Raw genomic sequence first — 47,228 nt, 5'->3', positions numbered from 1 at the left:
GTACGAGGCTCTGTGCCCGGCACGGCGAGAGCACGCACCTGACGCCGCCCGGCCGCCCTGCGGGCGACGACGGGAATTGTCAGACAGGCCCTAGCCCTCAAGGGCTACCGGGCGCTGCGCGAGGCGGACGGGCCCGAGCCCCTCGCCGCCTTCCACCGGGCCGCCGCGGCCCTCGTACGGCCGCGGCTCGCCGAGTGGCGCGAGTGGTGGCGGCGCGGTGCCGAGGCGGCTGCCGCGGCGACGGGCGACCAGCTCGGCCGGCTGGAGCGCGGGGACGTGTCCCACCTCGACGGCGCGGCCGTACGGGCCGAGCAGCCGTCGGCGCGGGGGAAGTTCGGCATGTGCGGGCGGCTGGACGTGTACCCGGGGGAGTAGGCGCCCCGGTTCACCGCGTGCTCAGACCACCGCGGGCCCCGTGACCGTCCAGCCCGGGGCCTGCGGGTGGGCCGTCAGGTCGTCGTGGCGGACCTCCTCGCCGCACTCCGCGCAGGTGACGACCGGGACCAGTTCGTGGCCGACGGCGTGTCCGCTCGTGCGACCGCCGGTGTCGCCGCCGAAGTGTTCCAGCACCATGGGGCGATCGCCGTCGTTGAGATGGCGGTCGCCCCACGCCATGAGCGTGAGCAGCACCGGCTCCAGCTCCAGACCGGCCCGGGTGGGCCGGTACTCGAAGCGCGGCGGCTTCTCGCTGTAGGCGACCTTCTCCAGCAGCCCCGCGTCCACGAGCCGCTTCAGCCGGGTCGTCAGTACGTCGCGCGGAGCGCCGATGTTGCGGGCCAGCTGGTCGAACCGGGTGGCGCCCAGAGACACCTCGCGCAGCACGAGCAGGGAGTACTTCTCGCCGACCAGGGCGAGCGTGCCGGCGATCGAGCAGGGGCGGGCGTCCTTCATGCGGTCCAGTCTACGGGTGGGTTGGTTCTTCCTACTCACTAGGTTACTGTGGAGTCACTTAGTGGGTTGGGAATTCAAACCCACCTTCTTCGGAGTCGTCTTCTCCCAGGAGGCCAGACCATGCGTGACGCAGTTGTCGTCGAAGCCGTACGCACCCCGATCGGCAAGGGAAAGCCGAACGGGTCGCTCGCCCACGTCCATCCCGTGGAACTCCTCGCCCACACCCTCCGTACGCTCGTCGAACGGTCCGGTGTCGACCCCGCGCTCATCGACGACGTGATCGGCGGGACCGTCGACCAGGTCGGTGAGCAGGCCATGAACACCACCCGGTACGCCCTCCTGTCCGCCGGCTTCCCCGAGTCGGTGCCCGCGACGACGGTGGACCGCCAGTGCGGGTCCTCCCAGCAGGCCGTGCACTTCGCGGCGCAGGGCGTCATCTCGGGGGCGTACGACCTGGTCGTGGCCTGTGGGGTGGAGTCCATGAGCCGGGTGCCGATGTGGTCGAACGTGCCGGAGGGCAAGGACCCCTTGGGGCCCGGGGTCGCCCAGCGGTATCCCGAGGGCCTCGTCCCGCAGGGCATCAGCGCCGAGCTGATCGCGGCCAAGTGGTCGCTCTCCCGCGAGCAGATGGACGCCTTCGCGGTGGAGTCCCACCGCAGGGCCGCGGCGGCGTGGGAGGGCGGGCTGTTCGACGCCGAGATCGCGCCCCTGGACGGGGTGACGCGCGACGAGTGCGTGCGGCCCGGCAGTTCGGTGGAGGTGCTGGCCGGGCTCAAGCCGGCCTACTACGACCCGACATTCGGGGAGCGGTTCCCGCAGATCGACTGGAACGTCACCGCGGGCAATGCCAGCCCGGTCAACGACGGGGCCTCGGCCGTGCTCATCACGTCCAGCGAGACCGCGGCCCGTCTCGGGCTCCGGCCGCTGGCCCGGCTGCACAGCTTCGCCGTCACGGGGTCCGATCCGCTGCTGATGCTCACGGGGGTCGTGCCCGCCACCGAGAAGGTGCTGCGCAGGGCCTCGCTGACCCTGGACGACATCGACCTCTTCGAGGTCAACGAGGCCTTCGCCAGTGTCGTCCTCGCCTGGCGGCAGGAGACGGGGGCCGACCTTTCCAAGGTCAACGTCCACGGCGGGGCGATCGCGCTCGGGCATCCGCTCGGGGCGAGCGGGACGCGGCTAACCACCACGCTCGTGCACGCGATGCGTGAGCGTGGGGCTCGGTTCGCGCTCCAGACCATGTGCGAGGCGGGTGGGCTCGCCAACGCGATGGTCTTGGAGGGGTTGCGGTGATGGGCCGGGTGCGGGCCGTCTGTGGCTGAGCGCGCAGTTCCCCGCGCCCCTGAAAGACGAAAAGCAGGGGCGCAGCCCCGCTTTACAGGGGCGCGGGGAACTGCGCGACCGGCCCGCACCCGAAGACGTCGCCTCAGCGGGCCCGCAAATGGTGGCGCTTGCGCCAAGCCACCATCGCGCCCGCCAGTGCCGGAAGCGCGATGAAGGCCATCGCGATCAGGAACGCGGGCGAGGTCGGAGCAGAGGCACGGGCCCCCGCGACCGCGTACGCCGCGGTGTTCGGGATCGAACCGAGCGCCGTCGCGAGCAGGAAGGGGAACCAGCCCATCCGCGACACGGACGCGCAGTAGTTCGCGGCCCAGAACGGCACCCCGGGGAACAGCCGCGCGGCCATCATCGAGCGGAAGCCGTGCCGGCTGAGCTGCCCGTCCGCCGCTTTCAGCCAGCGACCGCGCAGCAGGGGCCGCAGCGCGTCCTGCCCGAGCATCCGGCCGAGCCCGAAGGCGATCCCGGCCCCCAGGACCGTACCGGCGAGCGCGGCCCCCAGCCCCAGCTGCGAGCCGAAGAGGGCACCCGCTCCGAGGTTGAGGATCGGCCGGGGCACGAACGCCACCGTGCACAGGCCGTACGCGACCGCGAAGACCAGGGCCGCCGCGGCGCCGGTCAGCTGGGGCGGCCAGCCGTCGGCGAGCAGTCTCTGTGGCTCGAACAGCAGCACCGTCCCGGCGGCCGAAAGCAGCAGCGCGACCAGCAGGGAGAGCCGGGCCCACGGCGAGAACAGGGCTCTCGTGACGCGGGCGGCCAGGCCTGTCGGCGCGGCGGTGAACTCGACGGGGACGAGTTCTGTTGCGGGAAGCGGGGGACTGACCGTGGCGGTGCCCCCAGAGCGGGTGGTGGCATCGAGCATCCGGTGACACTAACCGACCCATGTGTGTGTTCGCCGTATGGTTCGTCTCATGGGCGTCACAGCTTCCGGAACGTCGGACGGCCGTTCGGCGCCGTCGCACAGCGTTCTCGCGGACACCTTGCTGGCGCGGCTGACCGTCTCCTACCCCGCCGCGGCCGATCCGGAACGGGCCGTGACGGCACGCGCGTACATGAAGGACATCGCCCCTTTCCTCGGTCTGACCACGCCTGATCGCCGCGCGCTCTCCCGGACGGTGCTGCGGGGGACGCCTGTGCCGGACGAGGCCGACTGCGCGGCGGTGGCGTTGCGCTGCTGGCGGCTGCCGGAGCGCGAGTACCAGTATTTCGCCGTCGACTATCTGCGCCGGTATGTGAGGCGTCTCTCGTCCGGATTCCTGCCCGTGGCCCGTCATCTCGTCTCCACGGTCCCTTGGTGGGACACCGTCGACCTGCTCGCCGCCCATGTGGTGGGCGGCCTCGTCGCGGCCGACCCGAAACTGCGGGCGGACATGGACGAGTGGATCGAGGACGACGACCTGTGGGTCGCCCGCACCGCTCTCCTCCACCAGCTCCGCCACAAGGACGCCACCGACAGTGAACGCCTCTTCGCGTACTGCGTCCGCCGCTCCGGGCATCCCGACTTCTTCGTCCGCAAGGCGATCGGCTGGAGCCTGCGCGAGTACGCCAGGACGGATCCGGACGCCGTACGGGACTTCGTGGCCCGTGAGCGGGACCGGCTCTCGCCGCTGTCCGTGCGCGAGGCGCTCAGGAACATCGGCCCCTGAGACCGGCCGCGGGTGGCGGACGGCGGGCCCGAGGGCACGAAAAACCATTCGACGCGATCCGCCCCGTCGGCGATGATCGCCTCATGTTCCGGTACGCCTTCCCTCACGCAGCATCCGCGGTCGCGGATGCTCCGAAGGCTGCCGTCCCGAACACCGTGGCCACAGCAGCAGGCACCCGAAGCTGACCCTTCCCGGATCGTCCGGCGGACCCCGCAGGGGGAGGGTCGGCAGGACCTGGGGGTCCCCGTCCCGGCCGTTCTACGCCGGGGCCATCGCTCAGCTCTGCTGACATCGAAGAGGCTTCGAGGTTCCGCCATGCGCAAGACGGCTTACGTGCGCACCAAACCGCATCTGAACATCGGCACCATGGGTCATGTCGACCACGGCAAGACCACCCTGACCGCCGCCATCACCAAGGTCCTCGCCGAGCGCGGCTCCGGCACCTACGTACCGTTCGACCGGATCGACCGGGCGCCGGAGGAGGCCGCGCGCGGCATCACCATCAACATCGCGCACGTCGAGTACGAGACCGACACCCGCCACTACGCGCACGTGGACATGCCGGGTCACGCCGACTACGTCAAGAACATGGTCACGGGCGCCGCCCAGCTCGACGGGGCGATCCTCGTGGTCTCCGCGCTCGACGGGATCATGCCCCAGACCGCCGAACACGTGCTGCTCGCCCGGCAGGTGGGCGTCGACCACATCGTCGTCGCCCTCAACAAGGCCGACGCCGTCGACGACGGCGAGGACACCGTGCTGACCGACCTCGTGGAGCTGGAGGTCCGCGAGCTGCTGACCTCGCACGGCTACGGGGGCGACTCCGTACCGGTCGTACGGGTCTCCGGACTCCGGGCGCTGGAGGGCGACCCCCGGTGGACCGAGGCGATCGGCGCGCTGCTGGACGCCGTGGACACGTACGTCCCCCTGCCCGAGCGGTATGTGGACGCGCCGTTCCTGTTGCCGGTGGAGAACGTGCTCACCATCACCGGCCGCGGCACGGTCGTCACGGGGGCCGTCGAGCGCGGCACGATCCGGGTGGGCGACCGCGTCGAAGTCCTCGGTGCCGCCGTGGACACGGTGGTCACCGGTCTGGAGACGTTCGGCAAGCCCATGGAGGAGGCGCAGGCCGGCGACAGCGTGGCGCTGCTGCTGCGCGGCGTCCCCCGCGACGCCGTGCGCCGCGGACACATCGTCGCGGCGCCCGGCAGCGTCGTCCCCAGCCGGCGCTTCTCCGCGCAGGTCTACGTCCTGTCGGCGGGCGAGGGCGGGCGGACGACGCCGGTGGCCACCGGCTACCGGCCGCAGTTCTACATCCGCACCGCGGACGTCGTCGGCGACGTCGACCTCGGGGGGAGCGCGGTCGCGCGGCCCGGCGACACCGTCACCATGACGGTCGAGCTGGGGCGTGACGTGCCGCTGGAGCCGGGCCTGGGCTTCGCGATCCGTGAGGGAGGCCGCACGGTCGGCGCCGGCACGGTGACCGCCGTCGGCTGAGCCGTCGGCGCCCGCCGGGCAGGCGCCCGCCTTCCGTACGGACCCTTCCGTGCGGAAGGCGGGCGGGCACCCGCGCGGCACCGGCACAATGGGTGCGTGGACGAGCCGATACCCGTGACCAGGACCGTGGATCACGGGACCGCCAAGCTGATGCCGGACATCGACCGCGAGCGGGCCTGGCTGCTGACGGTCGACGGGGCACCCCAGTCGTACGTCGACCTCGACGAGCCGACCTACCTGGAGTTCGAGTACGCGCGACGCCTCGGGCACGTCCTCGACACCGTCGCGGAGCCGGGGCTCCCGCTGGACGCGCTGCACCTCGGCGGCGGCGCGCTCACCCTGCCCCGCTATCTCGCCGCGACCCGGCCGGGGTCCCGGCAGGACGTGGTGGAGGCCGACAGGAAGCTCCTTGACCTCGTCGTCGAGCAGCTGCCCGTCCCCGGGGACGCGGGCATCGCGCTGCACGGCGCCGACGCCCGCGCCTGGCTCGAAAGCGCCCCCGCCGCCTCGGCCGACGTCCTGGTCGCCGACGTCTTCGGCGGTTCCCGGGTACCGGCGCACCTGACCTCGGTGGCGTACGCGCGGGAGACGGCACGTGTGCTGCGGGGCGACGGCGTGTACCTGGCCAACCTCGCCGACGCCTCGCCCTTCGCCTTCCTGCGCTCCCAGCTCGCCACGTTCTCCACCGTGTTCGAGGAGCTGGCGCTGATCGCCGAGCCGGGGGTGCTGCGCGGGCGCCGCTTCGGGAACGCGGTGCTCGTCGCCTCGCACCGGCCGCTCGACACCGCCACCCTCATGCGCCGCACGGCCTCCGACGCCTTTCCGGCGCGCGTCGAACACGGGGACACGCTGCGGGTCTTCATCGGGGACGCGAAGCCCGTACGGGACGAGGACGCGGTGCCGTCGCCTGAGCCGCCGTCCGGGGCGTTCAGCATCGGCTGACCGACGCGACCGGTCGAGCGGCGGACGGGGCTCAGTTCTCGGAGTGCGCCGGGCTCGTCCGCTCGCTCTTCGCCGGGGTCCCCTGCGTCACTTCCTTCGTACGCCGCGTCAGATTGCGTACGTCGGGCACGAACAGGACCGCCGCCGTCACCACGACGACCAGGACCGCGCAGCCCCACAGGGCCGTCGGACGTCCGAGGACGGACTCGGCCGGGCCCGCGAGGGCGGTGGCGAGCGGGACCATGGCGATCGAGCCGAACCAGTCGTACGCCGAGACGCGGGAGAGCTTGTCCTCCGGGATCTCCTGGTGCAGCGCGGTCATCCAGGAGACGCCGAACACCTCGATGGCGACGCCTGTCACGAACATCACCGCGCACAGGGCGCCGACCGGGAACGGCACGGCGAGCGCGGCGGACGGCAGGGCGAGCGGGAACACGCAGAGCGTGCCCGCGAGGAGGAGCCTGCGGGGTTTCCAGCGCATCATCAGCAGCGCGCCCCCGACCGTGCCCGCGCCGAACGCGGCGAGGGCCAGGCCCCACGGACCGGCGCCGCCGAGACTGTCCCGGGCGACCAGCGGGCCGTACACCGCCTCGGCGGCGCCCACGACGGCGACCACGACCGAGAACTGCGCGACGATCGCCCACAGCCATGGCCGTCCCACGACCTCCCGCCAGCCGTCGCGCAGATCGGTGAGCAGACCGGTGCCCGGCACCCGGGGCGGTATGTGGCCGACGTCGAGGAAGGCGCGCAGGGCGCCCGCGACCGCGAAGGCCAGCGCGTCCACGGCGAGCACCCAGCCCGGCCCGACCAGCGCGACCATGACACCGCCGAGCGCGGCGCCGCCGAGACCGGCCCCGTGCATCGCGAGGCGGAACACGGCGAAGGCGCGGTTGGCCTGCGCGCCGCTGACGGAGGAGAGCAGCATGCCCTCGGCGGCCGGGGCGAAGAACGCCTGGCCGGTGCCGCCGAGCGCGGTGAGCAGCATCATCTGCCACAGCTGCGGCTCACCGGCGAGCACGAGGGCCGCGAAGGCCGCCTGGGAGAGGCAGTTGAGGGTGTTCGCCGCGACCATCACGCGGTGCCGGGGCAGACGGTCCGCGACCGCGCCACCGATCAGCAGGAAGAGGACGAGGGGCAGCGTGCGGGCCGCCGCCACCAGGCCCACGTCGCCGCCGTCGCCGCCCTCGTCCAGGACGGCGAACGCCGCCGCGATCAACGCACCCTGGCTGCCCAGGTTCGTCACGACCGCGGCGGCGGTCAGCAGGGTGTAGTTGCGGCCCGCCCAGGAGGGGCGGCGCAGTCCGGTGGAGGAGTCGGCGGCGGGCTTCACCTGGCGACTATCTCCGCCGGCGGGCCGACTTGCCAAACTGATTGTCGGCCTGTTCCGTGCCGCCTCCCGCTCGGTTCCGCTTCGCCCCGTCGTGCACCTGGGCAGACGGGGCGAATGGTTCCTGCTGCGGTTCCGGCCGACCCGCCGCGGCTCAGCCGTCGGTCGGGGCGTCCTTGGTGAGACGCACGGTGCTCAGGATCTTCTGGACGGTCGCGTCGGGGATCTCGTCGTCGACACCCTGGGCGCCGAACAGGTTCCAGGTGACGTAGTCGCCCGCGCTGTTCTTGAACGCGAAGGTGATGGCCTTGCCCTCGCTGTCACACTTCCCGTTCTGGGGTGTGTTGCTGGAGTGCGCGTTGGCGACGCTGCCCTTGAGACCCGACTTCGTCGTGTAGTCCTTCGCCTTGTCCCACTTCACGCTCTTCTTGTCGGGCTGCGTGTAGCCACCGAAGATCCACCACGGGACGCGGGTCTCGGCCGCCTCGGCCGCGTCCTTCGCGCCGTTCTCGCCACGCGTTCCGGCGGTGACCAGCGCCGTGTTCTCCTCGCGGCCGTCCTTGTCGCTGTCACTGGTGCACCACTTGGACTTGAGGTAGGCGGGGGCGGTGACCGTGGTGCGGTCGGTCTTGCCCTTCTCCTCCCACTCGAAGCCGACGCTCGTGTCGGTGCTCTCGATCTCCCACTCGGCGGGCACGTCGAACATCGTGCCGAAGCGCGGGTTGATGACGACCTTCCAGCCCGCCACCGTCGGCTTCTCGGCATCCGTGCCGCGCGGGTTGTCCTCCTCGGCGGACGCGGACCCGCTCGGGTCCTTCGGCGCGCTCGGCGACGGCTGCTTCGCCTTGCCGTCCGTGTCGCCCGCCTCGTCGTCCTTGTCGCCGCCCAGGACCAGCACGCCCGTGACACCGGCCGCGACGACGACGGCCGCGGCGGCCACGATCGCGACGATCTTCGTCCTGTTCCTGCCGCCGCCCTCGGGGGGCTGCGGCGCACCGGGCGCGGTCCAGCCGGGCTGCCCCGGCTGCGTGTACGGGTTCTGCGGCTGGGGTCCGGTCTGGTACCCGGGCTGCTGATATCCGGGCTGCTGATACGGATTCGGCTGCTGGTACCCCGGCTGCTGGTACGGGTTCTGGTTCTGGTCCTGCGGGTTCTGCTCGCCCCCGGGCGGCTGATTTCCTGGCCACATGGCCAGTAACCCTAATGCCGCACGGGACACAGTTGGGTCACTGGCCCTCATCAGGCACGTACCGGATCACCCCCGAGGGTGGGCGCCGTGTGTTCGAGATCCCGTCCAGGAGACTGTTCAAGATTCGCTACTCGTGGGTAACGTGCGGCCATGAGCGCAGATCAGATGTCTATCGGCGAGATGCTCGCCGCCACCGTGCCGATGGTCCGGACCCTGAAACTGGAGTACCTCGAAACCACTCCGGACAGGGCCGTGCTCGCGCTGCCCGACCAGAGCGAGTACCACAACCACGTGGGCGGGCCCCATGCCGGAGCGATGTTCACCCTGGGGGAGTCGGCGAGCGGCGCGGTCGTACTGGCCGCGTTCGGGGACCAGCTCGCGCGGGCCGTGCCGCTGCCCGTGACCGCCGAGATCGCGTTCAAGAAGCTGGCCAGGGGCCCGGTCACCGCGACCGCCACCCTGGGGCGGCCCGCCGCCGACGTCGTCGCCGAACTCGACGCCGGCCTGCGCCCGGAGTTCCCGGTCGCCGTCGCCATCCGGCGCGAGGACGGCGCCGTCACCGGCGAGATGACCGTCGTCTGGACGCTGCGCCCCAACGGCTGAGGGCGTTTCCCTGAGGGGTTTTTGATGGTTCGGTGACAATTGCTTGAGGGGTGCGGCGTCGTGAGAATGACTGCAAAGCGTCGCCGCGACACCCAACGGTTCGCCGCGACCTCCGCAAGGACCACCCCGAAAGGACGACGATGTCCAGCACCCTTTCAGGACCCCGCGCCTGGCTGTCCGTGGACGACTGCGACCTCGACGGATTCCGTGAACTGGTCGAGCGGGACACCGACCCGGCCGACTATCCGTACGCCGCCGCCGTCGAGCGGAACGTCCTGCTGTACGACAGCGAGAGCCTGCGCGCCGAGGTACGGACGCCCGAAGGCCGCCGGAACGTCCAGGCGGAGCTGGTCCGGGCGCTCGCCGAGGGGCCCGGCATCGCCGTGTTCAAGGGCGCCTTTCCCGACCGCGGGATCCTCGACCGGGCGACCGGGGTCTTCGACGCCCTGATCGCCGAGCAGCGCGCCTCCGGGGCCGTCGCGGGCGACCACTTCGCGAAGCCGGGCGCGAACGACCGGGTCTGGAACGCGCTGGAGAAGGCGGCCCTGCTGGATCCGGAGGCGTTCGTCGACTACTACGCCAACGACATCCTCGGCCTGGTCTCCCTGGCCTGGCTCGGCCCCGCCTACCAGGTCACCTCACAGGTCAACGTCGTGAACCCGGGCGGGGCCGCGCAGACCGTGCACCGCGACTACCACCTGGGCTTCCTGAGCAACGAGGTCGCCGCCCGGTACCCGGCGCACGTGCACCGCCTCTCGCCGGTGCTGACACTCCAGGGGGCGGTCGCCCACTGCGACATGCCCGTCGAGTCCGGCCCGACCATGTACCTGCCGCACTCGCAGAAGTACGAGGCCGGCTATCTGGCCTGGCGGCTGCCGGAGTTCCACGCGTACTTCGAGGCGCACCACGTGCAACTGCCGCTCGCCGCGGGGGATGCGGTGTTCTTCAACCCCGCGCTGTTCCATGCCGCCGGACACAACACGTCCGCGGACATCCGGCGGATGGCCAATCTGCTGCAGGTGTCCTCCGCGTTCGGGCGGGCGATGGAGAGCGTCGACCGGGAGGCCGTGTCGAACGCGGTGTATCCGGTGCTGCTCGCTCGGGCCGCGGCGGGGGCCGGGCGGGAGTGGCTGGACGCGGTGGTGGCGTCCAGTGCGGAGGGCTATGCCTTTCCGACCAACCTGGACTCCGACCCCCCGGTCGGCGGGCTGGCACCGGCGTCCCAGGCGGACCTTGTCCGTCTCGCGTTGAGTGAAGGGTGGGAGGCGGGTCGGTTGCGGGAGGCTCTGCGTGAGGCGGTGGCGCGCCGCGCCAGCTGAGGGGGTGGGGCGTCTGGGCGAGGCCCTTCGGGTGCGGACCCAAAAGATCGCGCAGTTCCCCGCGCCCCTGAAGGAGCGGGGCCGGGCGCCGCGTCCCGGCTGCGGCTCAAAGCCAAAAGACTGCGCAGTTCCCCGCGCCCCTAGAAGCCAAAGCCAAAGACTGCGCCGTTCCCCGCGCCCCTAAAGGCGAAAGACAAAAGACTGCGCCGTTCCCCGCGCCCCTGGGTGGGACGGGGCGCAGCCCCTCCCCGAGGGGCGCGGGGAACTGCGCGGCCAGCCCCCACCGGCCCGCAGACGAACGTCGACTTCAGGGGCGCGGGGAACGGCGCGAGCAACGTCGTCTTCAGGGGCGCGGGGAACTGCGCAATCTTTTGGGTTCGCACCCACCGGCCCGCGCGGGGATCTCTGCCCGAGGGGCGTCAGGCGTAGAACGCGGGGCGTTCCGCGAGTTCCACCTCTACCCGGCCGCCCTCCCTCTGGGCGCGAACCCCCGCCTCACAGACCGCCGCCGTGGCGTAGCCGTCCCAGGCCGTGGGCCCGGTGACCTCGCCGCGGCGGGTGGCGTCCACCCAGGCCTGCATCTGGCGGTCGTACGCGTCCTCGAAGCGCTCCGTGAAGTCCTGGGCGATGGTGCCGCCCCAGCGGCCCGCCATGTTGGTGACCAGGGAGTGCCCGTCACCGATCCGGGCCGTACCGCGCTCGCAGACCACCTCGGCCTGCACCTGGTAGCCGAAGCCGGCGTTGACGTTGATCTCGACGTCCACGATCGCGCCGCCGGCCGTCTCGAAGAGGACCAGCTGCGGGTCCTGCAGCCCCTCGGGCGCGTTGCCCGACGGTGTCGGCTTCAGCACGGTGACCGCGGTGATCTCGTGGCCGAGCAGCCAGCGGGTGATGTCCATCTCGTGGACGACGGAGTCGTTGATGAGCATCTCGGTGCTGAAGCCGGGCGGGGTCGCCACATTGCGGTGCCGGTTGTGCAGCATCAGCGGACGGCCCAACTGGCCGGTGTCCAGCAGCGACTTGAGCTTCACGTACTCGGCGTCGTACCGGCGCATGAAGCCCACCTGCACCCTGCGGTGCCCGAGCCGCTGTTCGGCCTCCAGGACGCGCAGCGCCGAGGCGGAGCCCGGGGTGAGGGGCTTCTCGCACAGGACCGGCAGGTCGTGCTCGAACGCGGCGAGCAGGGCCGCCTCGTGGGCGGGACCGGGGGAGGCGATCAGCACGGCGTCGACGCCGTCGGCGGCCATCGCGGCGGCCGGGTCGGTGTGCGCGGAGCAGCCCTCGATGCCGTCGGCGATCCGCTTGACCCGTTCCGCGTCGACGTCGACGACGGCGGCCACGCGGGCCCCGCTGGTCACCTCGTGGAGCCGGCGCACATGGTCGGCCCCCATCCGGCCGGTGCCGATGACGGCCACTCCGAGCGTGCCCGCCATCAGGACTTCCCCTTCGATGCCGCGAGGGAGGCCTGAAGGTCCTGCTCCTCGGGGAGCCCTGCCACGTCCACGCCGCGTACCTGGGCCAGCTCGTGTTTCAGCGCGGCCAGTTCGGCGCCGCCCGCCATGTGGTTGGTGAGCTCTTCGAGGGTGACGTCCGCGCGGGCCGCGGAGAGTTCCATCGTGCCCAGCCGCAGGACGCTGAAGTGGTCGCCGACCATGTAGGCGTGGTGCGGGTTGTGGGTGATGAAGATGACGCCCAGACCGCGGTCGCGGGCGGCGGCGATGTACTTGAGCACCACGCCGGACTGCTTGACGCCCAGGGCGGCGGTGGGCTCGTCCAGGATGAGCACGCGGGCGCCGAAGTAGACGGCGCGGGCGATGGCCACGGACTGGCGCTGGCCGCCGGACAGGGTGCCGATCGGCTGGTCGAGGTCGTCCAGGACGATTCCCATGGCCCGCAGTTCGGTGTCCGCGGTCTGCTTCATCGCCGCGATGTCCAGGCGGCGGATCGGCCAGGGGCCCTTGGTCAGCTCGGAGCCGAGGAAGAAGTTCCGCCACACCGGCATCAGCGGCACGGTGGCCAGGTCCTGGTAGACGGTGGCGATGCCCTTGTCGAGGGCCTCGCGCGGGGTGCTCAGCTGCACCGCCCCGCCGTCGATGAGGAACTCGCCCTCGGTGTGCTGGTGCAGGCCGGAGATGATTTTGATGAGCGTCGACTTGCCGGCGCCGTTGTCACCGAGGACACAGGTGACCTGGCCGGGGTGGACGGACAGGTCCACGCCGTGCAGGGCGCGGACGTTGCCGTACGCCTTGCCGGCCCCGCGCAGTTGCACGATCGGCCGGGTGTCCGCGGGCGCGTCCCCGGGGGTGTCCTTGGGCGTGTCCTGGACGGGGGTGGCGTCGTCGCTGGAGGTGGTGTTGTGGGTCATGGGTTACCTCCGGGTTGCCTGGCGGCGGACCCACAGATTGACGAGGGCGGCGAGCAGGAGCATGACGCCGAGGAAGGCCTTGAACCAGTCGGGGTTCCAGTTGGCGTACACGATGCCCTGGGAGACCATGCCGAAGATGAACGCGCCGATGACGGCGCCGATCGCGGAGCCGTAGCCGCCGGTGAGCAGGCAGCCGCCGATGACCGCGGCGATGATGTACAGGAACTCGTTGCCCACGCCCTCGCCGGACTGGACGGTGTTGAACGAGAACAGGATGTGCATGCCCACGAACCAGGCGCCGGCGCCGACGCCCATGAACAGGGCGATCTTCGTGAAGGTGACCGGTACGCCGACCGCGCGGGCGCTCTCCTGGCTGCCGCCGGTGGCGAAGATCCAGTTGCCGAACTTGGTGCGCAGCAGCAGCCAGGTCGCGAGGGCGGCGAGGATCAGCCAGTAGAAGACGGTGATCTTGACGTCGACCCCGCCGATGCCTATCTCGGAGGCGAAGACGCTCTTGGCCTGGTCGAAGCCGTCCATGTCGCTGATGGAGTCGGTGGCGACGTTGCCGGTGAAGAGCTTCGTGATGGCGAGGTTGGCGCCCTGGAGGATCAGGAACGAGCCCAGCGTGATGAGGAACGACGGCAGTCCGGTGCGTACCAGCAGATAGCCGTTGAACGCGCCGATCGCCAGCGCCACCACCAGGGCGACGATGACGCCGGTCCACACGTTCATGGACAGCTGGAAGCTCCACATGCTCGCGGTGAGCGCGGAGGTGGTCACGGCCACACCGGCGGAGAGGTCGAACTCGCCGCCGATCATCAGCAGGGCCACCGGCAGGGCCATGATGCCCATCACGGAGGCCTCGTAGAGCACGTTGGCCAGCGAGCTCGCCTCACGGAAGGGCGAGGCGACCGTGAAGAAGAAGACGTAGACGACGATCGCCGCGATGAGGGCGCCGATCTCCGGGCGGGCCGCCAGCCGGCGGGCCAGGGACCGTTCCGAGGTCCGGCCGTCCTTGGGGGCGGCCGGCGAAGCCGGCGGCGAGGAACTCGCCGCCGGTGCCGTTGCCTGGGTCATGGGTGTCACCGAGTACCCTTCGAGGCGAACTTGGCTATGTCGTCCACGTTGTCCTTGTCGACGAACGCCGGGCCGGTGAGCACGGGCTCCTGGCCGCCTCCGCTGAAGTTGCCGTTGGTCTTGTAGAGCCACAGGGAGTCCACCGACAGGTAGCCCTGGAGGTACGGCTGCTGGTCGACCGCGAACTCGATGTCGCCGCCCTTGACGGCGTCGACCATCTCCTTGTTGAGGTCGAAGGTCGCCACCTTCGCCTTGCTGCCCGCGTCGTCCACGGACTGCACGGCGGTCAGGGCGAACGGGGCGCCGAGCGTGACCACGTAGTCGATCGACGTGTCCTGCTTGAGCTTGGCGTTGATCGTCGACTTCACGGACGGCATGTTCGTGCCGTTCACGTTGAGGGTCGTGGTCTTGCCCTTGAACGTCTTCTTCACACCGGCGCAGCGGGCCTCCAGGGAGACGCTGCCCTGCTCGTGGATGACGCAGATGTTGTTCTTGGAGCCGAGCGCGTTGAGCTTCTCGCCGAAGGCCTCACCGGCGACGAACTCGTCCTGGCCGAAGTAGGACAGGAGTCCCTGCTCCTTCCAGTCGTCGATGCCTCCGTTGAGGCCGACGACGGGGATGCCGGCCTTCTCGGCCTTGGCCACGACGTCCTTCATGGCGTCGGGCTTGGAGAGGGTGACCGCGATGCCGTCGACCTTCTGGTCGATCGCGTTCTGGACCAGGTTGGCCTGCTTGGCCGAGTCCGGGTTGTTCGAGTAGACCAGTTCGACGTTGTCCTTGGCGGCGGCGGTCTCCGCTCCCTTGCGGACGAGGTCCCAGAAGGTGTCACCCGCGGCTGCGTGCGTGATCATCGCGATCTTCATACGGGGGGTGTCGGCCTTGCCGGCCGACGCGTTGCCCGAGTCCTCCTCGGCCTTCTTGCCACCGGAGTCGCTGGAGCAACCGGTGACCATCAGGGCCGCCGCGGCGGCCGCGGCGACGAGGGCGATTCTGCGGGAACGGGGGCGAGACGTGCGGTCCATCTTTCCGGCACCTCACTGTGCGACAGGGGAGAGGGAGCTAAAACTCGGCAGTTCTGTTGGGAGGGGATGTAAGTCCCTCATATGCCCCGCTGTCAATACTTTGTTAAGACATCATTTCACGGTGACGTGAGAATGTAAGTACAAAGTCTTGACATGGCTCGGCCCTCGGTCTTACACCTAGGACACACCGGTCCCCCGCATCCCGCACCCCCACAAGACCGCATCCACACGAGGAGCGACGCGTATGAGCGAGTCCTTCGACCTGATCACCATGGGTCGCATCGGGGTCGACCTCTACCCTCTGCAGACCGGCGTACCGCTCGCCCGCGTCGAGACCTTCGGCAAGTTCCTCGGCGGTTCGGCGGCCAACGTGGCGGTCGCCGCAGCACGTTTGGGGCGCGCCACAGCGATCGTCAGCCGTACCGGCGATGATCCCTTCGGAGCCTATCTCCACCAGGCTCTCAAGGAATTCGGGGTCGACGACCGCTGGGTCACCCCCGTCGAGGAGTACCCGACACCGGTCACGTTCTGTGAGATCTTCCCGCCCGACGACTTCCCGCTGTACTTCTACCGGCAGCCCAAGGCACCGGACCTGGTGATCCACACCGACGAACTCGATTTCTTCGCGCTGCGGGCGGCGAAGATCTTCTGGATCACCGGCACCGGACTGAGCGAGGAGCCCAGCCGCTCGGCCACCCTCGCCGCCCTGAAGGCCCGCGACAAGGCCGGCACCACCGTCTTCGACCTCGACTGGCGCCCGATGTTCTGGAACGACCCGGACGAGGCCCGCCCGTACTACACCGAGGCCCTGCGGCACGCCACGGTCGCCGTCGGCAACCTCGACGAGTGCGAGATCGCCACCGGTGTCCGCGAACCGCGGGCCTGCGCCGAAGCCCTCCTCGAAGCCGGTGTGGAGCTGGCCGTCGTCAAGCAGGGCCCCAAGGGCGTCCTCGCCGTCCACCGCGACGGCACCACCGCCGAAGTGCCGCCCGTACCCGTCGAGGTGGTCAACGGCCTCGGCGCGGGCGACGCGTTCGGCGGCTCGCTCTGCCACGGCCTGCTGGCCGGCTGGGAACTGGAGAGGACGATGCGGTACGCCAACGCCGCCGGCGCCCTGGTCGCCTCCCGCCTCGCCTGCTCCTCCGCGATGCCGACCGCCGCCGAGGTCGAGGAACTCGTCACAGCCCGCGGCTGAGAAGACCGCGGCCGACCCCGCACCACCCCGAACGGAGCCAGACCTTGAGCATCACCATCCCCGACCTCGTCAGGGTGCGTGTCCAGCACCCCGAGGCCGTGGCCGAAGCGGCCGCCCGCCGCAGCCGGCGACCCCTCGTCGGCGACAGCGGCCGCCTCATGATCGTGGCCGCCGACCACCCGGCCCGCGGTGCGCTCGGCGTCGGCGACCGCAGGCTGGCCATGGCCAACCGCGCCGACCTGCTGGAGCGCCTGTGCGCCGCGCTGTCCCGGCCGGGCGTGGACGGGGTGCTCGCCACCGCCGACATCCTGGACGACCTCCTGCTGCTTGGTGCGCTGGAGGACAAGGTCGTCATGGGCTCCATGAACCGCGGCGGCCTGGCCGGATCCGCCTTCGAGATGGACGACCGCTTCACCGGCCACCGCGCCGAGGACATCGAGCGGCTGAACTTCGACGCGGGCAAACTGCTGCTGCGCGTCGACTACGACGACCCCGGCTCGCTGACCACGCTGGAGTCCACCGCCCGCGCGATCGACGACATGGCCGCGCGCCGACTGCCCGTGTTCGTCGAGCCGTTCATCTCCCGCCGCGTCGACGGAAAGGTCCGCAACGACCTCTCCGCGGAGGCCGTCACCCGCTCCATCGCCATCGCCTCCGGACTCGGCGGCACCTCCGCCTACACCTGGCTGAAACTGCCCGTCACCAGCGACCCGGACGACATGGCCGGGGCCCTGGAGACCTCCACCCTGCCCGCGGTCCTGCTCGGCGGCGAGGTCGGCGGGGACCAGGAGGGCGCGTACGAGAAGTGGCGCAAGTGCCTGCGGCTGCCCACCGTCCAGGGTCTGGTCGTCGGCCGCTCCCTGCTCTATCCCGCCGAGGGCGACGTGGAGACCGCGGTGGACACCGCGGTCGGCCTGCTCTGACCGGGGATCAGCCCGTCGTGACCGGACACCGGAAGGACCACACCTCATGACCAGCGCACACCACCTGCCCGCGGGCAGGGCCGCGAGCGGGCCGTACGCCGTGGACGTCACCCCGGAGAGCGCGGGCTGGGACCACTCCAGTCTCCGGGTCCTCGAACTGCCGCCCGGCGGAACGCACTTGTTCACCGCGGGGGACAGTGAGTGGATCGTCACCTCGCTGGCCGGCGGCTGCACGGTCGCCGTCACCGACGACTTCGGGCAGGACGAGTTCGACGTGCGGGGCCGCGCGGACGTGTTCAGCGGCGTCAGCGACTTCGTCTACGTGCCCAGGGACGCGACCGCCGCCCTCACCTCCGACGAGGGCGGCCGGTTCGCGCTCACCGGGGCCCGCTGCGAGCGCCGCCTGCCGGCCCGCTACGGGCCCGCCGAGTCCGTGCCCGTCGAGCTGCGCGGCAGCGGCAACTGCTCCCGCAGGGTGCACAACTTCGGCGCGGCCGGCGTCTTCGAGTGCGACAAGCTCATCGCGGTCGAGGTGATCACGCCGGGCGGCAACTGGTCCTCGTACCCGCCGCACAAGCACGACGAGAACCGGCCGGGCGAGGAGTCCGAGCTGGAGGAGATCTACTACTTCGAGATCGCCGACCACGAGGGCACCCCCGGCCTCGGCTACCAGCGCGTGACGCCCTCCGGCAACGGCGGCGGCACGGACGTGCTCGCCGAGGTGCGCGGGGGAGACGTCGTCCTCATCCCGGACGGCTGGCACGGTCCCTCGATCGCCTCGCCCGGCCACGACATGTACTACCTCAACGTCATGGCGGGCCCCGGCGCCGACCGGGCCTGGCTGATCTGCGACCACCCCGACCACGCCTGGATCCGCGACACCTGGCCGGATCAGCCGGTCGACCCCCGGCTGACCCCCTGACCCTCTCCACCCCCTCCGCGAACCAGTGAGGACCCGATGAGCCGCTCCACCCTCCGTCTGACCGTCGCCCAGGCACTGGTGCGTTTCCTGGCCGCGCAGTACACCGAACGCGACGGCGAACGGCACCGGCTGATCGCCGGCACCTGGGGGATCTTCGGCCACGGCAACGTGGCAGGCCTCGGCCAGGCGCTCCTGGAGGCCGGCGAGGAGACCATGCCCTTCCACCAGGGCCGCAACGAACAGGCCATGGTGCACGCCGCCGTCGGCTACGCCCGCCAGCTCGACCGGCTCTCCGCCCAGGCCGTCACCACCTCCATCGGCCCCGGCGCCACCAACCTCGTCACCGGCGCGGCCCTCGCCACGATCAACCGTCTGCCCGTGCTGCTCCTGCCCGGCGACTACTTCGCGACCCGCGCCGCCGATCCGCTGCTCCAGCAGCTGGAACACCCGGTCGAGGCCGACCTGTCCGTCAACGACACCCTGCGCCCGGTCTCCCGCTACTTCGACCGCATCCACCGCCCCGAGGCGCTGATCCCCTCCGCCCTCCACGCGATGCGGGTGCTCGCCGACCCCGTCGACACCGGCGCCGTCACCCTCGCCCTGCCGCAGGACGTGCAGGCCGAGGCGTTCGACTGGCCCGAGGAGTTCTTCGCCGACCGGGTCTGGCACGTCCGCCGCCCGGCGCCCGAACCGGCCGAACTGGCCGCCGCCGTGGAGGCCGTACGCGGCTCCCGGCGCCCTCTGGTCGTCGCGGGCGGCGGCGTCCACCACAGCGAGGCCGAGCAGGCCCTCAAGGCGTTCGTCGAGGCCACCGGCATCCCGGTCGCGTCCACCCAGGCCGGCAAGGGCTCGCTGCGGTACGACCACCCGGCGGACGTCGGCGGCATCGGCCACACCGGCACCGCCGTCGCCGACGACCTGGCCCGCACCGCCGACCTCGTGATCGGCGTCGGCACCCGCTACTCGGACTTCACCACCGCCTCCGCCACCCTCTTCCAGGAGCCGGACGTCCGGTTCGTCAACCTCAACGTGGCCGCCTTCGACGCGCACAAACTGAGCGCGCGGACCCTGGTCGCCGACGCCCGCGCCGGTCTGGAAGCCCTCACCGAGGCGCTCGCCGGGCACCGCGTGGACGAGGCGTACGAGGCCGAGTACCGCGCGGGCAAGGAGCGCTGGGAGCAGGTCGTCGACTCCGTCTACCGGGCCGACGACGAGCACGCCGTCCCCACCCAGACGCAGGTCCTCGGCGCCCTGGACGCCGTGGTCGGCGACGACGACGTGGTGATCAACGCGGCCGGCTCGCTCCCCGGCGACCTGCACAAGCTCTGGCGCGCCCGCAGCCCGCGCCAGTACCACCTGGAGTACGGCTACTCCTGCATGGGCTACGAGATCCCGGCCGGCATCGGAGTCCAGCAGGCCGCCCCCGGCACCCCCGTCTGGTCACTGGTCGGCGACGGCACGTACCTCATGATGCCGACCGAGATCGTCACGGCCGTCCAGGAGGGGCTGCCCGTCAACCTGGTGCTCATCCAGAACCACGGGTACGCGTCCATCGGCGGCCTCTCCGAGGCGGTGGGCGCCGAGCGCTTCGGCACCGCCTACCGCTACCGCTCCCCGGACGGCACCTTCACCGGTGACCCGCTGCCGGTCGACCTGGCCGCCAACGCCGCCAGCCTCGGCATGGACGTCCTGCGCGCCAAGACCGTCGGCGAACTGCGGGAGGCGCTGGCCACCGCCCGCGCGTCCGACCGGCCCACCTGCGTGTACGTCGAGACCGACCCGACGCCCACCTCGCCCGGCGCCGAGGCCTGGTGGGACGTACCCGTCGCCGAGGTCGCCTCCCGCGAGGCCGCGACCAGCGCCCGTACGACGTACGAGCGGCAGGTCGCCGACCGCCGCCGCCACCTCTGACCCCGACCGTTCCCCCGGCTCGCCCCGCTCAGCTCACGATTAAGGACCGGCACCGCATGAAGAACATCGACCACTGGATCGGCGGGAAGCCCGTCGCGGGTGCCTCCGACCGCTTCGGACCCGTCTACAACCCGGCCACGGGCGCCCAGGAGAAGCAGGTGCCCTTCGCCTCCGTGGACGAGGTGGACACCGCCGTCGCCTCCGCGAAGGCCGCCTTCGAGAGCTGGGGCACCGCCTCGCTCGCCAGGCGCACCTCGGTCCTCTTCAAGTACCGCGAACTGCTCGACGCGCACCGCGACGAGATCGCCGAGCTGATCACCGCCGAGCACGGCAAGGTGCACTCCGACGCGCTCGGCGAGGTCGCCCGGGGCATGGAGATCGTCGAACTCGCCTGTTCCGTACCGCAGTTGCTCAAGGGTGAGCTGTCCACCCAGGTCTCCACCCGGGTCGACGTGGCCGCGATCCGCCAGCCCCTCGGCGTCGTCGCTGGCATCACACCGTTCAACTTCCCCGCCATGGTGCCGATGTGGATGTTCCCGCTCGCCATCGCGTGCGGCAACACCTTCGTGCTCAAGCCGAGCGAGAAGGACCCGTCCGCCTCCTACCGGCTGGCCGAACTGGCCAGCGAGGCGGGACTGCCGGACGGCGTGCTCAACGTCGTGCACGGTGACAAGGCGGCCGTCGACCGGCTCCTGGAGCACCCGGACATCACCGCCGTCTCCTTCGTCGGCTCCACGCCCATCGCCAAGTACATCCAGATCAAGGGCATCGAGCACGGCAAGCGCGTGCAGGCCCTCGGCGGCGCCAAGAACCACATGCTGGTCCTGCCCGACGCCGACCTGGACTTCGCCGCCGACCAGGCCATCAGCGCCGCGTACGGCTCGGCCGGCGAGCGCTGCATGGCCGTCTCGGTCGTCGTCGCCGTCGGCGGCACCGGGGACGAACTGGTCGAGAAGATCGCCGAGCGGGCCAAGGGCCTGAAGATCGGCCCCGGCAGCGACCCGGCCTCCGAGATGGGCCCGCTCATCACCCGCGAGCACCGCGACAAGGTCGCCTCGTACGTCGCGGGCGCCGCCGCCCAGGGCGCCGAGGTCGTCGTGGACGGCACCGGTTTCACCGTGCCCGGCCACGAGGACGGCTTCTTCCTCGGCGTCTCGCTCCTCGACCGGGTCCCGGTCACCGCGGACGCCTACCGGGACGAGATCTTCGGCCCGGTGTTGTGCGTGGTCCGCGCCGAGACCTACGACGAGGGCATCGCGCTGATCAACGCCTCCCGCTGGGGCAACGGCACCGCGATCTTCACGCGGGACGGCGGCGCCGCCCGCCGCTTCCAGCTGGAGGTCCAGGCCGGCATGGTCGGCGTCAACGTGCCGATCCCCGTCCCCGTCGGCTACCACTCCTTCGGCGGTTGGAAGGACTCCCTCTTCGGCGGCCACCACATCTACGGCAACGACGGCGTCGCCTTCTACACCCAGGGCAAGGTCATCACCACCCGCTGGCCCGACCCGGCCGACAGCGGCGGCATCAACCTCGGCTTCCCGAGCCATTCCTGACGCTCAGACGGAGCCACCCGCGCACGTACATCCGAAGGAAGGGGCACGAGTGGCAGAGACCGGAACCACACGTCCGGCCACCGCCGGGGCCTTCGACCGGCTGGAGGTCGCCCTGGACCGGGGCAGCCCGATCCCGCTCTACTACCAGCTCGCCCAGCACCTGGAGTCGGCGATCGAGCACGGGGCGCTCGCTCCGGGCGACCTGCTGGGCAACGAGGTGGACATCGCCGCCCGGCTCGGCCTGTCCCGGCCCACCGTCCGCCAGGCGATCCAGTCCCTCGTGGAGAAGGGCCTGCTGGTACGCCGCCGGGGCATCGGCACCCAGGTGGTGCACAGCCAGGTCAGACGCTCACTGGAACTGAGCAGCCTGTACGACGACCTGGCCGCCGCCGGACAGAGCCCCGGCACCCGGGTGCTGCGCAACGAGATCGAGTCGGCCTCGGCGGAGGTCGCCGCGGCCCTCGGCATCCCCGAGGGCCGGGACGTCATCGTGCTGGAGCGGCTGCGCACCACCCACGGCGAACCCGTGGCCCACCTCCGCAACCATCTGCCCGCCACCCTCCTCGACCTCGACACCGGGAGACTTGAGGCGACCGGCCTCTACCGGCTGATGAAGTCCGCCGGCATCACCCTGCACAGCGCCCACCAGACCGTGGGCGCCCGGAGCGCCACCGCGGAGGAGGGCGCGCTGCTCCACGAACCCGCGGGAGCCGCCCTGCTCACCATGCGCCGCACGGCCTACGACGACACCGGGCGGGCCGTGGAGTACGGGACCCACGTCTACCGGGCGGCCCGCTACACCTTCGACTTCCAGTTGCTCGTGCGCCCCTGATCGGGTGCGTTCGCCGGGCTCACCGGCCCTCCGCGGCGGTACGTTGGGCCCGTGCGGCGCGCGTGCACCGGGCGCGGCGCACGGGAAGACCACTCCCAGCGACGGAGAGGGTCAGGGTGTCGACGAGCGAGGAGAGCGGCGTGGCGGCGCGTCGGTTCGACGTGGCGGACGCCGCGGTGGTGCTGCTGGACGCCCGCATGACGGTGTCCGGCTGGACCGCGGACGCCGAGCGGCTGTTCGGCCACCGCAGCGCCGAGGCCGTGGGCCGTCCCGTCGCGGACCTGCTGATGCCCGAGGACGCCGCGCGCCTGCCCGCCCTGGCCCGCCGCTGTGTGCGGGACGGCCGCTGGACCGGGCTCCTCGCGGTGCGCCACCGCGACGGCCGGCCGGTCGTCGCCACCGTACGGGTGCTGCCCGCAGTGGAGGCCGCGGACGGCCCGCCCCGCTGGGTGGCCCTGGCCGCCGACACCGCGGGCACCCCGGGCTGGGGCATGAGCCGCGGGGTGCTGGAGCGGATGGCCGCCCACTCGCCGATCGGCATCGCCATCGTCGACACCGACCTGCGGTTCGTCTGGTCGAACACCGCTCTGGAGCAGTTCGGCGGCGGACCCGGGCACGAGCGCATCGGCAAACGGCTCGCCGACATACAGCCCGGCCTCGACGCCGCCGCCCTGGAAGGCGTGATGCGCCAGGTCCTGGAGAGCGGCGAGACCGTCGCGGGCTACGAACACGTCGGCACGGTCCGCTCGGCACCGCACCGGCAGACCGCCCACGCCATGTCCTTCACCCGGCTCGACGACGACCAGGGCACCCCGCTCGGCGTGTACTACACCGTCGTGGACGTCACCGAGCGCTACCGGGCCCGCGAACGCCTCACCCTCCTCGACCGGGCGGGCAAGAGCATCGGCCGCACCCTCGACGTCACCCGCACCGCCCAGGAACTCGCCGACCTCGCGGTACCGGGACTCGCCGACCTCGTCACCGTCGACCTGCTGGAGACCGTCCTCGAAGGCGGTGAACCGGCGACCGGACCGACGGGCGGGCCCCTGGACGGGCCGGACGCGGTCCCCCTGCGCCGGGCCGGCCACCGGTCGGTCGACGAAGACGGCCCGGAGGCCGGCGCCGGGATCGGCGAGGTGGCCCGGTACCGCGCCGACTCACCCCCGATCGCCGCCCTGACCGGCGGCAGGTCCTGGATCGAGGAGCGCCTCGACCCCCTGGCCGGGACGTGGACCGCCGACCCGCCCCGCGGCGGGGCCGCCGCCTTCACCGGCCCCGGACCGCACACCGCGATGATCGTGCCCGTCCGGGCCCGCGGCACCACGCTCGGCATCACCACGTTCTTCCGCGACCGCCGCAAGGAGCCCTTCGACCCCGACGACCTGGGCCTCGCCGAGGAGTTCGTGGCCCGCGCCGCCCTGTGCCTCGACAACGCCCGCCGCTACACCCGCGAACGCGACGCGGCACTGGTCCTGCAACGCCATCTGCTGCCGCACCGGCTGCCCGAACAGGACGCGATGGAGGTCGCCGCCTGCTACCGGCCGGCCGACGAGCTGACGGGCCTCGGCGGGGACTGGTTCGACGTCATCCCGCTGTCGGGCGCCCGGGTCGCGCTCGTGGTGGGTGACGTCGTCGGGCACGGCATCGAGGCCGCCGCCGCCATGGGCCGGCTGCGCGCCGCCGTCCAGACCCTCGCCGACCTGGACCTGCCGCCCGAGGAGGTGCTGGCCCACCTCGACGACCTGGTCGGCCGGGCCGGACAGGAGGACGACCCCGGGACGGCACCCCGCGCCGACGGCGTCCGCGCGAAAGGTGCCAGCTGCCTCTACGCCGTGTACGACCCGGTCGGCGGCCGGCTGTCGATGGCCGCCGCGGGCCACGGCCTGCCCGCCGTCGTCGCCCCGGACGGCACGGTGGACTTCCCCGAACTGCCGCAGGGGCCCGAACTGGGCGTCGGCGGCCCGCCCTTCGAGTCCGTCGAGCTGCGGCTCGCGGAAGGCAGCGTGCTCACCCTGGGCACCGACGGCCTGCTCGCCGCCGAGGGGCCCGCGGACCGGCGGGACGCCGCCGCCGACCGGGAACGGCTGCGCCGCGTGCTCGGACAGCCCGCTCCCGACCTCGACGAACGCTGTCTGGCCGTGGTGAACGCCCTGGTCCCGGTCCGCCCGCCGGACGACGTGGTGCTGTTGATGGCCCGCGCCCGCCGTCTGCCGGCGGACCGGACGGTGTCCTGGGAGCTGCCCGGTGACCCGGCCTCGGTCGCCGAGGTCCGCAAGCGCACCTCGCGGCAGCTGTGCGAATGGGGTCTCGACGAGCTGACCTTCACGACCGAACTCGTCGTCAGCGAGCTGTTCACCAACGCGATCCGGCACGCGGACGGCCCCATCAGGCTGCGGCTGATCATGTCGAGGACCCTGTTCTGCGAGGTGTGGGACGCCAGCCCCACCGCCCCGCACCTGCGCCATCCGAAGACGACCGACGAGGGCGGCCGGGGTCTCTTCCTGGTCTCCCGGTGCACCCAGCGCTGGGGGACCCGCTACACCCAGGACGGCAAGATCATCTGGACGGAGCAGTCCCTGGCCGGTCCCACGTTCTGACCGACCGGTGCGGTCATATTTTCTGCTGTGACGGTGGTGCCTCCCACTGCGACAAGTCGCTTTTGTCGCATAGTGCGTCCGGAGGGCGAACCAGCACGGCCGCCCGCGCGCCCCGCGGTTCACCTCCTCGTGCCCGCACCCAACGAGGAGTGACGCCTCATGTCCGACCCTGTCTCCCGGCGGCCCGTGTCCCGGAGGTCCGTCCTGCGCCTGCTGGGCGGCGCGACCGCCGTGGCCCTCGCCGCGACCACCGGCAGCCCCGCGTCCGCCCGGACGGCCGTACGGGAACCGGCCGCGGGCCCCCGCGTCGAGGGCCTGCTCGCCCGGCTCACCCTGGACGAGAAGATCTCCCTGCTGCACGGCGCCACCGACCCGAAGGCCCTCGGCCAGGCCGGCTACGTACCCGGCGTGGCACGCCTCGGCATTCCGCCCCTGCGCCTCGCCGACGGCCCCGCCGGAGTCCGCGTCAGGCAGCGCGCCACCGCCCTGCCCGCGCCCGTCCTGCTCGCCTCCGCCTTCGACCCCGATCTCGCCCGCCGCTACGGCCAGGTCATCGGCCACGAAGGCCGCGCACTGGGCCAGGACGTACTGCTCTCCCCGATGGTCAACCTCGTCCGCACCCCGTACGCGGGCCGCAACTTCGAGACCTTCAGCGAGGACCCGCTGCTCTCCGCCGACCTCGTCGCCGAGGAGATCAAGGGCATCCAGGGCGAAGGGCTCATCGCGACCGTCAAGCACTACGCGATGAACAACCAGGAGAAGGACCGCGAGACCGTCGACGTCCGGGTCGACGAGCAGACCCTCAACGAGGTCGAACTGCGCGGCTTCGAGGCCGCCGTCGGCGCCGGCGCCCGCGCCGCCATGGGCGCCTACAACAAGGTCAACGGCGTCTACGCCTGCGAGAACAAGGAACTCCTCACCGGGATCCTGCGCGACCGCTGGGGCTTCGAGGGCTGGGTGATGACCGACTGGTACGCCGCCCACAGCACCGTCGCCTCGCTCACCGCGGGCCTCGACATGGAGATGCCGAACAGCAGGTACTTCGGGGCCGCCCTGAAGACCGCGGTCCAGGACGGCAGCGTCTCCGAGGAGTACGTCGACCGGTCCGTACGCCGCATCCTCACCGCGATGGACGACTTCGGCCTCCTCGACGGCAGCGCCCCGCCCCGCCCGCGCCGCGACCCCGCGGCGGGCGCGGCCGTCGCCCTGGAGGTCGCCAAGGCGGGCGCCACCCTCCTGCACAACAAGAACTCGGCGCTGCCCCTCACCGGCGAGGCCGCCCGCAGCATCGCCGTCGTCGGCCCCACCGGCTCCCTCCCGTTCGTCAGCGGCGGCGGCAGCGCCCACGTGGTCCCCGACCGGGCCGACAGCCCGCTGGAAGCCATCAAGTCCCGCGCGGGCAAAGGTGCCCGGGTCTCGTACGCGCTCGGCGAGGACCTCTTCGGCAGACCCCTGCCGAAGAACTCCCTCTCGGCGGGCATCACCTCCGAAGCCCAGTACGTCGACGCCGGGAAGACCTGGACGTACGACGGAACACTCACCGTCGAGGACGCCGACGAGTGGACCTTCGTCATCCACTACTCCGGTACGCGGCCCAAGGTGCTCCTGGACGGAACGGAACTCTTCCCCGTCGTGGCCGGGCTCGCCGAGCAGTTCGCCGGCGGCCTCGTGTCTACCGCCCCCGACGGCCTGGCGGTACGGCGCAAGACCCTCGACCTCACTCCTGGCCGGCACCGGATCGAGATCACCGCGAAGGGCGGGGACGCGGGGCAGACGTTCAGGCTGCGGCGCGTCACCGGCGCGACCCGCGGCCAGGACGTGGCCGAGGCCGTACGGGCCGCGTCCGCCGCGCACAGCGTCATCCTCTTCGCCTACGAGGACGCCACCGAGAACCAGGACCGCACGACCCTCGCGCTCCCCGGCCACCAGCCGGGCCTGATCGAGGCGGTGACCGCGGCCAACCCGCGCACCACCGTCGTCCTCAACACCTCCTCCTCGACCGCGATGCCCTGGCTGGAGCGCACCGCCGCCGTGCTGCAGATGTACTACCCCGGCCAGGAGGGCGCGGCGGCCACCGCGGCCGTCCTGTTCGGCGACTGCGACCCCGGCGGACGGCTCACCCAGTCCTTCCCCGCCGACGACGAGAGCCACCCGGTCGCCGGCGAACCGCGCCGCTACCCGGGCGTGAGCGGCGTCGAGGAGTACTCCGAGGGCATCCACGCCGGCTACCGCTGGTACGACGCCAAGGGCGTACGGCCGCTGTTCCCGTTCGGGCACGGACTCTCGTACACCTCCTTCGCCTACGAGGACCTGGCGGTCGAACGCACCGGGGACGGGCTGGACGTCGCCTTCACCGTGCGCAACACCGGGCGGCGGGACGGCGTCGACATCCCACAGGTCTATCTGGGGCCCTCGCCCGACCTGCGCGTCGAGCGCGCCGTACGCGTGCTGAGCGGCTACCGGCGGCTCCGGCTGACGGCGGGGGAGTCACGCAGGATCACCGTGCGCGTCGACGAACGCACCCTGTCCTCGTGGGACCCGCGGCGGTCCGGCTGGGTGCTCGGCACCGGACGGCGGACCGTATGGATCGGGGCCTCCTCGCGTGACCTGCGGCTCCGTACGACGGTGGCCGTGTGAGAGCCCGGCGGGCCGTCGGACAGGGGGCGTGAACCGGTAGGCTTCCCGGCGTGCGCGCGACCGAGCGCACGCCGGGCCCGGCCCGGACCGCGGTGATGGGGAGGAACCGGCGTTGCACGTCCAGGAATGGCTAGAGACCGTGCCTGCGGTCAGCATCTACGCGCTGGTGGGCCTGGTCATCGGCCTGGAGAGCCTGGGCATCCCGCTGCCGGGCGAGATCATCCTCGTCTCCTCGGCGCTGCTCGCCTCCCAGCACGGTGACATCAACCCCTTCATCCTCGGCGCCTGCGCGACGGCCGGCGCGATCATCGGTGACTCCATCGGCTACGCCATCGGCCGCAAGGGCGGGCGCCCGCTGCTGGCCTGGCTCGGCGCGAAGTTCCCCAAGCACTTCGGCGAGGGCCATATCGCCACCGCCGAGCGGTCCTTCGAGAAGTGGGGCATGTGGGCCGTCTTCTTCGGCCGCTTCATCGCCCTGCTGCGCATCTTCGCGGGGCCGCTCGCGGGCGTACTGCGCATGCCGTACTGGAAGTTCCTCATCGCCAACGTCCTCGGCGGCATCATCTGGGCGGGCGGCACCACGGCGGTTATCTACTACGTGGGCGTGGTGGCCGAATCCTGGCTCAAGCGCTTCTCCTGGCTGGGCCTGGTCCTGGCCGTCCTCATCGGCATCACGTCCATGCTGATCATGAAGCGCAAGGCAAAGAAGATGACGGCGGAGTCCGAAACGACCCCGTCGGACCCGATCCCAGCAACCGACTAGCCCCGCAAGGGGCCTTGTAGGGGCGCGGGGAACTGCGCGCCCAGCCACAACGGACCTGCACTTGGCGTACGGCCCCAGGGCTTTGGCTGTTGTCTGCGGGCCGGTGGGGGTGGGCCGCGCAGTTCCCCGCGCCCCTAAAGGGGCACCCTCGGCGGGCGTGGTTTAAGGGGCGCGGGGAACTGCGCGCCCAGCCACAGCGAACCCGCACCTGACGTACGGCCCCTGCGGCCCAGGGCTGCGCGGTCATCTGCGGGCCGGTGGGGGTGGGCCGCGCCGTTCCCCGCGCCCCTGAAGGGGCTACCCCGCGTGGGCGCCCCGGTGGGCCTTCGCCAGTTCTACGTAGAACACCCCGTTCAGGGAGACCCCCTCCCGCTCCTCCGCGCTCAGCTCCCGCTTCACCTTGGCGGGGACACCGGCGACCAGGGACCCGGGCGGCACCCGCATGCCCTGCGGTACCAACGCCTGGGCCGCGACGAGCGACCCCGCCCCGATCACCGCCCCGTTCAGGATCGTCGCCCCCATCCCCACCAGACAGTCGTCCTCGACGACCGCCCCGTGCACCACGGCGTTGTGCCCGATGGACACCCGCTCCCCGATGCTGATCGGGAACCCCGGGTCGACATGGAGCGTGCAGTTGTCCTGGACGTTGCTGTCGGCCCCGATCACGATCGGACCGCAGTCCGCGCGCAGCACCGCGCCGTACCAGACGCTCGCGCCCGGAAGCAGGGTCACGTCCCCGATGACCACGGACGTGGGCGCCACGAACGCCTCCGGGTCCAGCCGCGGATCCTTGCCGCCGATCCCCATGACCAGCGCCTCGTGCGTCATCACCGTCTCCTCGTCGTCGGTACACCGGCACGGTAGGCGATGGGCCGCAGGACCGGCCCTCCGGGTCCGTGTCACCCGCCCCGGGCGAGGCGCGGACGCCCGGCGGGGAAGAGGGTGACGTGCCGACAGGTTTCCGGGGGCCGGGAGGGCACGGTCATGGTGTTCACGAGGCTCGCCGGGACGGTGACGGGCCGCATAGTGGGCCCTGTCGGCCGACAGCTTGTCAGCGTGAGCATCCTGGACATGGCGACGCGTCTCGCCGCGCAGGCCTTTCTCGCCGCGCTGCCGATGCTCTTCGCCATCGCGTCCTTCACCCCGCCCGCGATCCGCCGCGAACTGGTGGGGACCCTGCGTACCCAACTGGGCACCGAGGGGCCGGTCCTGACCCAGGTGGACGAGGTCTACCGGGGCGCCGCCGATTCGCTGGAGACCTGGGGCGCGATCGGGGTCCTGGTGGCACTCCTGTCCGCGACCGCCTTCAGCCGGGCACTGCAACGGCTGTGCGAGCGCGCCTGGCACCTGCCGCGCGCAGGGCTGCGGACCGTGGTGTGGCGCTGGGGCGTGTGGCTCCTGGTCTGGGTCACCGTGCTGGTGTCCCAGGGAACGCTGCGCGACGGGTTCGGCGCCGGGACCGCCCTGGGGTTCCCCCTGCAGCTGATCGCCGCGGTCCTCATGTGGTGGTGGACGCAGCATCTGCTGCTCGCCGGGCGGATGGCGTGGCTGCCGCTGCTGCCGGGCGCCCTGCTCACCGGGATCGGAGTGGTCCTGTACTCCGCCGTGTCCGGGCTCTGGCTGCCGCGTTCACTGGAGCTGAGCGTCGAACGGTACGGGCCGCTCGGCTCCGTCTTCACCGTCCTTTCGTGGCTCATCTTCTTCTTCGCGATCGTCGCCGGCGGGATCGCGATCGGGTACGTACTCGCCCACGACGCCCTCCTCAGCCCCTGGCTGGGCCTGACCGAACGAGGAAAGGGCGGAACTCCGGGCGGATCCCCTGCCGGGGGTGATGCACCCGCGCGGAGCACGAACGATCATCACGCCATGGAACCCACTACACGGGGGCAGCGGTGGTCGGCGCGCGGAGCGCTGGCGGCGGCCGCGGCGGCGGTACTGGTGCTGGGCGTGTTCGCGGGACTGCGGACCATCGCCCTGCTGGGTGTGGGACTGGCCGGTCTGGCGGTCATGGCGGCGGCACTCTGGTGGGTGCTCACGCGACGGAGCGTAGGGCGGCTGCTCGCCGCCGTGCTGGCCGTCGCCGCACCGGTGTGGGTCGTCGTCGCGTACACCCGGGCCCATCTGGCGTGGGTCGTCGTCGTGGCGGGGGCGCTGCTGATGGTCGCGGCCGGCGCGGGCCGCAGAGCCCTCGTCGGTGACGGCGGGACGGCCCGGACGCCGGAGCACCCCGCCCCGCGCGTGCGGCATCCCGTCCTGATCATGAATCCGCGCTCGGGCGGCGGGAAGGTGGAGCGGTTCGGGCTGCGGGAGAAGGCCGAGGCACTGGGCGCGCAGGTGCTCCTCCTGGAGGGGCCGGGCGAGACCGACGTGGCCGAACTGGCGCGCAAGGCCGCGAGCGAGGGCGCCGATCTGCTCGGTGTCGCGGGCGGGGACGGCACCCAGGCACTGGTGGCCGATGTCGCCGCCTCGCTCGACCTCCCCTTCCTCGTGGTGCCGGCCGGTACCCGCAACCACTTCGCCCTCGATCTGGGGCTCGACCGCGAGGATCCGGCGAAGGCGCTCGACGCCCTGGCCGACGGGGTGCTGCTCCGCGTCGACCTGGGCCGCGCGGCCGGCCATCCCTTCGTCAACAACGTGTCGTTCGGGGCGTACGCCGAGGTGGTGCAGAGCCCGGCCTACCGCGACGGCAAGACCCGTACGACCCTGGAACTCCTCCCCGACCTGCTCGTGGGCCATCGCGGCGCGCGTCTGGCCGCCCGGGCGGGCGAGGCGGACTTCGAGGCACCGCAGGCACTGCTGGTGAGCAACAACCCGTACGGCACCGGCGACATCGCCGGTCTCGGCCGCCGACCGCGGTTGGACGGCGGCGAGTTGGGGGTCGTCGGGGTCGACGTGGCGAGCGCCGCCCAGGCCGCCGGACTGCTGCGCGGACGCCGTGCCACCGGTCTGACCCGGGCCACCGCGCGGGAGGTGGTCGTCGACGCCGACCGGGAGCGGATACCGGTCGGCGTCGACGGCGAGGCACTGAACCTGAGCGTCCCCGTGCGCTGCGAGGCCCGGCCGGGTGCGCTGCGCGTGCTGGTGCCGCGCGAGCGTCCGGGGATGCGCTCACCGCTGCCGCGCCTCGACTGGGCCCGGATCGCCCGGCTCGCCCTGCCGTCGGCCCGCGGCGCCGCCCGCCCGACGGCGGCGCGGCCGGCGGAGCCCGGCGGGTGAGCCGGACGAGCCGGGGAGACCGGATGGGTCCGGGTTACATCGGCGCCCCGTAGATCTTGTGGGCCTGCGCGTGGCCGTAGCTGGCCAGGGACCAGATGACCAGCACGTCGAGCGCGATGATCAGGATCGACCAGAGCGGGTAGTACGGGGTGAAGAAGAAGTTCTCCAGCGCGCTCAGCGCGGCGACCGTGATGCCCACGACGCGCGCCCAGGTCTTGCCCTTGAACACGCTGAAGGCGGCGGCCAGGATGACGATCCCGGAGATCAGATGGATCCAGCCCCACACATTGATGTTGAGGTCGTACGGGTAGTCGTTCGCCCGGGTGTAGAAGTTGTCCTCCATCAACGCGCCCATGCCGACGAACACCTGGTACGCGCCCACGATGGCCATCATGCAGACGGCGAAGACGACCCCGCCGACCATCAGTGGCTTGATCCGGGGCTCCTGCGGTGGCTGGCCCTGCCGGGTCTGCCCTGCCGAAGTCTGCTCAGCCATGTCGGGTACCTCCTTGTCGGAAGCAGGAGCATCCCGCTGCTTCCGGGGGCAGAGCTTCACCCGCTGTGGATGAGTGTCGGGGCCGCGTACGGACCGGACCGGACCGGGTCGCCCGTCGCCGTCACCCCCGCTGTGTGATGTGTCCTGCGCACGGCCTGTGAGAATGGTGACGTGACCCGGCCCCGGGCAGCGGAGGTGACGCGGCATGGGAACGGCGGAGGAACGCCCTGGACCCGAGCGGGGCGAGGCGCGGCCCGTGGGCGGGGATTTCGAGATCCGGATCAAGGGCAGGGTCTCCCAGGCCTTCCGCTCCGCCTTCGCCGAGCTGACGGTCACGGTCAGTCCGCCGGAGACCGTCCTGCACGGCGCCCGGCTCGACCAGGCGGCGCTGTACGGGATCCTGGACCGCATCCAGGCCCTCGGACTGGAGCTGGTCGAAGTGCGCCGATTGCCCGAGGGGCGAGGTCCCGGTACGGATCCCGCCTCCCCCAACACGTCGTAGACACCATCCGGCATCTGGGTTAAATGGCCCTAAGTCCCCTTCCCGTCCCAAGATCCAGCCCGCACGGTTGCTGTGTACCGCCCCCCGCTCTCTGTCGAGGAGGTGAGTCGCATGCCTACCGTCCTGAAGGCCGAACGGGGAGGAAGGCAAGGGCACTCCGATGGGCCGGATTTCGAGCGGATCTCCGTACTGCGGGGTCAGTTACGGGCTCTGGACCGGGCCGCCGAGGACGCGGACACCGTGGTGGCGGCCTGTCTGGTGTGGGTCGCCGACGCCCTCATGGACATCGCTGCCGAGTCGGGAGACCCGCGCAGTACGCACCTGTTGCTGGACGAGGCGTCGGCCGCACTGGCCGCCGTGCCCTCCGGCGACGCCGGACGCCCGGACCTCGCGTCGCCGGCCGGCCTCCTGACGGAACGCGAGCACGCGGTGCTCGTCCGGCTCCAGGAGGACGTGCCGCTCCGGCAGATCGCCTCGGAACTCTTCGTCTCGCACAACACGGTGAAAAGCCATGTGCGGGCCGTCTACCGCAAACTCAGGGTCTCGTCGCGCACGGGTGCCGTCGCCCGCGCGAGGCAACTGGGCCTTGTCTGACACGCCGTTCGCGGTCCGTCGCGGCCGTCCACGGCCCTGCGCGGCCCTCGGCGGCCGTTCGCGTCACAGCAGTTCGAGTTCGCGGGCCCGCCGTACCGCGGCGGAACGCCGGGTCACGGCGAGCTTGCGGTAGACGCTCTTGAGGTGCGTCTTCACCGTGTTGACCGACACGTACAACTCGTCGGCGATCTCCTCCGTCGTCATCATCTGCGCCAGATGACGCAGGACGTCGTGTTCGCGCGCGCTGAGCGACTCGACCGGTGCCCGGTCGTCCTGCGGCCGGGCATCCGGCGTGCTACGGGCGCCGGGCACCGGCCGTGCGGGGAGCCGGCGGGCGCGTGCCTCGTCGAGCGAGGCGGCGCACGCGTGCCGCACCGACTGCCGCAGCCCTTCGGCGAGCCAGCCGTCCGCCGTGATGTCGGGGATGGCGTCCAGGGTCTCGGGACGCGCCGTGCCGGTCTCCACCGCGGTCATGAGTTTGGTGACCAGGGAGCCGACGCCGGTGACGAAGGGGTCGGGCACCTGGCGCAGGGTGGCGCGGGCCCGGGAGAGTTCGCTCCGTGCCCGCGGCGCGTCGAGGCGGGTCAGGGCGATCCAGGCCCGTACGACGTGCAGCGCGGCCAGGGAGGGGTCCGGCTCCGCAGACGCCTGCGGTACGGGGTGCCGGGCGTGCCCGGCGAACTGCTCCGCGGCCCGGAACCGGCCGCGCAGCGCCTCCAGCAGGGCCAGTTCGGAGAGGCAGTCCCGGCGCAGGACGCCGTTCTCAGCGGCGGAGGAGGCCTTGAGGGCCGTGGTCAGGGACGCCTCGGCCGTCTTGAGGTCGCCCTCCCGCAGCTCGGCGCGGCCACGGACCGACAGGGTCAGCGCCACCAGTTCGGGCCGGTCCTCCAGCAGGCCGCGCGGCAGCCGCGAGAAGAGCCGCTCGGTGTCCGCCGCGGCGGACCTCGCCGCCGTCAGGTGCCGGGGGCGGTCCCGCGCCGTCCGGATCACGGAGTGGGCCAGCCGGCACCGGGCGATCCGGTCGGTGCCGCCCCTGGGCAGCTCCTCGATCAGCCGGTCGGCGAGGGCCAGGCTGTCCGTGCAGGCCGGCCCGTCGCCGCGGGCGAGCGCGCTCGCCGAGGTGACGAGCGCGGACTCCGGTCCGAGGGCCTCCGGGGAGGCCGCCGCGGGACCGGAGGGTGGTGTCCGGGTCAGCAGTTCGCCGGGCAGCCGGGTGCTCGTCAGGGCGAGAACCTGCCCGATCGCCAGCTGATGCACGACGAGACGGTCGGCGTAGCGGCGGTCGTCCGCGGCGAGGGCATGGCGTACGGCCTCGGCGAGGAGCCCGTGCTCGCCCAGCCACTCGGCCGCCCGCCCGTGCAGATCGGGCACGAGGTCCGGTGCCTCGTGGCGCAGCCGCACCCGCAGCACGTCGGCGAACATCCGGTGGCACCGGTACCACCCGTGACCGATGTGCTGCAGGAAGGAGCTCTGCGCGACGAGCGTCGCGAAGTGCCGGCCGGCCTCCTGGCCCGCGACCTGGGTGGCCAGTTCGGCGTTCAGATGGTCCAGCACGCTGGTCGTCAGCAGGAGCCGGCGCATCGCCGGGGGCTGGCCGTCCAGGACCTCCTCGACGAGGTAGCTGACGATCGCCTCGTCCTCGCCCGCGAACCGTGCCACGAACCGCTCCGGGTGGGGATGCCCCTGCATGGACATCGCGGCAAGACGCAGGCCCGCCGCCCAGCCGTCCGCCCGCTCGCGCAGGGTCTTCACCACCGGCCGGGGCACCTCGACCCCGTGCTGGGCCAGCAGCGCCGCCGTCTCCCGGTCGTCGAAGGCGAGGTCCCCGGTACGCAGTTCGGTGAGGTCGCCGGCCAGCCGGTACCGGTGGAGGTGCAGCGGCGGGTCCCGGCGCGAGACCACGACCAGCCGCAGCGCGGGGGTCGCGTGCCGGAGCAGCCGGATCATGCCCTCGGCGACCGGTGAGCCGCTCTCCGGCTGGAAGTCGTCCAGTACGAGGACGACGGGCTCCTCGCGCGCGGCGAGCCCCGCGGCGAGGGCGGCCACGAGGAGTGGCTCTCCGGCCGCCGGGGCGGGTGGTACCGGCGCGGCCGGGAAGTCGTGCGGGGCGACTCCGTCGGTGAGGGGCGGGCCGTCGAAGGGGGCACCGTGTGGCCCGGTGTCCCCGGACGGGCCGGACCGGGCCGTGTCGCGGAGACCCGTGCCCCGTGTCGTGCCGTTGGCGGTCGTTCGTCGGGTGCCGGTCGGTGGGGGCTGGTCGCGCAGTTCCCCGCGCCCCTCACGGGGCGCCTGCGGCGCATCCTGCTCGCGGCCGTTCTCACCGGCGCCCTGATCGGAGCCGTAATGACCGGTGGTGTCCTGGGCCTGGGTGTCCGGGACTGTGAAGGTCGTGGGGGGCGGGGGCGTGAGCGACGGGAGTTCGACGGACGCCTCGCGCAGTGCCGTCAGGACCCGTGGCCAGAAGACGTCGGGTTGTTCCTCCGCCCCGTCGCAGGTCACCCAGGCCACCGGGCCCGGCGCACGCCGGGTGTGCGCCCACTCCACCGCGAGCGCCGACTTGCCCGCTCCGACCGGCCCCACGACCACGGTCAGCGGCCCCAGCACGCCCTGCGAGAGACGGCCCGTCAGCCGGGGGCGGGGGACCAGCCACGTCGGCAGCGGCGGTACTCCGGGAGGTGACATCCGGGGCGCCCGGGCCTGCCGTCTCACAGAGGGTCCGACGCGGGCCGGCGGGGGCGTGAGAGCCGTGTCCGGCGGGCGCCGTCGTTCCGTCCGCTCGTCCATCGACGGTACCTCGCTCCCAGCGCAGTGGACGTCCGCCAGACGAGAGTGTGGCCCGCACCGGGAAGCCGCGGACCGGTGCGGGCCACATCTCACCCGGGTGAAGTTCGGCCGGGCGGTTCGGCGGTCGTCACTACCGCAGGGCGGCGATCAGCTCTTCCTCGCGCTCCTTGGTGAGCGACGTGCGCAGCACGGTGGGACCGAACGGGCGCAGCGCCTCACGCACCCGGTCGGGCGTCGAACGCCGCACGAGCGCGAAGACGGCGGCCCTGCCCGGTTCGAGCGTGCCCGCGATCTCCTTGATGAACGCGTCGTTGATGCCCACGTCCGTGAGCTTCCCGGCGAGCGCGCCCGTGCCCGCGCCGACCGCGGCACCGAACACCGGCATCAGGAAGAGCAGGCCGAAGAGCGTGCCCCACAGGGCGCCCCCGGCGGCTCCGTGCGCGGTGGGGCTGAAGGACTGGCGGACGTGGATCTTGCCGTCCGGGGTCCGCCAGGCGAGCGCCGCGTCGTCCAGGTCGAGAAGTTCCTGCTTGGACAGGTCCTTCGAGAGGCGCAGCACGGATTCGGCCTTCTCCTTGTCGGAGAAGCCGAGCACGACGAGATCGGTCATCAGGACCTCCTGGTGTTCCGGCCGGATGTCCGGCCCTTGCGGGTCTGTTCCGAGGCCGCCTCGTCCAGTCGCGCGACGGCGTCGGTGATTTCCATGACCACCAGGCCGAGGGACTCCTCGGTGAGGAAGCCCTCCGCGACGGGCACGCCGCCCGCGTCGCGGATCGCCGCCCTCAGTTCCCTGGCCCAGGTGTGTTCCAGCAGGACGAAGCCGGCGGCGGTCCCCGGGGTCAGTTCCCCCGCGAGGCCCAGGATGTCGTCCGGGGCGAGGCCGAAGGCGTTCCCCTCGGTCAGCGACGGGAACTCCGACTCCGCGCCCTCCAGCACCTCGCGCGAGATGCCCAGCAGCGCGGCGACGGTCTGGCCCATGCCCTCCGCCTGGTAGTCGAGCGTGACGAGACTTCCGTCGGCCTCCTTCTGTACGAAGAGCAGGTCCAGCAAGCGGACTTGGCCGCTGCGGTCGAGCGCCACGAGCTCGTCGATGATCCTTCCCTCGAACTTCGCGTCGGGTCCGAACTCGACCGTCAGCAGTTGCACAGGTCCGATCCTGACCATGACCGCTCCCTTCGATGTGGTCCGCCTCCATCCAGCCGCCTTCGTGCCCGGTGCGCGTCACCCGCCACAGGTGAGGGGAGGGGCCGCCCGGGTCCTCACCCGCGGCAGGTGAGGCACCGCCGGAAGGGGCCGGACAGACTGACGCAGCCCCGGTAGGCCTGTGACAGGGAGCCAGGATGAACGCGCGGACGAGCGGCGAGCGGATCGGTCCGACCGGCGACGACGGAGGCCGATGGCGTCTGTGGGGCCCCTATCTGAGTGAGCGTCAGTGGGGCACGGTCCGGGAGGACTACAGCGACGGCGGTGACGCGTGGTCCTACTTCCCGCACGACCACGCGCGCTCCCGGGCCTACCGGTGGGGCGAGGACGGACTGGGCGGGATCTGCGACGAGAAGCAGCGGCTGTGCCTGGCGCTCGCCCTGTGGAACGGCCGCGACCCGATCCTCAAGGAGCGCGCCTTCGGCCTCACCAACGGCGAGGGCAACCACGGCGAGGACGTCAAGGAGTACTACTTCTATCTGGACAGCACGCCCAGCCACTCCTACATGAAGTACCTCTACAAGTACCCGCAGGCCGAGTTCCCGTACAACGACCTGGTGGCCGTCAACCGCGAACGGAGCAGGCAGGAGTACGAGTACGAACTCCTCGACACCGGTGTCTTCGACGAGAGCCGCTACTTCGACGTGACGGTGGAGTACGCCAAGGCGTCGTCCGACGACGTACTGGCCCGCGTCACCGTCGACAACCGCGGCCCCGACGAGGCGACCCTGCACGTCCTGCCGACCCTCTGGTTCCGCAACACCTGGTCGTGGCAGGACGGCGGCGACACCCCGAAACCGCGGATGAGCGCGGCCGGCGGGCCGGACGGCACGGCGACGATCCGTGCCGAGCACCCGCAACTCGGCAGCTACGACTGCCGGTTCGGGGAGGAGGTACCGCTGCTGTTCACGGAGAACGAGACGAACGCCGAGCGGCTCTTCGGCTCGCCCAACTCCTCCCCGTACGTCAAGGACGGCATCGGCAGGTACGTGGTCGACGGCGAGCGGGAGGCCGTCAACCCGGCGCGGGAGGGCACCAAGGCGGCGGCGCACCACACGCTCACCGTCCCCGCGGGCGGTTCGGCGACACTGCGGCTGAGGATCGCGCCCACGGACGCGCAGCCGGCCGGCGACCACGGCTTCGACTCCCGTGGTTACGAGGCCGTGTTCGAGGAGCGGATCGCCGAGGCCGACGCCTTCTACCGCGAACTGACCCCCGAGGGCGCCGACGAGGACCGGGCCCGGGTGCAGCGGCAGGCGCTCGCCGGGATGCTCTGGTCGAAGCAGTACTACCTGTTCGACCTGGAGACCTGGCTGGCCGAGCACGGCCTGGACCCCTGGAGCATGCCGCGGCCCGGCGTGCGCAACCGCGAGTGGTTCCACATGGTCAGCGACGACATCGTGTCCATGCCGGACAAGTGGGAGTACCCCTGGTTCGCCGCCTGGGACCTGGCGTTCCACACCGTGGCCTTCGCGACCGTGGACGTCCGCTTCGCCAAGGAACAGCTCGAACTGCTGCTCAAGGACACCTTTCTGCACCCCAACGGCCAGATCCCGGCCTACGAGTGGAACTTCGCCGACGTCAACCCGCCGGTGCACGCCTGGGCCGCGTACTTCGTCTACCTGATGGAGGAACGCACCACCGGCCGCGCCGACCGCGAGTTCCTGGAGCGCGCCTTCCAGAAACTCCTGACGAACTTCACCTGGTGGGTCAACCGCAAGGACCCGGACGACCGCAACGTCTTCGAGGGCGGCTTCCTCGGCCTCGACAACATCGGCGTCTTCGACCGCAGCGCGCCCCTGCCCACCGGCGGCCGGCTCGAACAGGCCGACGGCACCGCGTGGATGGCCCTCTACTGCCAGGCGATGCTGCAGATCGCCGTGGAACTCGTCGAACACAACCAGGCGTACGAGGAACTGGTCCTGAAGTTCTTCGAGCACTACCTGTGGATCGCCGCCTCCATGGACCGGGTCGGCGACCTCGGCGACGAACTCTGGGACGAGGAGGACGGGTTCTACTACGACGTCCTGCGGCTGCCCGACGGCCAGGCCGTACGGCTCAAGGTCCGCTCGATGGTCGGTCTGCTCCCGCTGTGCGCGGCCACCGTCCTGCGGCCGGCCCAGCTGACCCGGGTGTCGGGCCTCGGGGAGAGGCTGCGCCGCTTCGCGGACCGCCACCCCTCGCTCTCCGTCACGCTCACCTCCGTACAGGCGGGTACGACGGGCGGCCCCCGGCTGCTGTCCGTGGTCGACGAGAAGAAACTGCTCAGGGTGCTCTCCTACCTGCTGTCCGAGGAGGAGTTCCTCAGCCCGTACGGCATCCGGTCCCTCTCCCGCCACCACGCCGAACACCCCTACCGCTTCTGGGTGCGCGGCGAGGAGTACCGGGTCGGCTATCTGCCCGCCGAGTCGGACACGGGGATGTTCGGCGGCAACTCCAACTGGCGCGGACCCGTGTGGTTCCCCATGAACGCCCTCGTCGTCCGGGCCCTGCTCAACCTGTACGGCTTCTACGGCGACGACCTCACCGTGGAGTGCCCGACGGGGTCCGGCGTCAGGATGACCCTCTTCGAGGTCGCGCAAGAGATCTCCGAGCGGCTCACCCGGCTCTTCCTGCGCGGCGAGGACGGACGCAGGCCCGTTTACGGAGGCCAGCGGATCCTCCAGGACGACCCGCACTGGCGGGACCTGATCTCGTTCTACGAGTACTTCCACGGCGACAACGGCGCCGGGATGGGCGCGGCCCACCAGACCGGCTGGACGGGACTGGTCGCCACACTGATGACGGTCTTCGGCACGCTCACCCCGAACGACTTCCTGACCGACCGCGCCAAGAAGGGGACACCATGAGCACGATCCCCGCACAGCCCGTCGTCCACGAGGTCGACACCCGCGTCTGGCTCCGTGAGATCCAGCGGCGGACCGGCCGCCACGGGGGACTGGGCGACGTCCCCAAGGACGCCTGGGACGAGGTCACCCCGCACGGCATCGACGCCGTATGGCTCATGGGAGTGTGGGAGCGCAGCCCGCAGGGCCGGGACATCGCACTGCGGGACCCGTCCCTGCGCGCCGCCTTCACCCGGGCCGTCCCCGACCTCCAGGAGGAGGAGATCGCCGGATCGCCGTACTGCATCCGCCGCTACGAGGTCGACGCGGACCTCGGCGGGACCGCGGGACTCGCCGCCGCGCGCGCCGAACTGGCGGGCAGGGGCATCGGACTGCTCCTCGACCACGTGCCCAACCACGTGGCGCCGGACAGCCCCTGGACGGCCGCGCACCCGGAGTACTTCGTCCGGGGGAGCGAGGACGAACTGCGCTGCGATCCGGCGGCCTACCTCTCCGTCGGGGGCCAGGTCCTCGCCCGCGGCCGCGACCCCTTCTTCCCGCCCTGGCCGGACGTCGTGCAGCTCAACGCCTTCGAACCCGCCCTGCGCGCGGCGACCACGGACGTCCTCCTGCGGATCGGCGACCTGTGCGACGGGGTCCGCTGCGACATGGCGATGCTCATGATGAACGACATCTTCGCCCGGACCTGGGGCGAGCGTGCGGGCGAGCGGCCGGCGGAGGACTTCTGGCCCACCGTCATCTCCGGTGTACGCCGAGGACATCCCGGCATGATCTTCGCCGCCGAGGCCTACTGGGACCGCGAGTTCGACCTGCAGCAGCAGGGCTTCGACTTCTGCTACGACAAACGGCTCTACGACCGGCTGCTGCACGAGAGCCCCGAGTCCGTCCGCGGACACCTCACGGCGGACGAGGCCTACCAGCGCAAGCTCGTACGGTTCCTGGAGAACCACGACGAGCCACGCGCCGCGTACACGATGGACCCGGCGAAGGAACGGGCCGCGGCCGTCATGATCGCCACCCTGCCCGGGGCGACCCTGTGGCACGAGGGGCAGTTCACCGGGCGCCGCACCCAGCTGCCGGTCTTCCTGGACCGGCGGCCCGACGAAACGCCGGACACCGCGCTGCGCGCCTTCCACGAGAGGCTGCTCGGCGCCGTCCACCGGAGCGGGATGCGCACCGGACAGTGGCGGCTGCTCGACTGCGAGGGCTGGCCCGACAACTCCTCCCACCGCGATCTGCTGGCCTGGGGCTGGTCGGGCGGGGCGGGGCGCTTCCTGACCGTGGTCAACCTCTCCGGACAGCGGGCCCAGGCGAAGGTCCGCCTGCCGTGGCCCGAAATCGGCGCCGATGAGCGGACGTTGACCAGTCTGCTCGACGCCGCCCGGTACACGCGCTCAGGCGCCGAACTGACCGGCCCGGGACTCTTCGTCGACCTCGACGCCTGGGGCACGCACGTCCTCTCCGTCGGCTAGGGCCTGTCGTCAAATTCCCGGCGTCCGCCCGGAGGGCGGGCCGGGCGGCGTCTGGTGCGTGCTCTCGGTGTGCCGGGCGGAAGTCCTCGTACTGGACGTACTTGGGCTTTCGCCCGGTGCAGCGAGTGGGGGTCCCCCCGGCCGGAGGCTGGGGGAGCGTGCCAGGCGTCGCCCGGCAGGCGGGAATTTGACGACAGGCCCTAGGCCGGCCGGTCGCCGGTCCGGTCAGTCCTGGGACGGCGGCGGCCGGTCCGTCGCCGCCCACCGGGCGCCCGTCTTCTCCCGGTAGGCGGCGACGGCGGCCTCGATGGTGGGGAAGAAGTGTCCCGGCTCGATGGTCCGGGTCAGTCCGTACCGCTCGATCTTGCGCCGCACCGGGTCCTTCAGCTCGGCGAACACCAGGCTGACGCCGCGTTCGTTCAGCGCCTCGTCCAGCTCCTCCAGCTCGTCGGCGGCCGTGGTGTCCACGTCGGTCACCGGCTCGGCCGCGATCAGCACCCAGACGGGCTGCGGTTCGCCGAGGGCCAGCCGCGTCACCTCGTTGCGGAACGCCTTGGCGTTGGCGAAGAACAGCGGACCGTCGAAGCGGTGGATCACCAGTCCGGGCAGATGCTCGGCCTCCGGGTACGAGCGGATGTCGTGGTAGCCCTCAAGCCCCGGCACCCGCCCCAGGACGGTGTTGTACGGCCACCAGGCCCGCCGGAAGACATTGAGGATCGACAGGCCCACGGCGACGGCGATCCCGGGCAGCACGCCGAGCAGGGCCACACCCAGGAAGGCCGCGATCGCCAGCAGGAACTCCGTCCTGCGCTGACGCCACAGCCGTACCGTCCCCGGGAGGTCGGCCAGGGACAGCGACGCCGTGATCACCACCGCGGCCAGCGCGGGCTGGGGCAGATTGCGGAACAGCCCGGGGAGCAGCACCAGCATGAGGACGATCAGGCCGGCTCCGACGACCCCGGTGATCTGACTCCGCGCGCCCGCCCGTTCGGCCACGGCCGTGCGTGACCCGCTCGTGCTGACGGGGAAGCCCTGGAAGAGTCCTGCAGCGACGTTCGCCGCGCCGATCGCGACCATCTCCTCGTTGCCGCGGACCTCCTGGCCCGAGCGGGTGGCGAACGCCGTGGCGTTGGAGATGGTGTCGGCGAGCGAGACGAGCGCGATGCCCAGCGCGCCGACGAAGAGCGGGCCGAGATCGTCCCAGCGGATGTCCGGCCAGGTCAGCGGCGGGAAACCGCGGGGGAGTTCACCGACCAGGCCGACGCCGTGCCGGCCCAGGTCGAGGAGGGAGGTCGCCGTGATTGCCAGCAGCACCATGACGAGGACGGCAGGCACCTTCGGCAGCCACCGCTGCAGGACCAGGATCAGGACGATCCCCGTGACCCCCACCGCCACGGCGGCGGGCACCGCCTTCCCGTCGGCCAGCCCCTGGAAGAAGTCCCCGACCTCGGCGAGCAGCCCGTCGGCGTCCGTCTTGAAGCCGAACAGCTTCGGCAGCTGCCCGATCAGGATGGTGAGCGCCAGGCCGTTCATGTAGCCGATCATCGTGGGCTTGGAGATGAGGTCGGCGATGAAGCCGAGCTTGGCCACCCCCGCCAGGATCGTGATCGCCCCGACCATGAGCGCGAGCATCGAGGCGAGTGCCACGGCACGCGTGCTGTCGCCTCCCGCGACGATCAGCGGCAGGACCGTGGCGGCGATCATCGGGCCCAGCGAGGAGTCCGGGCCGAGCACCAGGATGCGTGACGGGCCGAAGACGGCGTAGGCGAGCAGACAGAGGACGGACGTGTACAGACCGGTGATCGCGGGCAGTCCCGCCAGTTCCGCGTACGCCATGCCCTGCGGCACGAGCAGCGTGGTGAGGACGACACCCGCGACGACGTCCTTGACGAGCCACTCCCGGCGGTAGGCCAGGAGCGTACGCAGGCCCGGCGCGACGCTCGAAGCGCTCTTCCTGTCACCTGGCATCGCGGCCCTCCGCCCGGTCCCTCGCCCATCGACATTTAGCCCCTGGCGCACGAACCCGTCGTCACCTCGCAAGGGTGATGACGGGCGATCAGCGGCCACGGACGATGTTCGCATCCGAACGTCCGGGAGCCGACATGGCCATGCCACCGAACCCCCCTGAAACGAGGGCCCCGGGACAGACAGCGCGCCCCGCGCGACGCGTCCTGGCCCCGCTCGCGCTCGCCCAGTTCATCTGCAGTTACGCCGGCTCCAACATGAACGTCATGATCAATGACATCAGCGAGGACCTGGACACCTCCGTCCAGGGCGTGCAGACCGTCATCACGGTCTTCCTGCTGACGATGGCGGCGCTGATGATCCCGGGCGGGAAGCTGACCGACCGCTACGGCCGCAAACGCTGCTTCCTCGCCGGCCTCGTCGTCTACGGGGTGGGAGCCGTGCTCAGCGCGCTCGCTCCGGGCCTGGGGGTCCTCGGCCTCGGCTACTCGATCCTCCAGGGAATCGGCACGGCCCTGCTCATCCCGCCCGTCTACATCCTCACCACGCTCCTGTTCCCCGACGTGACCTCCCGGGCCCGCGCGTTCGGGACGGTCATGGCGCTGGGCGGGATCGGCGCCGCCGCGGGGCCGCTGATCGGCGGGCTCATCACCTCGGCGATCGGCTGGCGGGCCGCCTTCGTCTTCCAGGCCGCGGTGGTCGCGCTGATCATCGTGCTGAGCCGCCACGTCCGGGACCCCCTGCCGCCCGAGCCGGACCGGCACTTCGACATCGGCGGAGCCGTCCTGTCCGCGGTCGGCCTCGTCCTCGTCGTCATGGGCATCCTTGCCGCCGACGACAACGGCTGGCTCATGGCGGGCCTGCTGGTGCTCGGCGCGCTCGTCCTGGTGTGGCTCTTCCGCTGGGTGCGTACCAAGGAACGGTCCGGCAGGGAGCCGCTGTTCTCGACGAGCCTGTTCCACGACCGCACGTCCAACCTCGGACTCGTCACCCAGCACGCCCAATGGCTGATGCTGATGGGGGTGTCGTTCGTGGTGGCCGCGTATCTCCAGGTCGTGCGCGGGTACGACGCGATAGAGACCGGCGCGATCTTCACCGCGGCCACCCTCGGCATCCTCGCCGCCTCGCTCGCCGCCGAGCGCCTGGTGCAGCGGTGGGCGCAGCGGACGCTCATCATCGTCGGCTTCGGCGTCACGATCTGCGGGATCGCTCTGCTCATCGTGATGGCCTCCGGCTCGCCGAGCGTCTGGGCCTTCACCCCCGGACTGCTCCTCATCGGCCTGGGACTCGGCGTGATGCTCACCCCGTCGGTCAACGTCGTCCAGTCGAGCTTCGGCGAGGAGCGGCAGGGCGAGATCTCTGGGCTGTCCCGCAGTGTGTCGAACCTCGGCTCGTCGCTCGGCACGGCCATCGCGGGCACGATCCTGGTCGCCGACCCCGCCGCGGGACCGTACGCGGTGGCCCTGGGCGTGCTGGCCTTCGTCGGCCTGGGCGGACTCACCGCCGCGGCCATGCTGCCCGGGCGGCAGCCCGGCGCGTAGACACACGTGACGGTCCGTCACATCCGGTCGTGGCGGACGGCGGTGGCCAGGACGAGATCCTGGACCGACGCACGCCGCCTGCTCACCGGAATCCACAGCAGGCCCAAGGGGAACACCACGCACAACGCGGCCCGCGCGAGGGCGCGGAGGACACCCGGCAGCCCGCCCGAGCGTACGGTGACGCGCAGGCCGAGCAGCCTGCCGCCCACGGTGCTGCCGGTCACGACCCAGCTGCCGGCGAGGTAGAGCAGGGCGATGGTCCAGCCGCACAGCCCGGAGAGCCAGACCGGCGGGTCGGGCAACCGGAACGGCGGCCCGCTGACGAGCAGCCGCACGGCGCCGGCCCCGAACTGCACGGCGAGCCCGAGCCCGGCGACCACGAACGCGTCGACCAGGCCCGCCAGGGCCCGCGACACGAGCCCCGCGGCTTCCCCCCGCGGGCTTCCGGCCCGCTCCGCCCCCGTCACGGTGCCCCCCGTCAGAGCGTCGGCTCGCGGGACGGTCCAGGACCGGACACGGACACCACGGAACCCTGGTCCGCGTCCTGCTGGTCCCCCTGCTCCGTGTCGGGTCTGCGCAGCAGACGGTCGGCGATGCGGTCCACCATCCGGTCGGCCCGCACGCTCCGGGCCCGGAGCCCGTGGACGGTCTCGCCGGCCATTCCGCCGCCGGTGTCGCGGACGATACGGCCGAGGTCGATCTCCTCCAGCACGTCCTTGGTGAGCACGGCCAGATCGATGCGGTCGAGCACGGCGTCGAGATTCAGCCGGGCCGCGATCCGGTCGATGTCGACGCGCTCGGCGACCCGGTTCACATCGACGCGGGACACGAGCTCGTCCAGGTCCATCCGGTCGACGACCGCGGCCGTCAGCCGGCGGATCGCCGTGTCGGTGACGTCGGCGGCGGCCCCCAGCGCGAACCGCGCCAGGCGTCCGGCCGTATGGAAAGGATGAACAGCGCGGTACCAGGTCATTGCGCCAGCGCACCCCCGACGGGGCGCGGGCGCATCATCCGTTGCGGGTGAACCGCAGGTCGGTGGCGGTGGGGCGAAGATCACAGGCGGCCGAGCTCTTGGGTTGACGTGACGCTGAGTACGGTGAGCGGGTGCCCAAGAGCAAGAACACGTTCTCGTCCCGGCGGAGCCGCCTCGTCCAGCGGGCCGTCCACGCGGGCTGGGCCTGGGTGCAGCGGACCGGCGCGGTGACGGCCGAGCGGCCGGGGCGGCTGCGGTTCGGCGCGATGGGGACGGGCACCCGGCTGGCGTTCCCGCAGGGCACGGTGTTCGGCGAGCCGTGGATCCACCTCGGCGACCACTGCATCATCGGTGAACAGGTCACGCTGACGGCCGGGTTGATGCCCGACCTCGACCTCGGCGCGGAGCCGATACTGCGGCTGGGCAACGGTGTCGTCCTCGGCCGGGGCAGCCATGTCATCGCCGACACGACGGTCACGATCGGCAGCGATTGCTACTTCGGGCCCTACGTGTACGTGACGTCCACGAACCACTCGTACGACGATCCGCAGATGCCCATCGGCAAGCAGTGGCCGCGGATGGAGCCGGTGGAGATCGGCCCCGGCTGCTGGATCGGCACGGGCGCGGTGATCCTGCCCGGGGCGCGGATCGGCCGGAACGTCGTGGTGGCGGCGGGCGCGGTGGTACGCGGCGTGGTCCCCGACCACGCGGTGGTGGCGGGCGCACCGGCCCGGGTGGTCCGCCGCTGGACCCCGGCCGAAGGCTGGCAACCCCCTCTGCGCACCCCGGCCCCGACCCCGATCCCGGCCGACATCACCCCAGAACAACTACTGGCCCTGTCAGAACTGGACGAACAGAGCATCAAAGCCCTGAGAGCAATAGACGACGCCCCATAGGGATCACGCCCAGGCAGCGGCCCCGCAAGGGCCGCGAGGAACGGCGCGCCGAGCCACAACGCACCGGCGGCCAAAGACGCATCCCCAGCAACCCACCCCCTAAGGGCTCGTAAAGAATCAACACGGTGGTTTTGTCTCTGTCGTGAGAGCGATGCCGTGCGCGGTTGCGTAGACGTGGAGGCCGGTGAGGG

Annotated in this window: 38 protein-coding genes and 2 pseudogenes; 24 read left to right on the top strand and 16 right to left on the bottom strand. The window is 71.8% G+C overall.

Annotated elements, in window-relative coordinates:
• Positions 1-81 precede the first annotated feature (81 nt).
• A pseudogene (locus tag ACZ60E_RS44310) lies at positions 82-375 on the top strand (cupin); the annotation flags it as partial.
• Between the two features lie 21 nt (positions 376-396).
• Here ACZ60E_RS44310 and ACZ60E_RS44305 read toward each other — a convergent pair.
• Complete coding sequence (locus tag ACZ60E_RS44305; protein ID WP_469448036.1) at positions 397-891, bottom strand: winged helix-turn-helix transcriptional regulator; 495 nt, start codon at positions 889-891, stop codon at positions 397-399.
• 120 nt (positions 892-1,011) lie between these two features.
• Here ACZ60E_RS44305 and ACZ60E_RS44300 point away from each other — a divergent pair, with 120 nt between their 5' ends.
• On the top strand, positions 1,012-2,184 hold the full coding sequence (locus ACZ60E_RS44300) for a thiolase family protein (protein ID WP_469448035.1): 1,173 nt from the start codon (positions 1,012-1,014) through the stop codon (positions 2,182-2,184).
• Positions 2,185-2,317: 133 nt separating this feature from the next.
• On the opposite strand, the gene ACZ60E_RS44295 is transcribed toward ACZ60E_RS44300, so the two are convergent.
• Positions 2,318-3,091 carry a TVP38/TMEM64 family protein gene (locus tag ACZ60E_RS44295; protein ID WP_384816426.1) on the bottom strand — a complete coding sequence of 258 codons (774 nt, stop codon included), beginning with the start codon at positions 3,089-3,091 and terminating at the stop codon, positions 2,318-2,320.
• A 49-nt stretch (positions 3,092-3,140) separates the two neighbouring features.
• Between ACZ60E_RS44295 and ACZ60E_RS44290 the strand changes: the two genes are divergently transcribed.
• The 3 genes from ACZ60E_RS44290 to ACZ60E_RS44280 all read left to right on the top strand — a co-directional run bounded on the left by ACZ60E_RS44290 (position 3,141) and on the right by ACZ60E_RS44280 (position 6,314).
• Positions 3,141-3,875, top strand: coding sequence for a DNA alkylation repair protein (locus ACZ60E_RS44290; protein WP_469448034.1), 735 nt, complete (start codon positions 3,141-3,143; stop codon positions 3,873-3,875).
• A 315-nt stretch (positions 3,876-4,190) separates the two neighbouring features.
• Positions 4,191-5,372 (top strand): elongation factor Tu, encoded by a 1,182-nt coding sequence (gene tuf / locus ACZ60E_RS44285; protein WP_469448033.1) that lies wholly within the window; start codon positions 4,191-4,193, stop codon positions 5,370-5,372.
• Between the two features lie 96 nt (positions 5,373-5,468).
• Positions 5,469-6,314, top strand: coding sequence for a spermidine synthase (locus ACZ60E_RS44280; RefSeq protein ID WP_469448032.1), 846 nt, complete (start codon positions 5,469-5,471; stop codon positions 6,312-6,314).
• Between the two features lie 31 nt (positions 6,315-6,345).
• On the opposite strand, the gene ACZ60E_RS44275 is transcribed toward ACZ60E_RS44280, so the two are convergent.
• Together ACZ60E_RS44275 and ACZ60E_RS44270 are read right to left on the bottom strand one after the other, a co-directional pair.
• Positions 6,346-7,644 (bottom strand): MFS transporter, encoded by a 1,299-nt coding sequence (locus ACZ60E_RS44275; protein WP_469448031.1) that lies wholly within the window; start codon positions 7,642-7,644, stop codon positions 6,346-6,348.
• A 151-nt stretch (positions 7,645-7,795) separates the two neighbouring features.
• A complete protein-coding gene (locus tag ACZ60E_RS44270; protein ID WP_469448030.1) occupies positions 7,796-8,830 on the bottom strand; it encodes a DUF8017 domain-containing protein in 1,035 nt (344 codons plus the stop codon).
• Between the two features lie 165 nt (positions 8,831-8,995).
• On the opposite strand from ACZ60E_RS44270, the gene ACZ60E_RS44265 reads away from it, so the two are divergent.
• Together ACZ60E_RS44265 and ACZ60E_RS44260 are read left to right on the top strand one after the other, a co-directional pair.
• Positions 8,996-9,433: a DUF4442 domain-containing protein gene (locus ACZ60E_RS44265; RefSeq protein ID WP_453795650.1), complete on the top strand. Its 438-nt coding sequence runs from the start codon at positions 8,996-8,998 to the stop codon at positions 9,431-9,433.
• Between the two features lie 140 nt (positions 9,434-9,573).
• On the top strand, positions 9,574-10,752 hold the full coding sequence (locus ACZ60E_RS44260) for a phytanoyl-CoA dioxygenase family protein (RefSeq protein WP_469448029.1): 1,179 nt from the start codon (positions 9,574-9,576) through the stop codon (positions 10,750-10,752).
• 419 nt (positions 10,753-11,171) lie between these two features.
• Here ACZ60E_RS44260 and ACZ60E_RS44255 read toward each other — a convergent pair whose 3' ends face one another.
• Genes ACZ60E_RS44255 through ACZ60E_RS44240 form a run of 4 tightly spaced genes read right to left on the bottom strand, consistent with a single transcriptional unit; the run spans position 11,172 to position 15,216 of the window.
• Positions 11,172-12,185, bottom strand: coding sequence for a Gfo/Idh/MocA family protein (locus ACZ60E_RS44255; RefSeq protein ID WP_384808450.1), 1,014 nt, complete (start codon positions 12,183-12,185; stop codon positions 11,172-11,174).
• Positions 12,185-13,117, bottom strand: coding sequence for an ATP-binding cassette domain-containing protein (locus ACZ60E_RS44250; RefSeq protein ID WP_469448028.1), 933 nt, complete (start codon positions 13,115-13,117; stop codon positions 12,185-12,187). The genes ACZ60E_RS44255 and ACZ60E_RS44250 overlap by 1 nt, the downstream gene beginning before the upstream one ends.
• A 3-nt stretch (positions 13,118-13,120) precedes the next feature.
• On the bottom strand, positions 13,121-14,194 hold the full coding sequence (locus tag ACZ60E_RS44245; RefSeq protein WP_384808453.1) for an ABC transporter permease: 1,074 nt from the start codon (positions 14,192-14,194) through the stop codon (positions 13,121-13,123).
• A 5-nt stretch (positions 14,195-14,199) separates the two neighbouring features.
• A complete protein-coding gene (locus tag ACZ60E_RS44240; RefSeq protein ID WP_384808455.1) occupies positions 14,200-15,216 on the bottom strand; it encodes a sugar ABC transporter substrate-binding protein in 1,017 nt (338 codons plus the stop codon).
• Between the two features lie 244 nt (positions 15,217-15,460).
• Between ACZ60E_RS44240 and iolC the strand changes: the two genes are divergently transcribed.
• The 9 genes from iolC to ACZ60E_RS44195 all read left to right on the top strand — a co-directional run bounded on the left by iolC (position 15,461) and on the right by ACZ60E_RS44195 (position 28,549).
• On the top strand, positions 15,461-16,411 hold the full coding sequence (gene iolC, locus ACZ60E_RS44235; RefSeq protein ID WP_469448027.1) for a 5-dehydro-2-deoxygluconokinase: 951 nt from the start codon (positions 15,461-15,463) through the stop codon (positions 16,409-16,411).
• Between the two features lie 44 nt (positions 16,412-16,455).
• Positions 16,456-17,334 carry a Cgl0159 family (beta/alpha)8-fold protein gene (locus tag ACZ60E_RS44230; protein WP_469448026.1) on the top strand — a complete coding sequence of 293 codons (879 nt, stop codon included), beginning with the start codon at positions 16,456-16,458 and terminating at the stop codon, positions 17,332-17,334.
• 46 nt (positions 17,335-17,380) lie between these two features.
• A complete protein-coding gene (gene iolB / locus ACZ60E_RS44225) occupies positions 17,381-18,256 on the top strand; it encodes a 5-deoxy-glucuronate isomerase (protein WP_469448025.1) in 876 nt (291 codons plus the stop codon).
• A 36-nt stretch (positions 18,257-18,292) separates the two neighbouring features.
• On the top strand, positions 18,293-20,167 hold the full coding sequence (gene iolD / locus ACZ60E_RS44220; RefSeq protein WP_469448024.1) for a 3D-(3,5/4)-trihydroxycyclohexane-1,2-dione acylhydrolase (decyclizing): 1,875 nt from the start codon (positions 18,293-18,295) through the stop codon (positions 20,165-20,167).
• Positions 20,168-20,223: 56 nt separating this feature from the next.
• A complete protein-coding gene (locus ACZ60E_RS44215; RefSeq protein WP_469448023.1) occupies positions 20,224-21,720 on the top strand; it encodes a CoA-acylating methylmalonate-semialdehyde dehydrogenase in 1,497 nt (498 codons plus the stop codon).
• A 49-nt stretch (positions 21,721-21,769) separates the two neighbouring features.
• A complete protein-coding gene (locus ACZ60E_RS44210; protein WP_469448022.1) occupies positions 21,770-22,552 on the top strand; it encodes a GntR family transcriptional regulator in 783 nt (260 codons plus the stop codon).
• 116 nt (positions 22,553-22,668) lie between these two features.
• Positions 22,669-25,149 (top strand): SpoIIE family protein phosphatase, encoded by a 2,481-nt coding sequence (locus tag ACZ60E_RS44205; RefSeq protein ID WP_469448021.1) that lies wholly within the window; start codon positions 22,669-22,671, stop codon positions 25,147-25,149.
• A 159-nt stretch (positions 25,150-25,308) separates the two neighbouring features.
• Complete coding sequence (locus ACZ60E_RS44200) at positions 25,309-27,786, top strand: beta-glucosidase (protein ID WP_469448020.1); 2,478 nt, start codon at positions 25,309-25,311, stop codon at positions 27,784-27,786.
• 112 nt (positions 27,787-27,898) lie between these two features.
• Entirely contained in the window at positions 27,899-28,549 is a 651-nt protein-coding gene (locus ACZ60E_RS44195) for a DedA family protein (RefSeq protein ID WP_384808472.1), read from the top strand.
• 297 nt (positions 28,550-28,846) lie between these two features.
• Here the strand turns inward: ACZ60E_RS44195 and ACZ60E_RS44190 are convergent, their stop codons facing one another.
• Positions 28,847-29,377 carry a gamma carbonic anhydrase family protein gene (locus ACZ60E_RS44190; RefSeq protein WP_453793209.1) on the bottom strand — a complete coding sequence of 177 codons (531 nt, stop codon included), beginning with the start codon at positions 29,375-29,377 and terminating at the stop codon, positions 28,847-28,849.
• Positions 29,378-29,416: 39 nt separating this feature from the next.
• On the opposite strand from ACZ60E_RS44190, the pseudogene ACZ60E_RS44185 reads away from it, so the two are divergent.
• Positions 29,417-30,289, top strand: a pseudogene (locus ACZ60E_RS44185) (YhjD/YihY/BrkB family envelope integrity protein); the annotation flags it as partial.
• A gap of 126 nt (positions 30,290-30,415) precedes the next feature.
• Positions 30,416-31,765, top strand: a complete 1,350-nt coding sequence (locus ACZ60E_RS44180) for a diacylglycerol/lipid kinase family protein (RefSeq protein WP_469448038.1) — start codon at positions 30,416-30,418, stop codon at positions 31,763-31,765.
• Between the two features lie 34 nt (positions 31,766-31,799).
• Here ACZ60E_RS44180 and ACZ60E_RS44175 read toward each other — a convergent pair whose 3' ends face one another.
• Entirely contained in the window at positions 31,800-32,261 is a 462-nt protein-coding gene (locus tag ACZ60E_RS44175) for a DUF7144 family membrane protein (protein WP_469448019.1), read from the bottom strand.
• 205 nt (positions 32,262-32,466) lie between these two features.
• On the opposite strand from ACZ60E_RS44175, the gene ACZ60E_RS44170 reads away from it, so the two are divergent.
• Both ACZ60E_RS44170 and ACZ60E_RS44165 read left to right on the top strand, forming a co-directional pair.
• Positions 32,467-32,763, top strand: coding sequence for a hypothetical protein (locus ACZ60E_RS44170; RefSeq protein WP_384808480.1), 297 nt, complete (start codon positions 32,467-32,469; stop codon positions 32,761-32,763).
• A 111-nt stretch (positions 32,764-32,874) separates the two neighbouring features.
• Entirely contained in the window at positions 32,875-33,357 is a 483-nt protein-coding gene (locus tag ACZ60E_RS44165; RefSeq protein ID WP_469448018.1) for a LuxR C-terminal-related transcriptional regulator, read from the top strand.
• Positions 33,358-33,420: 63 nt separating this feature from the next.
• On the opposite strand, the gene ACZ60E_RS44160 is transcribed toward ACZ60E_RS44165, so the two are convergent.
• From ACZ60E_RS44160 to ACZ60E_RS44150, 3 genes are all read right to left on the bottom strand, one after another.
• The gene (locus tag ACZ60E_RS44160) at positions 33,421-36,039 is read right to left on the bottom strand and encodes a helix-turn-helix transcriptional regulator (RefSeq protein WP_469448017.1); all 2,619 of its coding nucleotides are present in this window, start codon (positions 36,037-36,039) and stop codon (positions 33,421-33,423) included.
• A gap of 232 nt (positions 36,040-36,271) precedes the next feature.
• A complete protein-coding gene (locus ACZ60E_RS44155; RefSeq protein WP_366786477.1) occupies positions 36,272-36,751 on the bottom strand; it encodes a DUF1269 domain-containing protein in 480 nt (159 codons plus the stop codon).
• Positions 36,751-37,305 (bottom strand): DUF1269 domain-containing protein, encoded by a 555-nt coding sequence (locus ACZ60E_RS44150; RefSeq protein ID WP_469448016.1) that lies wholly within the window; start codon positions 37,303-37,305, stop codon positions 36,751-36,753. Before ACZ60E_RS44150 ends, ACZ60E_RS44155 begins: the two co-directional genes overlap by 1 nt.
• 176 nt (positions 37,306-37,481) lie before the next feature.
• Here ACZ60E_RS44150 and ACZ60E_RS44145 point away from each other — a divergent pair, with 176 nt between their 5' ends.
• Positions 37,482-40,193 carry an MGH1-like glycoside hydrolase domain-containing protein gene (locus tag ACZ60E_RS44145; protein WP_469448015.1) on the top strand — a complete coding sequence of 904 codons (2,712 nt, stop codon included), beginning with the start codon at positions 37,482-37,484 and terminating at the stop codon, positions 40,191-40,193.
• Entirely contained in the window at positions 40,190-41,662 is a 1,473-nt protein-coding gene (locus tag ACZ60E_RS44140; RefSeq protein WP_469448014.1) for an alpha-amylase, read from the top strand. The genes ACZ60E_RS44145 and ACZ60E_RS44140 overlap by 4 nt, the downstream gene beginning before the upstream one ends.
• Before the next feature lie 225 nt (positions 41,663-41,887).
• On the opposite strand, the gene ACZ60E_RS44135 is transcribed toward ACZ60E_RS44140, so the two are convergent.
• Positions 41,888-43,630, bottom strand: a complete 1,743-nt coding sequence (locus ACZ60E_RS44135; RefSeq protein WP_469448013.1) for a SulP family inorganic anion transporter — start codon at positions 43,628-43,630, stop codon at positions 41,888-41,890.
• Positions 43,631-43,770: 140 nt separating this feature from the next.
• Here ACZ60E_RS44135 and ACZ60E_RS44130 point away from each other — a divergent pair, with 140 nt between their 5' ends.
• Positions 43,771-45,168, top strand: a complete 1,398-nt coding sequence (locus ACZ60E_RS44130; RefSeq protein WP_469448037.1) for an MFS transporter — start codon at positions 43,771-43,773, stop codon at positions 45,166-45,168.
• Positions 45,169-45,185: 17 nt separating this feature from the next.
• On the opposite strand, the gene ACZ60E_RS44125 is transcribed toward ACZ60E_RS44130, so the two are convergent.
• Entirely contained in the window at positions 45,186-45,584 is a 399-nt protein-coding gene (locus ACZ60E_RS44125) for an RDD family protein (RefSeq protein WP_469448012.1), read from the bottom strand.
• 62 nt (positions 45,585-45,646) lie between these two features.
• Complete coding sequence (locus ACZ60E_RS44120) at positions 45,647-46,141, bottom strand: hypothetical protein (RefSeq protein WP_469448011.1); 495 nt, start codon at positions 46,139-46,141, stop codon at positions 45,647-45,649.
• 131 nt (positions 46,142-46,272) lie between these two features.
• On the opposite strand from ACZ60E_RS44120, the gene ACZ60E_RS44115 reads away from it, so the two are divergent.
• A complete protein-coding gene (locus ACZ60E_RS44115) occupies positions 46,273-47,037 on the top strand; it encodes an acyltransferase (RefSeq protein ID WP_469448010.1) in 765 nt (254 codons plus the stop codon).
• The last annotated feature ends 191 nt before the right edge of the window (positions 47,038-47,228 follow it).

The sequence above is a fragment of the Streptomyces sp. NPDC102514 genome (assembly GCF_055584525.1).
Note: the sequence above shows the minus strand (reverse complement) of the source record. Positions and strands in the feature narration are given on the sequence as shown.

Coding starts and splice junctions, on each gene's coding strand:
- ACZ60E_RS44305 (WP_469448036.1), bottom strand. CDS start 891: ATGAAGGACGCCCGCCCCTGCTCGATCGCCGGCACGCTCGCCCTGGTC.
- ACZ60E_RS44300 (WP_469448035.1), top strand. CDS start 1,012: ATGCGTGACGCAGTTGTCGTCGAAGCCGTACGCACCCCGATCGGCAAG.
- ACZ60E_RS44295 (WP_384816426.1), bottom strand. CDS start 3,091: ATGCTCGATGCCACCACCCGCTCTGGGGGCACCGCCACGGTCAGTCCC.
- ACZ60E_RS44290 (WP_469448034.1), top strand. CDS start 3,141: ATGGGCGTCACAGCTTCCGGAACGTCGGACGGCCGTTCGGCGCCGTCG.
- tuf (WP_469448033.1), top strand. CDS start 4,191: ATGCGCAAGACGGCTTACGTGCGCACCAAACCGCATCTGAACATCGGC.
- ACZ60E_RS44270 (WP_469448030.1), bottom strand. CDS start 8,830: ATGTGGCCAGGAAATCAGCCGCCCGGGGGCGAGCAGAACCCGCAGGAC.
- ACZ60E_RS44265 (WP_453795650.1), top strand. CDS start 8,996: ATGTCTATCGGCGAGATGCTCGCCGCCACCGTGCCGATGGTCCGGACC.
- ACZ60E_RS44260 (WP_469448029.1), top strand. CDS start 9,574: ATGTCCAGCACCCTTTCAGGACCCCGCGCCTGGCTGTCCGTGGACGAC.
- ACZ60E_RS44255 (WP_384808450.1), bottom strand. CDS start 12,185: ATGGCGGGCACGCTCGGAGTGGCCGTCATCGGCACCGGCCGGATGGGG.
- ACZ60E_RS44250 (WP_469448028.1), bottom strand. CDS start 13,117: ATGACCCACAACACCACCTCCAGCGACGACGCCACCCCCGTCCAGGAC.
- ACZ60E_RS44245 (WP_384808453.1), bottom strand. CDS start 14,194: ATGACCCAGGCAACGGCACCGGCGGCGAGTTCCTCGCCGCCGGCTTCG.
- ACZ60E_RS44240 (WP_384808455.1), bottom strand. CDS start 15,216: ATGGACCGCACGTCTCGCCCCCGTTCCCGCAGAATCGCCCTCGTCGCC.
- iolC (WP_469448027.1), top strand. CDS start 15,461: ATGAGCGAGTCCTTCGACCTGATCACCATGGGTCGCATCGGGGTCGAC.
- iolB (WP_469448025.1), top strand. CDS start 17,381: ATGACCAGCGCACACCACCTGCCCGCGGGCAGGGCCGCGAGCGGGCCG.
- iolD (WP_469448024.1), top strand. CDS start 18,293: ATGAGCCGCTCCACCCTCCGTCTGACCGTCGCCCAGGCACTGGTGCGT.
- ACZ60E_RS44215 (WP_469448023.1), top strand. CDS start 20,224: ATGAAGAACATCGACCACTGGATCGGCGGGAAGCCCGTCGCGGGTGCC.
- ACZ60E_RS44200 (WP_469448020.1), top strand. CDS start 25,309: ATGTCCGACCCTGTCTCCCGGCGGCCCGTGTCCCGGAGGTCCGTCCTG.
- ACZ60E_RS44190 (WP_453793209.1), bottom strand. CDS start 29,377: ATGACGCACGAGGCGCTGGTCATGGGGATCGGCGGCAAGGATCCGCGG.
- ACZ60E_RS44180 (WP_469448038.1), top strand. CDS start 30,416: ATGGAACCCACTACACGGGGGCAGCGGTGGTCGGCGCGCGGAGCGCTG.
- ACZ60E_RS44175 (WP_469448019.1), bottom strand. CDS start 32,261: ATGGCTGAGCAGACTTCGGCAGGGCAGACCCGGCAGGGCCAGCCACCG.
- ACZ60E_RS44170 (WP_384808480.1), top strand. CDS start 32,467: ATGGGAACGGCGGAGGAACGCCCTGGACCCGAGCGGGGCGAGGCGCGG.
- ACZ60E_RS44165 (WP_469448018.1), top strand. CDS start 32,875: ATGCCTACCGTCCTGAAGGCCGAACGGGGAGGAAGGCAAGGGCACTCC.
- ACZ60E_RS44160 (WP_469448017.1), bottom strand. CDS start 36,039: ATGTCACCTCCCGGAGTACCGCCGCTGCCGACGTGGCTGGTCCCCCGC.
- ACZ60E_RS44155 (WP_366786477.1), bottom strand. CDS start 36,751: ATGACCGATCTCGTCGTGCTCGGCTTCTCCGACAAGGAGAAGGCCGAA.
- ACZ60E_RS44150 (WP_469448016.1), bottom strand. CDS start 37,305: ATGGTCAGGATCGGACCTGTGCAACTGCTGACGGTCGAGTTCGGACCC.
- ACZ60E_RS44145 (WP_469448015.1), top strand. CDS start 37,482: ATGAACGCGCGGACGAGCGGCGAGCGGATCGGTCCGACCGGCGACGAC.
- ACZ60E_RS44140 (WP_469448014.1), top strand. CDS start 40,190: ATGAGCACGATCCCCGCACAGCCCGTCGTCCACGAGGTCGACACCCGC.
- ACZ60E_RS44135 (WP_469448013.1), bottom strand. CDS start 43,630: ATGCCAGGTGACAGGAAGAGCGCTTCGAGCGTCGCGCCGGGCCTGCGT.
- ACZ60E_RS44130 (WP_469448037.1), top strand. CDS start 43,771: ATGCCACCGAACCCCCCTGAAACGAGGGCCCCGGGACAGACAGCGCGC.
- ACZ60E_RS44120 (WP_469448011.1), bottom strand. CDS start 46,141: ATGACCTGGTACCGCGCTGTTCATCCTTTCCATACGGCCGGACGCCTG.